The sequence below is a fragment of the Paenibacillus sp. N3.4 genome (genome assembly GCF_008017805.1).
Classification (GTDB): Bacteria; Bacillota; Bacilli; order Paenibacillales; family NBRC-103111; genus Paenibacillus_E.
In genome coordinates this window covers 1-57671 of the sequence record NZ_VRTT01000035.1, presented here as the reverse complement: position 1 = coordinate 57671, position 57671 = coordinate 1, and the positions used below count along the sequence as shown (strand labels likewise).

Sequence of the window (57671 nt, the reverse complement as noted above, 5' to 3'; positions counted from 1 at the left end):
CTCGATATTGCTAGGTTCGGAAAATCCAGATGATTACCGCTTGGAATCCAACTATAAATTCATCTCGCTCATTACTTCAGATGGTGCAAATAACATCCGAATTGTCGGTAAAGGTAAAATTGACGGAAACGGCTGGAGCTGGGCTGGACTCCAATGGAACGGTTATTTTAACGAATTCCCTTCTCAGGTCAAAGGCAGCAATTCCAATTACAGCATGGGTATTTTGGCCAAAGCGCAAGTTGACCTGCTTAGAGGTCAAGGTGTGGATCTGTCGGCTGCATACGGTGCCAGATCTAACCTCATAACATTAAGGCGTGGTAACAACGTTTATGTCGGCGGTATTACCGTGTTGAATCCATCGGATCACACACTTGTGTTCAGTAATATGAAAAACGTAACGGTAGATGGCGTAAAAATCCTGACTTTTGAAGACAACAACGCAGACGGTATCGAATGGGTAAACAGCGATGGGCTCACGGTATTCAACACCGTATTCGATACTGGTGATGACAGCATGAACTTCTCGGCAGGACAAGGTTCAGTAGGACAACAAGGTGCTCCAGCTCAAAATGCATGGATTTTCAACAATTATTTTAGAGAAGGCCACGGAGCTATCGTGCTTGGAAGTCATACTGCGGCATGGCTGCAGCATATCGTCGCCGAAGATAATGTGATGCACAACACCGATATCGGCCTTCGCGCCAAAACAAGCCCTCCAACCGGCGGCGGTGCGAGAGACATTTTGTTCAGAGATAATGCAATGAAAGGCGTAAACGTACAGGGCTTCGTATTCACATCGGATTACTCCGACGTCAATGGCCTTGGCTTCAATCCTGCTGCGACACCAGCGCAATTCAAAGACATCCGTATCAAAAACATCACTGTTCAAGGAATAGGCACAGGCAAAAACCCCGGAAACGAAGCTATTTATGTATCAGGGGCGGACAACGGGGCGCATCATGAGGATTTTCATTTCGACAACGTGCGTATGTGGGGTCTTGTGGCGGGCAATTTCGCCAGTATCAGTTATATGCGAAACAGCTCGATCAACGATGTGACGTTTAACGGATTAAGCGCCCCGTGGAAAATCGCGAACTCGTCAGGACTGACGTTCACCAACGCGACGACAATGGACGCGGTTTCGGAGGACGCTTCGCAGGCGCCATACTGGCCAAGCGGCAGTGCGCTTGCGGCGTTAAATGTCGGCGATACGTCCGTGCAACTGAGCTGGTCAGCGGCAAGAGACAACACAAGAGTCGTAGGCTACAAGGTCTATGATGGCAGTAAACTGATTTCCGATCCGAAAGCGCTAGTGACTATGCTGACCTTTACGGTTACGGGTCTTGCTCCAGGATCGAGCCACTCATTCCGGATAGAAGCGCTGGATGCGATAGGCAATGCTACAAGCGGGCCGACCTTGAGCGTAAAGACGACGGGCGGCAGCAACGGTAACGACAACGACAATGGGAACAACGACAACGGTAATAACGGTAGCGATAACAACAGCAATAACAACGGCAACAACGGCAACGGTAATAACGGTAGCAATAACAACGGCAATAACAACAACGGCAACAACGGTAACAACGGTAACGGTAATAAAGACAACGGTAACTACGGCAACGGCAAAAAGTTCACCGATATTCCGAAAGTCCTTCTCGTGGGCTGAAGAAGCGATATCGGTACTGGCCGCAAACGGCATCATCAGCGGAACTTCCAACACGACGTTCGAGCCAGGCAAAAACATCACAAGAGTGGACTTCATCATCCTTATCGTCAAAGTGCTTGGACTGAAAGCTGATGTCACTTCCAACTTTAGCGATGTGAGCAACAAAGACTATTACTACGAAGCAGTCGGCATCGCTAAGCAACTTGGCATCACAACGGGCGTAGGCGGAAATAACTTCGATCCGAAAGGAACAATTTCGCGGCAAGATATGATGGTGTTGTGCGCCAGAGCGCTAGAGCTGGTTGACAAGCTGAACGCGACGGGAAGCACAGAAGATTTGGCGAAGTTCAGCGACCACGCCAAAGTCGCCGACTATGCAACAGTAAGTGTAGCAGCATTAGGAAACGCAGGCATCATTACGGGCAACGGCAACGGCATCGACCCTCTCGGCAAAACAACTAGAGCCGAAGCAGCCGTCATCATTTTCAGAATCTTCAACTTGCTGCAGTAAAATCTGAATCCAAGTAAGCGATTCGCGCCGGTCTGTAAAATACAGTCCGGCGCTATTTCATTTCGGTCCAGCGAGGTGAGTATCTTGAGGAAAAAATATTGCTCTCCAACATGACACCAAAAGGCTGTTTGATAATCAGAAGATCGCTATTTATTCAGATGCTTGGAATGGTCAGTTAAACCAAGCTGAAGCGAATAGAATTAAGTCGGGCAATTCCTATACATTTGACAAAACGGGTGTATTTTACTTTCTTCTCACCAGAGGGTATATAAGAGAGGAGATTGTACCAACATTTACTGTGACGGTTGTGAAGTAGGAGTAGTTTTCCTTGGAGGGATCATAAGTGAGAATCGCTACTTTAATCACAGGCTTGATTACGTCGGCTTCAAAAACGACTGCTCGCAACAATTACAGCTAACGCGATGAAGACAATGTTCACGCCGATTTCTCGATATTCCTTACGTTTAACATGGAAAATGGCACCACAAAGGACGATTATGGCAAGTCCAGTTGCGGCAATTGGCGTTAACACAGGTGCAATATTCGTCGCGTGAGGCAGTATGATTCCAAGTGCACCTAATAATTCAACTAACCCGATAAAGACCACAAACGCTTTAGGAACGTCTTTTACCCACCCCCAAGACTCCTTGGCTTTTTCATACCGAAACGCCTTCAACCAGCCAGAGTAAACAAAACCTAGTGCTACAACACCTTGAACGATCCATAATGCGATATTCATTAATTATGCCATCCTCCTGATTACTTATTCGTTACCCGTTAAAGGTATAATAGACCCTATGAGTCAACTCAAGGAAGTAGGCACTTTAACTAAACATAGTAAATAAAAAGTTACCTTAACAAAGCAAAGGGGAGTGGGGCAATGAAATCGTATTGTAAGTTTGAATCGGCGCTGGATATTCTAGTTGGGAAATGGAAAGCTATCATTCTGCTTCAACTTATTTCAAACGGCACAATGAGATTCAGCGAGCTTCAAAAATCAATACCGGATATAAACAAAAGGATGCTTACCCAACAATTAAGAGAACTTGAGTATAACGATATCGTTCATCGCGAGGTGTACAACCAAATCCCTCCGAAAGTAGAATATTCGATTTCGGAATACGGTAAAGGTTTAAGCACTGTGCTACAGGTATTAAACGATTGGGGAGTTTCTCATATTGAGCATATGAATGAGCTGTACGGAGTTGATCATTCAGGGAATTAATCTGGACGAAAACTATAGCAAGCGAGGCTGTCTACTTGAGGATAATGAACGAAGAGGGCATCTGTTAAGGTGCCGAAAAACTTGCCGTTATGGACAGCTCGGGAAACCTTATCACAACCTAACAGCAGAGACTGGGAAAGGAGAGAGCAAGGGCAGACCCATACATTTTTCAATAAGCTAGCCGATAAACGCCGAATAGAGCAGCCCACCAATTCCATGTTTTTTAAACTTTGTATTAAGAGTCGGCTTTCCATTTGGAGCTGCGTACATTATGACGGGTTCTGTCAATCAATCGGCGATCGAGTCCGGATTGTCAACGGAAGGAAAGAAGATGCTGGCGGCAGCGGATTTGGCCGATGTCATCATGGCTCCCGCAGGAGATATGTTCGAGCAAGGAGTAAAGGTACAGGTTCTTAAGCGGGGAACGTTATTTAGTTCCAGAGGCTTCAAATTGCAGGAATTGTACCGAGCTTACCGCTCGCTTGAAGACATACCGCGTGAAGAAATCCTGAAGTTGGAAAAGGAAGTATTCCAAGAGAAGTTGGAGGATATTTGGCAGGATACACAGCAGTTTTTCCAAAATCGTGACCCTGGACAAATTGCCAAGGCCTTGGAGGATCCCAAGCATAAGATGGCACTTATTTTTCGCTGGTATCTTGGTAAGGCCAGTCGTTGGGCGATCGAGGGAACAGAGCATCGCAGACTCGATTATCAGATTTGGTGCGGTCCAACTATGGGTGCATTCAACGCCTGGGTCAAAGGGACCTTCTTGGAGCTGCCCGACAGGCGAACGGTCGTGCAAATTGCACTCAATTTACTTGAAGGTGCGGCCGTTATTACAAGAGCGCAGCAAGTAAGAAGTCACGGACTCAATGTCCCACAGGAAGCATTTGCATTTATTCCACGACCGCTGGGTTAGCCACCCGATTTTTAGCTCGTAACATTATTACTAAAAAGAAGGACAACCATCAAACCTGGTTGTCTTTTCTTGTGTCTAAAAATTCGCCTTATAAGTGTTACGCTGAACGGTATCCTATAATGAAGCGAATTTTATTGAGGGGAAACAATGGGGTTTATCTTATTCGAAACATGAACGTTTATATTGAATCATTTTTGGTATAATATTTGGTAGATAAAGAAGATTAAATTTCTGTTTTTAGAAAATAGCTAGATAAAAGGAGAGATGGAAAATGTCGTATATCGTTGATTTTAAAAATGTATCTACGGTTGGTTTAGAGTCTTCACCTGTAGTAGAAGCGCTTGCTGGTTTGCGTGCTAATGAAGCCCGTTACTTTATGAACAAATACGAGCATGAATTTACGGTTGTATCAGCTAGCGAAAGTCAGGAGAACCTGGAGTATGTGAACCGCATTTTGAAAGAACGTGATATTGCGTTTGCGGCCAAACCTTTAGAAACGTCGCGTTTTCAAGTGGAAAATATCCAATTTACCTATGTCTTTTATGAGGACGGGCTTGCGCTCAATGTCATGTATACGGTTGATGACCCTAAGAAGCGGGCCGTTGGTTTTAAGCTTTCTGAGGGGATGGAGGTACCAAAGGAGTTAGAAGGAAAGTTTAAATTTGCTAGGCAGAAGTCTAAACTAGCCGGAACAATTCGGGGCTCGTTCTTTGTAATTAAAGGACAATATTAAAGTAAGCAAAAGCGCAAGTGGAGGAATCTAGCCATTGCGGTCTGAGTCATCTACGCTGGGATCAGGCCTAAATGGATGCGAGGCTATTCGGGTACAGGATGGTGGACTCGGACCATCTTTAGGCTGACAATGTTAACGCGTTTCGCTGGTGCATTCTTGACTGGAGAGCTATTTGGCAATAGTTCAAAATAGCAGGGCTCCTTGAGTCATATGTTACTGGCTCCTCTTGAGTGTGAAAGATATAAGCCTCTATTCCGTTTGGCGGAATAGAGGCTTTATTTGTTTGCTTGATCCGCAAGCTAAGCTTCGAATTCGTTTTCAGTTCTTCATGCAGTTCTTAAAATAAGTTCACACCGAACGAAACAGCAACACGAGCTGAGGCTGTGACGATGTCAGTCCTCGTTAATAAACCCACTCTACGCTTGGATCATAAAACCGCGCTGTATTTAATGGTGCAATTGATTAAAAACAGCTGCAATACGCTTATTGCTTCTGTTTTTATTTCTTTTTATGAATGAACAATTTGATCTTTTTAGCATTGGCAGTTGATGTGAAAATTAGGAGAATCTGATAAAATTGAAATTACTTAAGAATATTGTAGATTGATAGGGGTAAAGGCGAATCAATGAATTACGATAAAGTTCAGCTCATGCAAATCAATAAAGTAGTGGATTATATTGAAGAACATATACATGATCCTCTTCCACTTGAACAGTTAGCAAAAGTGTCTACGTATTCTCCTTTTCATTTTCAACGATTGTTTAAATGGATTATTGGTGAAACGCCAGCTGGCTATGTGAAACGACTTCGTATGGAGAATGCGGCACATTTATTAATTTATGAACCACGGTTACCGATCACTCAAATTGCATTAATAAGTGGTTATTCATCATTGTCCTCCTTTACTTATTCGTTTCATGCCTATTTTAAAACGAGTCCAACAAGCTGGAGAGAAGGAGCTTATTTACAACAATTTCCTCGAGAATATCATAATCGCAAGAATTCTAAAATAGTAAGCACAAATAAGAAAGTAGAAAATGAACATAGCACTTATAATGAATTCAAATGGCTAGACTTATCAAAAGTACAAGTTGTTCAGTTTCCAAAGTGCACAACAGTAAACAGGTATAATATTGGTTCTTACATGAATGGAGTTCCAGATGTGTGGGAAGAACTCTATCGATGGTCAAATGCGAGAGGGCTAGTTGAACAGGATACATTGATGTTCGGTGTTCCGAGGAGCAATCCGTACATCACACTACCAGAAAAAAGTCGTTATGATTGTCGCATCGCCGTTCCGAATCGTGGGGAGATAAGACTTGACGACGAAGTGACCTATTCATTTAGTGGTGGGAAATATGTGTTATATGCTTTTGATGAGCCTGTAGCGTATAGTGAAAGAAATAGGTTGATTGAATGTTACTCAGAGTTGTACAGCTATTGGTTACCGATTAGTGGGTACAAATATTTGGGGAATCCGATAGAACTTGTAAACATTGAACAAGTGAGTGGGACACTCAATCTTACTTGCAGAATCAGTGCCATAGCTTTAGCCATTGAACCTAAATAAAACGGGAGGGTAATGTATGTCAATTGATTTAAGTGCACTAAATTATCTTGCTATTCTTGCTGGTGGAATCTTGTATATGATTTATGGAGCGATCTATTATTCGATATTAGTAGGAAAGGAAAATCAAAGCAAAGGTGCATTAAAATATGTGATCTCAGTGATCGTTGCATTTATTAGTTCCATTTTTATTGCTATACTCGTGCAAGCGACTAACGCTAATGGTTTGTTAGAAGGTGCTGCTGTTGGCGGCATCATCGGCATTCTTATTTCAATTGTTTATTTGAAAAACACATTATTTGGACTCGTAAATAAGAGGAATTTTTTGATTGCGGTCGGTGACCATTTGATCATTTTTATCTTACTAGGAGCACTTCACGGTCTTTTGATCTAATCGTATCGCTTTTATTGATTGAATCGAGTTGAAACAAGGATCTCCCATAAGTAGGGGGATCCATTTTTTATTACTCATTTTTATACGTTATGCTGAACCGTACCACAAATGACGGTATAGCAGTAATTTGCAGGTGCTTTCCATCGTCACACTGGTTCGGCACCGGATTCCTATAGAGTGAAGCCAAATACGATCGTTCAGCAATTCACTCCATCCGAGGCCGCCCAGGTCGAGATCCACCCCGTAAATTCAGCGCCCCCGGTAGACCGATTGCGGGCGGTCAGATCGCCTCCGTGAGCTTGCGCGATACGTTTGGCTATCGTCAGGCCAAGGCCGGTTCCTCCTGTCTCGGAATTTCGGGAAGCGTCCGCTCTGTAAAAAGGCTCGAAAATGTGGGGAAGATCTTTCTCGGGAATGCCCGTCCCTGTATCGGCAATGCTGAATACGATTCGATCTGGCTCACGATGCCACTTGATCTCGATTGTGCCTCCCAAAGTGGTGTGTCTAAGCGCATTGTCAATCAGATTGCCAATCGCGCGCTCCAGCAAATGTCTGTCGGCTTCGAGAGAGCAAGTGGCTTCGGGGCTATTTTCCTCAATAGAGATCTCTCTTGAAAGGGCGAGGGTTCGGTAGCTGTCCGCTATTCTGTGGATGAATGGGCCGAATTCAAAGGGTTCTTTATGAGTCGATTGCCTCAGAAGATCACTTTTCACATAGGAGAACAAATCGGAGACAAGCCGTTCTAGATGCTCGGCTTTCTGGCTGCATATAGACAAGTACCTGGCAGCTTTCTCTGGACTGCTCGCAAGTCCTCGCTCCAGCCTCATTAAGTACCCGCGCAGCGCAAATAAAGGCGTACGCAGATCGTGAGCGATCGCGCCGATATAGAACTGGCGTTCTTGCTCCAGCTCGGACTGGCGGATCACCAATTCCTTTAGCTCGTCCCCAAGCGCCTGCAGTGCTTCTCGGACTTCGGCGACTTCCCGTACGGATGTCCTCGGCAACTCAAAATCCAGATCGCCCCCCGCCATTTTGCGAGCCGCCGCGCTCATCGCTTCCAAAGGCTTGACCACGTATCGGCCCATCTGTCGCCATATAAACAAGACAACCCCAACGGGGAGGAGAATGGAGAAAATCGAGGATAGAAGTGGGCCGCTATTCAATAATTTGGGGATTGGCTCCAGCATGCGTGGCAGAAAAAGGAGGAGCAGCATTCCAATCAGCATAAAAAATCGAATGTGCAACACTCCTCTGACAAATTTCGGGACATTCATTTCCTCACCCCCTCGAATCGGTATCCGACTCCCCAAACGTTGACCATATAACGGGGGGAAGAAGGGTCTGGTTCTAATTTATCGCGGATTCGTCCAACGTGAACCGTTACTGTATGCTTGTCTCCGATTCCATCCCAGAAGCGTTCAAGCAGCTGCTCATAGGTAAATACTTGCCGCGGATACTCGGCGAACATCGATAAAATATCGAACTCTTTCGGCGTCAAGGCTATAGGTTTGTCGTCCACTCGGGCTTCATGCGCTTTCAGGTCCAGCACCAGAGAGCCGAAATTGAGCGTATGTTCTTCAATCATCTCTTTTTTGCCATATCGACGAAGGACGCTTTGATCCGGGCAATCACTTCTTCCGGTGTCGCGGATTTGACGATATAATCGTCGGCGCCCAGACTGAATCCGCGTATTTTGTCTATATCTGAGTCGCGGGCGCTGAGAAATAGGATCGGGATGTCGCTCGTTCGACGTATGTGCCGACACAGCTCAAAGCCGCTTTGGCCTGGCATCATGATGTCGAGAAGAATGCAGTCGACGGCCAACCGATTCAGGATTTCGATAGCTTCTTCGGAGTTGTAGGCTTTCTCCACTTGGAATCCCTCGTCTTCGAGAAAATCATTTATTAACTCGACTATCGATTGATCGTCGTCTACTAGCAATACCCTTGTCTGATTGTTCATTGAAATTGTCCTCCATCGATTAACTAACCAGCTTCTCTTCCTTTCAAGGATATCATTTTATTCCTCGCTTTTTGACCCTTGTGAGAGAACTGTAACGGTTTGTGACTGTTTTGTGATTGTTTCAGGCATCATTTCGTGACCATTGGCAGATAAGATAAAGAAAAAATGCATAAGCAAAATCAATATTTCTGCGGAAAGGGTAGAGGCTCCTATGGTTAAAATAACGATGACACAAAAAAAATGGTTATTGTTCATCCATTTATTTTTTTCCTCTATTATGCTTGGGGGTGCTTTGACCTTCTTAATCCTAAGTATAAACGCTGGTGTCGCCAAAGATGCGAACCAGTTGCAAATGTGCTATGCCGCCATGCACATATTGGCGAAGACAAGCGTAAGAGTTTCCACGATTGGCGCTACGGTGTCCGGGGTTCTACTCTCTTTGCTGACCCATTGGGGGATGTTCAAATATTATTGGATTATAGTCAAACAACTATTGACGCTGTTGTCGATTTATCTGGGGATTATTGGCATGTATAATTGGACGCTGAAAGCCTTTGAGGTAACCTCGGCGGAGGGGTTGAACGCTCTTCACAATTCTGTCTATATGGTTAACGATCAGCAGCTCTGGGTTGGAATCATACTCCAGATTATTTCTGTTGTGTCTATGTTTATTTTATCGGTTTTTAAACCTTGGGGAAAAAGGAAAACGTCTATCATAACCCGGCGGTGGGAGCCTGATCAAGGATGATCTTCAGAGCGCCGCATATCTGGCGGGTTATCCTCATATTGTGCATGAAGTCTGCGTAGCGGAGCTTCATGTGCCTTTTTGTACGGTTATAAAGTTAAATCTTGTTAAACTGTGTAGAGTTGTAAGAGATAAATAGCCCTGACCTTGTTGACGATGAGGGTAATCGATAAGCTTATTTAGTAAACAATCTGGAGGCCAGTGGCAGAACCGTACAATGAGTAACAGTTACCATAATGTGGTATTATCAAATTATTCGTAAGAAATAGCTAGGATTCATGAATCCTATAAAACCGCAGGTATTTGCGAAGTTTGCAAATAAGACGTTATCAAAAGTCAGATAACACATTATTCACTCTTCTGGCTTAAGGCACTTGGTCTGCCCGAGGCATTTCAGAGAAGCAGTAACAGGAAGACAACCCTGCGAAATTACGTCTTCGATCCAGTCGCTAGGCTCATTTAAGTCTTCGATTTCGTGAGTACAACAACGTATAGAAGTAAAGTTTAAAACAATAAGAACATTATTTGATTACCTCAATAGTTAAGGGTGATGAAGTGAAGCATATACAAAAAGGGTTATTCTGGGTTGCGTGTTGTTGTTTTTATTTATTCTTGTTTTTACTCTCATGGATTTTTCTAACAACAAATACAACATTGTATTTGGGTAAATTAGTAAATTTAATTGGAATAAAACCAACAACTAATCATATATACGCTTATTATCTAATCGGAACATTACTTACTATTTTATATTGTGCATTTAATGTTTGGCTATATCGAAAGAAAAGAAATATTTTTTGGACAATGTTCATAGTGCATATATATTATTCGTATAAACTTTACAGTATATTGACAGATTCTAACCCTATAAGGATTATCACACCCAATTAAGAAGAAAATTGGTGGGAAATATTATTGTAACTTATTTGATTTAGGCCATATTTGAACCTGGACAACATCACTAAGGTGGCGAGGGTTCGTAAATACACTCTTAGTTCATATAATGAAGGGATTAAATATGTTATTTCATATGAGAAGAACAATGATATTTCAAGTAATTGCTTATTTATTGTTCTTGAGTTTTATTTATTTTGTACTTAAGATAAATTTTCTGCAATCTTTATTTTTCATTGCTTTTTTTATTGGGTTACTAATTTTTACAGCAGGTTACTATTGGAGATTAAAAGATGGGGTTCTCACTAAATATATCTTCTTTTTGCAAAGTGAAGTAATAATGGTGAAAGACATAAAGGTAATCGAAGCAGTTGCCAGAAGAAAACTAGGAGAGGTTTATTTTAAGATCGGTAAGGGACTGGATGAGAATGAATATTATTTTGTTCTTAAGGAGCACAAAGTCAGTTCATTTGCAGGTTGTAAGAACTCCAAGGGAGAGACAATTGGTAGATACCTTAATAAAGTACATAGAATTAAGTTGATTGAAACTACCCAATATAGATTATTTAATTAATAATCTTTTGAAAAAGGTTAGAGGATCAAGCGAAACCTTTAGCCATCATTATTTTCAAGTACTCTAATGCGTCTCTGATAGCTAAGAAAAACAGCCATCAACATCTTCATAATTTTTCATAATTCTTTTATGGACCCTTCAGACTTGCCATTTACTATAGGGTTAAGAGCAGAATGGAGGATGAAGGAATGAAATATGTATTGAAGTATCGGTGGTTGTTCCTTGTATTATGGGTTATTGCTGTACTGGTGATGAATGTAGTCAAACCTGACATGGATACATTGATTAGAGACAAGGGGCAAGCGAAAATTCCAGATTCGTACTCTTCGATTCGAGCAAAGGCTTTGCTCAAACAATTGGAAGAGACACCAAGTGATGTCAAAAAAATGGATGTAGCTATTGTTTTTCACGAGGACCATCAACTGACAGATCAAGAACAGAATGATATTGAGGCCGTAGTAGCACAACTAAAAGGAAAAGCTGGAACCCTCGGTTTGCTTACGGTGAACGATCCGTTCCAGAAACCAGAGCTCAAGGACACGTTGGTATCCTCTGATGGAAAAACGATCATGCTTGCGGCAAGTTTGGACAAGAAAAACAGGTCCGTTCAAGAGATTAGGGATGAGCTTCACAGCGTGCTTAAGCAGGGAAGGGTATCTTCCTATCTAACTGGGAGTGAGTTATTGACGGAGGATCAAATCCAGACCTCTCAGAAAGGTGTAAAAAAAACGGAAACTTTCACTGCCATCTTCATTATTATGATTCTGATTGTGATTTTCCGTTCGCCGGTTGCTCCGGTACTGTCACTGTTCATGGTGGGGATTACGTACATCGTTTCGCTGAATATCGTGGCGGTTTTGGTTGATCATATGGATTTTCCCTTTGCCGCTACAACGCAAACCTTTCTCATACTCGTGTTGTTTGGGATAGGTACGGATTATCAAATCCTGTTGTTGTCACGGTTTAAGGAAGAACTTGGGGAACGCGGAGTAGTCCAAGCGATTGAACGAACTTATCAGACTGCGGGTAGAACTGTATTGTTCAGCGGCTTTGCCGTTATGGTCGGTTTTGCAGTTCTTGGGCTTGCTGAGTTTTCCATTTATCAGTCTGCGGTTGCGATTGCAATCGGTGTAGTAGTTCTGCTAGCAAGCTTATTTACGATTATGCCGATTGTGATGTACCTGTTGGGCAATCGAATTTTCTGGCTCTCCCGTCAAGCGAGTGAACATGGAAGCACTCATTTCTGGACATTCCTTGGACGTATATCGGTGGCAAAGCCTTGGAGGGCTCTTATTCTGATCGCCATGCTGACTCTCCCGTTACTGTTTTTCAATCCAATCAAGTTGTCATTCAACAGCATGGAGGAAGCAGATGCATCGGCTGAATCGGTAACAGGTTTTCATATTTTGGCGGAAAGCTTTACCCCGGGTAAGGCTTTGCCAACGACCGTTGTGGTTTCCACGGATCAAAAGATGGATTCCAGCACGAGACTAGCCTGGATCGATGAATTAACAAGAGCGGTTGCTGCGCTGCCAGGGGTAGAAAACGTATCTGGACCCACTCGTCCCAAAGGTAAGAAGCTCAAGGAATTGTATGTGAATGAACAGCTTTTACAAATTGGCCAAGGATTATCTAAGCCGATTCAAGGAATAGGCCAAATTCCGCAAGGAAAAGGACTTGAAGAGATAACCAAAGGCTTAACGTCTGCACAAACAGCGATTGACCAGATTGGGCAGCAAGGATCCACGGATTGGTTCTACGCTCCTGAGACGGCTCTAAGCCAGGAAAGCTTTTTGCGTGCTCTCAACACGTATATGTCTAAAGATCGTACCCAGTTCAAGATGAGTGTTGTGTTGTCCGTTGATCCTTATTCAGGGGAAGCGATGAATATCATCGATGATATTCATCAATCCGTCCAACATGAATTGAAAACCGCTGGGTTTGAACATGCCGAATATGGAATCTCCGGTGTTTCTTCCGTGAACCGGGATCTTAGCCAAATAGCTGACCACGATTTTGCAAGAACCGCTATGCTAATGCTTATGGGCATTACGCTCATGCTATTCTTCACGATGAGATCATTCTGGTTGCCTGTCTTTATGATGGGAGCACTACTGCTGGCTTACTATGCCTCCATGACCATTGTGGAAATGACGATTCCTTCCGTACTTGGTCTAAGCGGGCTGAATTGGAACGTTCCGTTCTTCTCGCTCATTATGGTTGTATCTCTTGGTGTTGACTACAGTATCTTCTATATGATGAGATATAAAGAATACCGGCACCTGCCTTCGAAAGAAGCGGTGCTTCAAACGTTAAAGCATGTCGGCGGTGTCATTCTGTCTGCTGCCGTTATTTTGGCTGGCACGTTCGCGGCCATGATTCCTTCGGGCGTCTCTTCCTTAATCGAGATCGCCACCGTTCTCATATTGGCCTTGTTCTTATTGGCTGTCATCCTATTGCCGATCATGATCCCCGCTTTGCAGATGTTGGAAAGAAGGTTCCAAGAAGAGAATTCAAACAGACAGGAAGATTGATATGAATAAAACAATTTTGATTGCCGATGACGAGCGGGATATCGTAAGGCTAATAGCCGACAGTTTGTCATTTGAACCGTTTCATTTGCTTATGGCCTATTCGGGCAAGGAAGCGTTGGAAATATTGGAAACAGAGCCTGTTGACTTTCTTATTCTGGATATTATGATGCCTGGCTTTGGAGGACTGGAGGTACTCCGTCGAATTAGAGAGAATAACCCAGTCCATATCCTGTTGCTCAGCGCTATGGATCGAGATATCGATAAAGTCACCGGCTTCGAAATCGGTGCAGACGATTACATGACGAAGCCTTTTAGCGTGGAAGAGCTGGTGTCCAAGGTTAGGGCGCATTTCCGCAAGATGGACCGGCTTGAACGGAACTGGAAGAGTGATACTCCAGATCTACTGAATCCAGTCCAAACGGCTGATGAACCGCTAATGCTGAATCCATCTTCTTTTGAAGTGTTTCAGTTTGGAGAACGATTAGACTTTTCAGCGAAAGAGTTCCAAATTTTATATTATCTGGCCAGTCATCCTAATCAGGTCTTAAGCAGAGAGCAAATTTATGAGCATGTATGGGGCGATGAGCACGGAGATTATAATACGGTAACTGTGCATATCAAGAATATACGGAAAAAACTCGGCAAATCTTGTGATGTCATTAAAACCATATGGGGATACGGCTACAAATTTATCTTAAGGGGCTTGGTGAAATGAAGCTGAAAATCAAGCTTCCCCTTCTCTTTTCTTTGATTTTTGTAATCCTTTCCGTCAGTTTTTTTCTATATTTACGAAGCTATGCGTTCGAGGCGATTATTTATCATGCAGAAGAAGTCAAAAATTCGTTTGATAAGGAGAATCAGCTTTTGGCCTCCAAGATCATGGCTAATGGTTCTGGAGATTCAACCGTGTTCGCCTCCATGGATGAATTGGGTAATGAGAACATAACAATTTCCTTGTATGACAGAGACATGACTCATCTCATCCATCAAGGAGGGCATGTGGACTCAACACTGCTGCATACAAGCTGGCACCCGGTATCAGATCATTCAGGTCGCTTGCAATATTTCATCAAAGTAGAACGCAATTTGAAAATTCGGGATTTCACAATGCCCACCTTCGTGATCAAAACGATCACCATCCTCCTGATTTCTCTGGCGATTTTGTTTGTGCTGCTGACGCTATATTTCCACAAGTTGATCACCAATCCGATTCATTTGTTAAATCGAAGGCTATCCATAGTGGCGTTGTCGAGCAGTCTTCCCCTGCTTGCCGTGCGACGAAATGATGAAATTGGCATGCTATATGGACATGTAGCGCAGATGGAAGCGCGAATCCAAACGGCGCGGCGAGAGCAAACAGACCTAATCGGTGTGATCGCACATGATTTGAAGACGCCGTTAACGTCTATTAATGGATTTTTGGAGCTGATGCGAACTCACCGGCAGCTTCAAGAAGAGCAAAAAGAAGAATATATTCACCTCATCGAGAAGAAAGCTGGGCAAATGACTGACATCCTGCAGCAGTTCTCCCATTATGCCAAGAGTGAAATGCAGCTGCAACATCTTTCTATGTTCCCAATTCCAATGGAATCCCTCTATGTGAGTCTAGCATCGGAGTATGACGCAGAATTATCCGGTTATGATCATGAATTGATATGGTCACATTCGTTCAAGGCAGGGGATTTCATTGTAGGGAATGAAACTGCTTTGCGCAGAGTGTTCGCCAACTTGTTCAGCAATTGCGTGCGATATGGCAACAAAGAAGAGCTGACCATTCGAATGAACGGGCACATGACAAGCAAGAAAATCATCATCGCGATCGAAGACGATGGAGTAGGTGTACCGGAAGCGGATTTACCTAGAATATTCGATCTGTTCTACACGGTTGATCATGCTCGGCAAAGCGAAAAGGGTGGAACCGGACTTGGACTTGCGTCATGCAAATCTATTATTGAACGCCATGGCGGAAGTATAGAAGGCTATCGAGCTAACTCTGGAGGATTAGGTATTGTCATTGAACTGCCAGTAGATAAAGAATAATGGGGCCCAGCTAACTCTTAAGAAGGGGAGAATGTTGGCACTACTTAAAATAGGAACGTAATAAATTTGACAGAGAGGAACAATCATATGAATATTTTCGGGACATTTGTAGCCATAATACTAGCAATATTAGCTTCCATATTTTTAGGTCCCTATGGAGGTATCTTAGTACTTGCAATGATATTTGGCCTTATTTTAAGTACACATCAGAGAAACAAGAAAATACACGAGGATTTACAACGAATAAAAGAGCATTTAGGAATTGAAGACAAAGACGATTTTAATATGACAGAAGAAGAAATTGAAAAAGAATTAGAACAAGAACAAGAACAAGAGGAACTGAACGAATCGGAGGAATTAGTTAAGATCAATGAAGAGATAGAGAAAGAGCTGGAGCAATATCTAGACAAGAATAACGATCAAGACAAGGGGCTCTAATATCTCTACTAAGTAGAGAAGAAGAGAACTATAGAAGCTTTTGCAGCCACGATCACGTAAGGTTCCCGGTTTCGGTAACTCAAATTAATAAAGGGAGTTCAAAGCAACTTTCTGATTCATGTTGATGTATGCTGCCTCTGGTGCATTATTTTCAAATGCAAATTTGAAAATATTGTTTTTATCAGTTAAATCTCTCGTACTGATATTTAATTTTTCTTTCCCAAGTTCCACGATTATCTCTCTCTTATTTCCTAAACATGAATTTCATTATGTTGTACCCCCTTTGTAAGCGGATTGATAATTCCGAATTTCACTTCCCCTAGATTTTATTGAAACTGAAGCCCCTCTGTTCATTCTATAAGAGCTTAAAATAGTACCCTTGATGGCTTAGATGAAGAGCCAATGCTTCATAGCTTTCATAGTCAACATTAGTAGGAATAAACGGGTTGGTTGATATCGTTTTTACAAGATAAACAAGTCCATCCTGTTCAGCTAGAACTTTTGCCCTATCCAGGGGATGTACATTTTCTTTCTTCATGACCTCGATCCGGGCTATTTCTTCATGAAGCTTATGCAAATTCTCATCTTGAATCATATATTGAATAATGACGGCGGACATAGTACCCTGATCCAGATTTCCTTGCTGGATGGCGCGCTCGACATCTTGTTTGGTTAGGACATCGTATCGAATGGAATCGATCCAAAGAGGGGCTTGTATCGTATAGCCATTGGAAATCATAGACTGCGATTGTTCGTTATCAAAAGCTATCCACTTATTCGGCGTCAGATCTACGGTGGTGGTTGAACCATCCCAACCTACTTGCACATTTAATTGCTCACTTAAACTGCGAATAGGTACATAGGTTGTATCGTTGTAGGTAATCGTCTCTATCGATGTCTGTACCCCGTTAAGCTTCAGCTTTAAGTCATGATTGATATAAGCTTTGACTTCTTCCAGCCTTGGGTCGGCATGCACTATTGTTCCTATTCCAACTACTAGTGCAACCATCCATCCAGAGAGTAGAACCATTTTATTCATCTTTACATCTCCTCCGTTCAAATTAGGTTTAAGCTTAAAACTAATATCCAAAACATAATTCTATAATAAATGTTTGCAACATATCACCTCTTTTCATTGTTATAAGTATAGACGTTAAAGATTACAAACAGTTGTAAAAAATAGGAATTTATTAAACGTGGTTTTTCTGATACAGTGAATTTTTTTATTTTTTACTAGTGAAATTTACCGATAAATCATGGTTTATTGGAGGTTTCTATGGCGCATGTCTTGATGATTGAAAGCTGGGTAGGGGCAAGCGGCAACCTGCTGCCACCACGTCTTAAGTCTTTGGGGCACACGTATATCTTTGTTTCAAATGAGGTCCAGGTATACAATAATTCTTTATGTTGAGAATAATTATCAATATAATAGAAGGAGGAGAATGGCCGCAGTGGTGCGGCCGGAGGGATTGAAACGCTGCGACGGCTCCCTCCCGTTTCTGCTTTCCCTTTACATCCCCATCATCCGTAAACGCCGGTTCATATCTTCGCCTTGAATCTTAGCTAATTCCAAGGGTAAAGCATCCACTTTATGAATATTGGTATGACCTACATGTTCTTTCCAAGCTGAGCTTAATAATTGATGTCGTTGCCAGATGAGTTGAAAATATTGCGATTCTTCAGGATGCTGCACATAATCAGGTTCTTGTTCTACGGTGATATTAAATAACTCGCTTAGCAAGGTTTTAGCCATCACCCAATGTCCAGCTGCATTCGGATGGACACCATCGCCGGAACGAAAGTCTGCGTCCAACTTGCGTTCCTGTTCTCTATGCTGCAGAAGCGGGTCATATAGGTTAACAACCGCGTCTGCCTCAGTATTCAAGGATAAAACCCAATCCGCATACCGTCTCAGCACATCGTTGTATTGGGCATATGGCGTCATGAAGCTATAAGCCTCTTGACCATCAGGTAAAGGAACGGCTTCGTTTAACGATTTAACATCAAATGGCGGCGGAGTCATGACGATCGCTTTAGCCCCCATTTGTTGGATGTCTTGAATGGCCTGCAGCATACCTTGCTGATAAGCCTGGAATCTTGCTTCGGAAAATGGCGAATAGATGGCATCATTCATGCCATATCCCATGACTACCCAATCTGGTTTACTTTCCACTAGTGCCCTTGCTAGTCGATCATGTAGGCAAGGTCGTGGAAAAGGATGATCAGACTCGCTTAATCCAGAGACGGTTTCACTGCTTACACCAAGGTTGATCAATGTGAAGTAAACGTCTGGTAAATGCTGTTTGAAATAAGCGTCCAAATAGGCTATAAATGTTCCTTCATCGGTTATGCTGTCTCCAAGAAAAACAATTCTTTTGACAAGCGGCAGCGCTGATTTCGTTACGGATAATAGGGTCATTATTTTTTGCTCCTTCACAATAGAATATTTGGCAAATAGTCAAATGAAACGAGCTCTCCCTAATCATACAGGAGAACTCGTAATATGAAATGATTATAGCGTGAGCCGGTCACGCGTTGTAGTCACATTCAACATCTTGTCTATCGTATATAGACAGCCAGGTTCCAGAACAAACGGGACTCTCCGATCCCCGTGACGAAGGAATGTTCTTCTGGCTGAGAACGCCTGAATCTTGGCTTCAACTAACTCTCCGTTGTTCCAGGTCAAATCCACTTCCGCATTTCCTTTCGCCCGCAGGCCCGTGACCTTACCTGTCGACCATTTTTGGGGAAGCGCAGGGAGGAAATGGATTTCGCCTGCATGACTTTGCAGCAGCATTTCTGCTATGGCTGCAGTTCCGCCAAAATTGCCGTCCACAACACATATATTTTTCTCCGCACCGGCGATCCCTGCTTTGGAATACGTTAGTAAATTGTCAAAGCACAATTGGCCGATTAAATGAGAAAGCTGGTTGTATGCAGTTTCGCCGTCCATCAATCTGGCAAAGTTCGCAGCAAAGCCGGCAGCTGTAAACTCAATATCCTCCAGATCTTCACGTTGCCTGCGGTTCTCCAATGTTCGTCTTGCAGCAGCACTGAGCTCCGGCGTTCCCCCTGGCGTCACTTGATTGCTGGGATACAAACAGAACAGATGGGAAAAGTGTCGATGGTCTGGCTGAGCTTCTTCATAATCTTCAAGCCATTCCTGGATTTGCCCTTTTTGACCAATTTGCAAAGGCGGCAGTAAGGCTATAGCTTCCTTCAGCTTCTGCTGCCATTCCACATCCACTTCCAGCAGCTCGGCTGACTCCAGACAAAACACAAACAAATCCCGTACTAAAACCTGATCAAGCGTCGAGCCCATCGACAATTGATGTTCATTTTCCCTGAGCGCATCCGCGTAGAAGCTATTTTCAGGCGAATTCGAGGGACCTGTCACCAACCATCCATAGGTCGGATGAACGGTCATGTAATCCAGAAAGAATATGGCAGCTTCCTTCAAAATAGGATAGGCCCGTTTTGCCAAAAACTCCTTGTTCAAACTAAACTCATAATGCTCACGAAGATGAGTAGCAATCCATAGGCCCCCTGACACATTCAGCCCCCAGGAGGTTTCCCAGCCAGGTGCTGTAAATCCCCAAGCGTTGGAAAATACATGCGCAACCCATCCCTCGCATCCGTAAAAGTCTTTGGCGGTTGTTTGCCCAGCAAGCGATAGTCGTTGGATATAATCCATCAAGGGCAGATGACATTCAGCCAGATTGCTGACTTCCGTTGGAAAGTAATTCATTTGCGTATTGATGTCTAGGTGGTAGTCGCAGCTCCATTGCATACGGTTGGCTTCTCCATCATTCCATATCCCTTGCAAGTTCAAAGGCAATGGGGAGTCTGCCCGCGATCCTGAAATCATTAAATATCGGCCATATTGAAAAAACAGAGCAAACAACTGCGGATCATTCTCTGTTCCATTCAGGAGCAGTTGTACTCTTTCATCGGTTGGGAGGTGATCATAGGCTGAAGCTCCAAAGTCAGCCTCAACTCTTGTATATAAACGCCGATAATCCATGATGTGATCTTCTTTAAGTTGCTCATATCCTTTGACAATAGCTTGCGCCACTTGCCGTTCAGATGCCTGAATCCATTCCTCATCGTTTTTTTCATAATCTGTGTGGGCAGCAAAGTAGACAACGACTTCATCTGCATCTTTGACGACAATGCGATCTGCATCGTTATCAACAGTTCCACCTTGGGCAAGCACTTTCACTATTCCTTGGCTGGAAACGCCGCACTGACCATCACTATGAATGGTTTCCGTCGCTTTCCCTTTGAAAGCAAGCGTTCCTACATCCGGAAGCCAAGACGTAAAGTTGTCTGTTCTTCCTTCGATGCCAAGTGAAAATGAGATTCCGCCTGCTTGTGTACTCGATAATTTCGCTGCCACGATGCCGTCAGCATGGGAGGCAAATATTTCTCTTGTAAAGGTGTTTCCATTGACCTTGTATGAAACCCGGACGATGGCCTGATCCAGACTTAATTCACGGGTGAACGCTTCTCCTTCATGCTCAAACTGCCAGATGATATCACACAGCGTCAAATTAGTACCGAAGTTCATTTTCTCCGGCTGTAAAATCTGTTTAGCTACCTCTTCCCCCTTGGTGTAGTCTCCTGAAAAGAAATGCTGCCTCATGCGGTCGAGGTCATCTTTCCCCTTGGAATGACTCGGTATAGGCTCCGATTTTCCCGACCAAAAGGTTAATTCCGTCATGCTCCATGTTTCACTGGCTATTCCTCCATAAATGACAGATCCTAATCTGCCATTTCCTATGGGCAGTCCTTGTGACCATTCCAGCGCAGGGCGAGGATACCAAAGCTTCATTTCATTCATGATGCACCATCCTTATCATTCATCTCTCTTGTGTTGACCCTCATGTGGTCTAACCTTTTACTGCGGAATTCACTGTCATAGCCCGTTCCACTTGCTCACTAAAAAACAGAAACAAGACAACCATAGGAAGACTCGCGATCGTCATGACGGCGCCCATCCCGCCCCAATCCGTTGCGTACTGTCCCTGAAAATACACCAAGCCGATAGGCAGCGTACGTAAGGCTTCTTTTGAAATCAACGTATACGCCAGTAAAAATTCATTCCAGCTTCCCAGAAATTGCAAAATAATAATGGTTGCTATAGCCGGGGTGATGATAGGGAGAATAATCTTAAAGAAAGCACGATAAATGGATGCCCCGTCCATGCAAGCCGATTCCTCCATTTCGAAGGGAATTCCGCGAAGAAAACCATAAAACACCAAAGATGCAAAGGGGAGTCCAATCGCAATATAAGGAATAATCAATGCCCCGTACGTATTCGTAAGATAAAGGTTCTTCATCATAATAGCCAAAGGTATCATGATCACTTGTAGAGGAATAAACATCCCGATGATCATGTAGGTTCTTACAAATTCTCTAAATTTCCATTGCAATCTCGCAATGGCATAAGCGAACATAACCGCAAATATGACAACACCTATCGTGGTCATTGTAGATACAAACAAACTATTTCCGATGTACCTCAGCAAATTAAATTTATTCCAAGCGTGAATGTAATTTTCGAATCTAAAATGTGTCGGTATGCCGAAAGGGTTAGTTACAAAGATCTCGTCATTGTTTTTTAAAGAATAAAAAACCATCCAAACTAAGGGATACACAGAAATCAGAAAATATATCCACAAAAATGATTGCAGCAACACTTTAGGCAATTTATTTATAATAGTCATAGCTGATGAACCCTCCGCTTTGCTTTTCATTTAACTGTTATCCCGGCTGAAAAACTTGTTAATAACCACGGTGATAATTAAACTTATCACAATCAACAAGACGGAAATCGCACAAGCATAACCATATTGATTAGCGCCAAACGCATTTCGCATAATCATGAACGTCAACGTATAGTTCGTCGTACCCGGTCCGCCATTCGTCATGATCAGCATTTGTACAAAAGCCCCAATTCCCGCTGTTAAACAAACAACCAAACAAAACTTGAACGTTTCTGTCATGAGTGGAATGGTAATAAACAAATGTGCTTTCCATTTGCTTGCTCCATCTATACGTGCGGCTTCCATGTAAGACTCTGGAACTGACTTTACACCTGCGTATAGTAAACTAAATTGAAATCCCATGTATTGCCAAGCATTTACAAATGCAATCGCAATGATCGATTTCGTAGGAGAGTTCAGCCAATCTTGTTGATAGGACACACCCAGCGTTTGAAGTATCTTGTTAATTAATCCGTTTTCGGGATCATATATCGCTAGCCAAAGCTGACACACGACAGTGACAGACAAGACAACCGGGATAAAATAGGCGGTTTTTAAAATCTTCCGACCTTTTACTGTGGCATCTGCACAAATAAGTGCGAGAATCGTACCTAAACCAATTTGAAATACCATCAAAACGAGAGCAAATATACCGCCATTTTTGAGTGAGGTGAAGAGTAATGGATCTTCCATCAGATCAATAAAATTTTTAAAAGCGATAAATGTGCCGGCACTGACACCGTCCCACTCAAAGAAACTGCGATAAAAGGTCTGAAGTATGGGATAAAATACAATCACACTGTATAGAAGAAGCGCCGGCGCTAAAAACAAAATAATAGCCGTCTTGTTGCCTAAATATTGTCTCATCTCCAAGCTCCTATTCTGAGAAAAATCTCACATCGCTTTGTAGGTCGATGTGAGATCTCTTTATTAAAGTGAATCTCTTATTTATCTTTCAAGGCTTTATTCATATTGCTCACAAATTGATCAACTGAGAATCCTGGCACTAGTAGGTTCTGGGAGTTGTCGTCTAGCGCCAACCCAATTTTGGTATTGCTCAGTACGGCTGCATATCCAGTAACATTCGGTATGATTTCCTTAGACAAGCGCTGCAGCATGGCAGGAACTTCAACTTGAACAGGTTTATCAACCTTCACAGAAACAATAGGGTTACCTACCATCGTGTATTTATATTCCGCGTACTTGCGAGCCATAAACGCAGCTACTTTAATGGCCGTTGCTTTATCTTTCGTTTTGCTTGAAACGACGAAGCCTGTAGCATCTCCTTGCCCATCCATCATAAACTTCGATTTTTCGTAAGTAGCCTCATCCTTAGCAGGCCAGTACATCCAATCTACATTATCGCCCAGATTTTTTTGTGAGCTGGAAATTTCCCACTGTCCGTTAACGAACATGGCTGCTTTCCCTTGATAAAAGGATGCTGAAGCTTGATCGTAATTTGTATTCGTCGCATTTTTGGCAAATAATCCAGCCGCTTGCAATTCGGATACTTGTTTCGCAGCCAGTTTCAATGCTTCAGGAACTTCCATCGCTTCATTCAGAACGCCGAATCCCTTAGGATCTTCACGTACCATAAATCCTCTTAGGAAAGCATTCCCGATCCATTTTTCTTTTCCGAAAATGGCCATTGGCGTAATGCCTTTTGCGGTAAACACTTTTGCAGCTTCCTTCAATTCATCAACGGTTTTGATGGGAAGTTTTACACCTGCATCGGCAAATATTTTTTTGTTATAATATATGATTTGAAATTCTATGCCACCGTACGGGTACCCATATACATGACCATCAGGTGCAATTAATTTGGGTTCGTTGCCTTTGAGCAGATCTTTTTTGAATTTCTCTGTTTCCGCTTCTTTATCCAGCACTAAGATGTTATTTGACTTATTAGCGATCTGGATCAAATTCCAGTTCATATCGACAATATCCGGTAAATCACCTGTTGCCATTTGTGTTTTAAGTTTTTGATTATCATCTTGTAAGGTCGGCTCTAATAACAATTCCACATTAGGCATTTCCTTCTTAAGCTCAGCAGCCGCGTAGTCATAAGGTTTGGAGGTATCGTCATCAAAATGCTGTGCTGAGATTCTCAGCTTCACAATCTCATTCGATGGTTTATCGGATGGCTTGGTTGTTTCGGCTGTTGTCGCCTTAGTGGTTGGCGAAGCGCTTACATTCGTTTCTTTCGTGGCTGCCCCACAGCCTGACAATGTAACGGCCATGACAGCCGTAAGTGCCACACTATTAACTTTCATCCATTTTTTCATCTTTAGACTCCCCTTCATCTATTGAAAGTTATGGTTTCGGCTTCATCCATTAACCATAGCCTAATTATAGAGATGTACGACTAGCTAATGAATGAAGTATTCGCTTCTCTTCCTGTAATAAACGCTCCAATTATCCATTCATCACATCAACTTCACTTGGCGATAGACCAAAATATTTCTTAAAGCATTTACTAAAGTAACCTGGATCATTATAACCGACCTTCTCGGATATGGTCATAATGGTGTGCGTTTTCTGAATGATCAGTTCCTTCGCCTTGTGCATACGAACCTGAGTTAAATAATCAGATATGGACATTTCAGCTTCTTTATTGAATATTTTTCGTAAATAGCTTCCATTGACGAAAACTAACCTCGTGATTGTTTCTATGCTTAAGTTAGGGTCCTGATAATTTTGCTCAATCAGCAGCTTGGCTTCGTTAAATATTCTTTTTGAGCGTGAAGTTCGATTCCCCTCTTCATTCGATTTTAACGTTTTGGACATGATCTCTTCGATCCACGAATACGTCTTCTCCAAGTTTTCTTGCCGCTTCATTTCCTGATAGGGCGCAAAACCTGCTCCCAGTACGGATACGATGTCTTGTCCATTAGCAACAATGTGGGACAAACATAGGGAAACCAAGCCCATCACAATCACATAGGTCATGTCCGGCGTTAATCGCTGCTCGCGTATATATTGAAATACATCATCCAGATGCTTCTTTAATTCTGCGTGATCATTCATTCGCAAGGCCAGCATCATCTTCTCATTAACTACGCTTGAATAAAAACCTTGCTTAGTCAGATCCGTATCTTGGTATTCAATAACCGTACCATTGCCGGCCGTAAGTTTGCTTTGTAGGGCAGTAAGAGCCTCCATATAGGACTCACGAATGCCGGTAAAGCCATCATGCGATCTTCCAATACCGACTGTGACCGTAAATTTAAAATGCCTTTTTACCATATCGCATAATCGCTTTAAACTTTCCGTTTCCATCATTGAAGCACACGTTTCTCCCAGATCAATTTGAGCGATTGAAATAATCCTATCCTCAGGACCAAAAAAAACAAGATTATGCCCTTTCCAAGTCAAAATTTCACTCAATATATTGGAAATCGTAGACTTCCAGAGTTGTATCTCTTGATTGCTATCCCACTTTTGGTACAAATTGTCGATTTCTATGGTAATGACTACATAGGGATCGGATGAAGGAGAGATGCCGAACCGTTCAAACTGGGTAACGAGTTCATCATCTTTCAAAGTCAAATCCTGACTGATCAGCATGTTTAAAAACTGTTCACGCAGCCAGTGCAATTGATCCTTGTGTACTTTGCGATCTTCACTTAGCTTTTGCAATTGACTCTTGATTTTTACTAAGGTAAGGAACAATTCCTCTGGGTTAAAAGGCTTTAAGATATAATCTTCAACACCGAGTTTCAGTGCTCTCCGTGCATATTCGAATTCGCTATACCCCGTTACCATCACGATAGCCATATTTGGATATTTTTCTTTGAGTTCCGTAGAAAGGTCGATACCATCCATGATCGGCATATTAATATCTACCAGCGCTAAATCCGGACGCGTTTCGCTTGCTTTTAGCAAGGCCTCCTGCCCATTCTTTGCTTCCCCGCAAATAACGAACCCAAAGGATTCCCAGTTCAGAACGGTTCGCAAGTATTCACGAAACAAGATTTCATCGTCAACAATCAATACTTTATACATGATCCATTTCCTCCTTTTTACGTGCAGGGAGCTTAACAGCAATGGTCGTTCCTTCCCCTAACACACTGTGTATCGAAATCCCATATTCATTGCCAAAGTACAATTTAATTCGTTCTGAGACACTCAGCAGCCCAAATGATTTACTGTTTTGCTCTCTTGTCAGAGGTTTTAGCAAGGTTTGGCATCGTTCCGGTGATATGCCGACTCCGTTGTCAGATACGGTAATCCAAATGTCCCCCTCATGATAATCCCCCTTAATATCAAGTTTCCCCTTCGTTTCTTTCGGTTTTAATCCATGATAAATCGCATTTTCTACAAGTGGTTGGATCGTTAACTTAAGGATTTTATAATCCTGGATATGTACATTTAAATGGATCGAGAAATCAAACACGTCGATATAACGAATTTTTTGAATGGCCAAATAATCGGTTACATTATCGAACTCTTCTACAATTGAGATGACCTCCTTGCCTCCGCTTAGCGCAATACGGTAAAAATCGGCCAATGCTTTAGTCGCTTGTTGCGCCTCTGGAATGCGATTCATGGCACAAAGAACATAGACAAGATCCAACGTATTATATAAAAAATGAGGTTTGATTTGCGACTGTATCAATGCAAGTTCATAGTGTCGCTTTTGCTTCTGCTCCGTGCCGACCTGCTCAATTAACTCACGTATTTGTTCCAGCATTTTATTAAATCCCGAAGTCAGAAAGCCAACTTCATCGGTGGTATTAGAATCAAAGTGAATGTTTAATTTTCCTTGTTTAACATTCAGCATGACTCTGGTTAAGTGGATTAGAGGCTTTGCAATGACGCGCGACAGCATTTCTGCACCAAAAAAGGAAAATGCGATGCCGAGTATACCGAATAGGACAATAATCCAAGTGATTCTTCTATTGTCTTTGGTTAGAGCGTCAAGCGGAATTTGACTCAAAAGCCTCCAATTCAGTTTTTCAAAAGACGTGCTCGTGACCAGATATTTCTTCCCTGCATCGGTTACGATGTCAGTCGTTAGTTTGTTGTTTAACCAATCATTTGTTTTTGAGCTAATGGAGGTTACATTCAATAAGTTTTCTTTGACCAGCGAAGAGATGACTTGTCCTGTGGAGTCAACGATCATATAATTTCGTTCTCCCTCTCGTGCAACGCTTTCATATATGGCTGAGAAAGAGCTTTCCTTAATAATTAAGATCAACGTTCCCAATTGGTCGCCATTATCTATACTAAGAATTTTCTTTCCCAATGTTAAAACAGGACCGCCTGTATCTGTTGTTAGAAAATCACGGGATTCCATTGTAAACCAAACATTTTCTCCACTTGTCGTGCTGATTTCCTTGATGATATCGCTTTGGTAAGCTTTGTATAGACCTTTCTCCATTGAACTGTTGGACGTATAGAGTTGCTGATTCATATCCAAAAATGCTACAGCTTCTATATCTGGAAAAAAGAGAAGATCTAAGCTGAACTGATTCGGAATTTGCCGAGTAAGCTTATTATTCGCGAACTCATCTTGGCCGGCCGGAATAATTTTATTTAAATCCAGTGTCAATATGTTTGCGGCATTCTCAGCATTAAGAATGGATTCCTGGATTCTAGTTACAATCAACAGCGATTCACCAGCCACATTTTCAAACGTTTTTTGAATAACAGATTCGGTAGACACATAATTGGAAACGAAGGCTAATACAAAAAGGGGTATGGATATAAATGGAATAAAAATAATCATGATTTTCCTCTTAATGCTGTTGTTACGAAACCATATCAATAATTTCCATGGCCAGCTCATTGATTTCCTCCTGTTATTTATTGAGAATGAATTCATCACATCTTATATGTATCGTATCATTATTCTACTATGGGAAAGTCGTGAGCGTAACCGTCGTTTTGTGTCTCACTCATCAGGCAAGAATAAACTCCTTGCTCGGTTGCCAATCAAGTGACCCTAGGTTCGAAATAAACAAGGTGGAATTAAATAAGAAGCTAGGTGATCCTTAGTGGATCTCCTAGCTTCTTATTTAATTCCGAGGGTGTGATTGAGTAGAAGCCATGCTGTGCATGATTTCGTCATCAGGACTACTTACTGTATGTTCTGTAAGCGAGCTTTACTTGGCTACAATTTCTAAAGCGACTTCTACCATGTCGTGGAAAGTGGTTTGTCTTTCTTGCGCAGTTGTCTGTTCACCTGTAAGAATATGATCACTTACCGTTAGGAGACTCAAGCCTTTTACGCCGAATTTGATCGTTAAATAATAAAGGGCTGCTGTTTCCATTTCTACGGCCAATACGCCATGTTGGCCAAGCTTTGTCACTGTATCTTTATCATTTGTGTAAAAAACATCAGATGAAAGTACATTTCCTACGTGAAGATTCAGATTCTTTTCTGTTCCAATTTCATAAGCTTTTTTGATGAAATCGAAGTTTCCAATCTGAGGAAAGTCGTATCCAGGAAATTGATTGCGTATGATGGCAGAGTCAGTAGCCGCTGCTTGTGCAATAATGACATCGCGGATTTTTACGTCATGTTGGATGGCACCGCATGTTCCGATTCGCACGAGGTTTTTGGCCCCATAATCGTTGATCAACTCATGGATGTAAATCGATGCAGAAGGCATACCCATTCCTGTACCTTGAATCGACACTCGGTTTCCTTTATATGTCCCTGTATAACCTAACATGCCCCGAACATTGTTGTAACAGACAGCACCTTCGAGGAAGGTCTCCGCAATATACTTTGCACGTAACGGATCCCCAGGTAGTAAGACGGATTCTGCGATTTCCCCAGCTTTTGCTTCAATATGAAAACTCATGTGAATTCCCTCCCAATCGTTCTTATGTGCAATTAGCAAGCAGTTTACCCCAAAATCATAGCACAAAATATATCCACATGATGTTAAAGGGATAACTGTTAGCATAGTAACGGCCAACATTGATATCCAAATCAAAAAAAATATCGTGTTGGATCCAGTGCTTCATCAAAATCCATAGCCAAGGCTTTAATACTAACTGCTTTTAACGTGCTCATCAAATGTAGATAGGGATGAGGGCCATAGCTAATGCGTGCTACCCCTAATTCAGCAAGTTGACGAGGTGCAGGTGTTCTAGGCGTGATCATGATATTGACAGGAAGCGGGGATAGCTTGCACAAAGATTCGATGTGTTTCGCTTCACTCAAACCAGGGGCAAAAAAACCGTTTGCTCCAGCCGCGGCATAGGCATGGGCTCGTTGAAGGGCCTTTTCTACGTGAGAATCATTATGGTGATTTGGATCGATTTGAAGAAAAATATCCGTTCTTACATTAATGAAAAGGGGGATTGCTGTCTGCTCCGCGGCTTTATGAGCCGCTGCAATACGCATGCATTGATCTTCAATAGTGTTTAGTCCGACACCATTCTTCGTTTGGTCCTCTATATTTATGCCAACCGCTCCGGCTTCAATTACTTTCAAAACGGACTCCAAGACTTGAGCCGGGTATTGCCCATAACCGCCTTCCATATCAATAGTCACTGGAAGTTTAACGCCCTCACTAATTCGTTTAAGATTCGCGAGAACTAAATCAAACGGTAGTTTTTCCCCATCCTCATATCCATGGGCGGCTGCCACCGACCAACTTCCCGTAGCAATGACTTTTGCTCCGATCTCTTGAACGGCTTGAGCGCTTCCAGCATCCCATACATTAATGAGAATTAATGGGTCGCCCTTTTTATGCAAATCATGAAGATGTTGAGCTTGTTCTAGTTGAGTGATCATAGTAAGAATCTCCTTCTCCTTGTTTTTCATGGTGTAACAGCCATTCCTTACGTGCTAAGCCACCGCCGTAGCCGCCCAATTGGCCATCCGAATTAATGACTCGGTGACAGGGAATCACAATGGCCAATTGATTTGCGCCATTGGCCTGAGCTACAGCGCGAAAGGCGGTTGGTTTACCGAGTGAAATGGCTATATCGGAATAAGAACGGGTTTCACCGGATGGTATGTTCATTAATTGTTCCCAAACGCTTTTCTGAAAATCTGATCCTAATAAAAAGAGGGGTGTTTGAAATTGGGTCAGTTGACCATCGAAATAATGAATGAGCTCCTTTTCAATCGATCGAATTGGCTCTGTCAGACCAGGGATAATGGCGGATTTCGTCCTTTTTCTAAGTCGTTCCACTTCACGCTCAAGACCTCGACGATCAACAAATTCTAAAAGATAAAGCATGTCCTCATCGCCAATGGCAATCATGGGCCCCAGTCGCGTATCTATCCAAGTTGCTTTTAGAACATGGCTATTTTCTAACAAAGTAGGGGGTGCCCCCATGATGCGAGAAAACGCGTCTCTAAACCCGCTGCTGGATTCATAGCCGGTTGCTAGTTGAGTATCAATAATCTTTCCCCCAGCTCTAATGTTCTTCAAAGCCAATCCCATGCGGCGCGCCCGGGCGTATTCAACAAAGTCATACCGAATCGCTTTTTGAATTGACGGCGTGCGGTTGATTCATCAACGGAGAGATTTTTAAAATCTTGTTCTTTCCATCTTTTTTCCGGGTTATGTTCAACGGCTTCAACAAGCAGACGGACAAGCTCCGATACATGATTTGGATGGGATAACGGACGGCATCGTTGACAGGGTCGAAAGGAAGCCAAAAGTGCCTGCTGCGCTGTTTCGTAAAACTCGCAGTTTTCATACTTTGGCTTACGCGCCGGACACGTCGGACGGCAAAATACGCCGGTTGTTTTGACGCCTACATAAAATACCCCTTCATATTCCGTTCTTTTTTCTACTAACGCCTTATAGAATTCTTCTTTACGTTCGCCAAGTATCATACTTGCACCCCTTGACCTTGAGTTATATTGTTAGTATAGCCACTTTTGTTATTGGATGTAGCCGAAAATCAGGCATCTATTTTGGTGTTCTCTATAAGGAGTACACCCGTGAATTGAAATACTGTCGATGTTATCTGTAAATAATAGGTCACGCATCTTATTGGTGGATGAAAGAAAGGGAAAGATAATAGGAGATACGATTGTGGAGGAGAGCCTATGAAAGCTTTAATTTTTGAACGATTTGGCGGGCCCGAGGTGCTCCGTTATGTAGACATCCTGGACCCTATATTGGAATCGGGAACGGTTCTAATCAAGATGAAAGCGATTGGATTAAATTTTGCGGATATCTACCGCAGACGAGGGGATTACCATTTGGCCGGCAAGGCACCTTACATTTTAGGTTACGAGGGTGCCGGTGTTGTTGAGCAAATCGCAGCGGATGTGGATACGATTAAAGTGGGGGATCGAGTCGCTTTTACCGACGTTCCGTACGCAAATGCGGAGTTGGTTACGGCAAGTGTCGATCACATTATCCCTTTACCAGAGGATATAACCTTCGAGCAATCATCTTCTTTACTGCTGCAGGGATTGACTGCACATTATTTAGTTAATGATAGCTATTCCGTTCGACGGGGAGACGATATATTAATTCACGCGGCAGCAGGCGGTGTCGGACAGCTTTTGACACAGATGTGCAAAATGAAAGGGGCTAGAGTCATCGGTTTGACCTCTTCCATCGCGAAGCAGGAAGCTGCGCGCAAGGCGGGTGCAGACGAGGTTTTGCTATACGACAGCGATTGGGTGAATGAGGTGGCTCAGTGGTCAAAAGGGAATAAAGGGGTGAACGCAGCCTACGATTCTGTGGGTTCGACATTGTTAGATAGCTTCACAGCTACGAGAATCAAGGGAACGGTTGTATTCTACGGTATGGCAGGCGGAAATCCGCCGCACATAGACCCTCGCATGCTTATGGACACCTCAAAAACGTTGACTGGTGGCGATCTATGGAACCATCTGGTAACACGGAACGATCGGATTGAACGGGCCGAAAATCTTTTTGAAGCGATAAGACAGGGCTTTCTGCAGATCGAACAACCGAAGCGCTTCTCGCTTCAAGAGGGTGCGGAGGCACATCGACTTTTGGAGAGCAGAACGAGTACGGGTAAAATCTTATTAATTCCCTGAAATTAGGGTGTATAGGAAGGTATCATCAGGATGGTCGTCACACATGAAATGAGCTTCGGTAGTTATTGAAGATAACCTACCCCTAAGCGGCCACTCATCTTTGAGCAACCGCGTTAGGGGTATTTATCAATGATCTGAGTAGTTATTTGGCTGGGCCCATTTTATTGAGCTTTCCACTCTTCATGAGCAATCTGCACTCTTTTCCATAACTCGTCCCGTTCTTGATTGCTATAGTTAACGAGCTGCTCTCCAAATACATCTCCCAGAACTTCAAGCCATTGGGATTTTGTAGTTATCTCTGTCTTCTTCAGACCGTTACTCTCCCGCTTATTCCACATGCAACCTCTGAGCTCATTACTTCCTGTCTCATGCCTTTGTCGAATAAGAAACACATTGAACCAAGGGGAATCCGCTGCGCGGCTATAATACTCATGCTTTGGCTTAAATTCTTCAAGGTCACTAACAACAGCAGGGTCAAAATCTACGCCAACAAATGAAGCTAGAGGATCATGCTCTAATCGCCAACCTTTTGAAATCACACCAGACTCTACGACTTTATAACTTAAGGGCTCTTGATGATAAGTGCCGGGATGAAGCGGAAGAGGCTCATAGGGCATATCCCCCAGCCCAACATCAACAATCCATAATTCTTCCTCATCGTGTTCATTCATTAAGCTGACAGTTAGCCCAAGGTGAAATGAATTTATACGAGGTTCGGCTCCTAATGGTTGAACGCCAGCCCGATGCAAAGAGACCTTATAGCCTAATGATCGGAGAAGTACGCTAAAGGCGCCATTCAGGTGAAAACAATAACCACTTCTACGGTTTAAAATGAGTTGAACGGATTCTCTGAAATCTATACCTGCTGGCGCCCCTGCAAAAATATCAACGGTTTGCCATGAAAGTTTTTTTACATGAGCCTTATGCAATTCAAATAAATAGGGCCTGGTAGGGGGCTGTATTTCTGCGATACCGATTCTGCGTAAATAAGCTTTAATTTCCTCACTTGTCATGATATACATACTTTCACCTCTAATTTTCAGGAAATCGCTCTCGGAGTGCATTTCTTCCGGCTCCGTATGATCATTGTAAATGGGAAATAGACTTCGTTCAATGCAAAAAAGGGCCATCTGTGTCGGTACAGCTAGCCCAAATCGATTACTTAAGTACTTCTCATAACCGACAAATCCCGTGGAGATGATCAAGGTTTATATGTTTTTTTAAATCTCCTTCTGATAACATAGAAGATACATAATAAAAGATCAAATCCAGCGCGGGGGCAAGCTTCTATGAACTACAATTTGTTTTTATCAGCATTGCTAATGGCGGCTACCTACTGTTCATTGATCATGGCCTATCTCTGCTGGAAAAGAAGAGAGGTTCCAATCGCCATAAGCTATGGCTTAGGTATGCTGACTGGTGCTTTTTACACATTCGGATATGCCTTTGAAATTATGAGCGACTCCCTGGAGCATATACGCTTCTGGCTTAGGATTGAATATATCGGTATTCCTTTTGGTACGGTGTTATGGTTTATCATGGTATTGCAGTATACAGGGCGCCAAGCGCTTATTCGCAAATGGGTTGTAGCCGCGTTGATGGTTGTACCCGCCATTACGTTCATTTCCCATCATACGAACGAGTGGCATCATCTGTTTTACAAGAGTATGACACTGGATTATTCAGAGGGTTTCCCGCTGGCTGTACTGGTTAAAGGCCCCTTATACAAGCTTCATGTTTACTATTCCTATACTTTCTTTGTAATCGGCATGGGTTTATTGATCCAAATGTTTCTAAAAGAGACGACAACTCGCATGAAAAAGCAAATTGCTTTGATGATTATTGGCTCATGGGGGCCCTACGGCTTTACGCTGGTTTATTTAAGCGGCTTCATCTATATGCCCATTGATATCTCTCCATTCGGGTTTGTGATTTCGGGTATATTCTTTATGTGGGGCATCTATCAATTTAATATGCTGAGATTAGTCCCATTGGCTTTACAAAAAGTATTCGCGTCGATGCAGGATGCGGTCATCGTGTTCGATTTGGATAACATCCTAACTAGTTTTAATCAATCAGCCAATCGAATCTTTGAAGGTATCAACAACAAATGGATTGGACAGCCGGCTGTTCAAATATTCGGTCATTATCCTTTGCTGCTTGAAAAAGTCAAGCAAGGTCCATTCATAGAAAGCAAAATCCAAATTTCTGGGCAAACAGATCAACAATTTTATAATGTCCATATGTCTTTCATTAGTGATAACAACCAAAAGCCCGTGGGCAAAATGTTTTTATTAAGCAATGTAACGGAAATGGTACGTTCAGAGGAAAGGCTTCTTGCGAATGCCAAGCAGTTAACGGAACTCAATACGTTCAAGGATAAAATGTTTAACGTAGTAGCTCACGATATTCGTGATCCTCTCGCTGTCCTCATCAATTTGATGGAGTTAATGGAAGAAGAGATGCAGGTATGTGGCGAGGATCATCATGAAATTGTACAAGAAATGGGTCAGCAAATTCAGAATACATTCACCTTAGTAGAAAGTTTACTGGATTGGTTTCGAAATCAAATGGGCGGCATGATGTTTAGTCCGGTGGAAAGGGATCTGGCTCAGACGATTCAGACCAATTTGCGGTTGCTGCAAGTTCGCAGCGAGGGTAAGGGAATCCATATCATATCCGAAATACCCAGGGATACGTTCGTCTACGCAGATAAAGAAATGCTCGATTTAATTATTCGAAACCTGCTTTCTAACGCGATAAAATTCACAAATTCGGGAGGCACCATTCGCTTAAAAGCAGATCGCAGTGATCATAAAATGGTTGTCTCCATAAGCGACACAGGAGAAGGAATAGCAACAGATCAAGCCAGCACGTTGCTGCAGGAAGCCTATCCGATTTCTTCAATGGGAACAGCAGGAGAGCGAGGTGTCGGTTTGGGACTTACGTTATGCAAGGAGTTTGTCCGCTTAAATGGGGGAGAAATTTGGTTTGATAGTACACCTGCTCAGGGAAGCACGTTTTATTTCTCAATCCCTATGACTCCTGAAGCTTTATCCAAGTTACCAGATAGCATGGAAGGGGAAGAGTAATGAAGGTCATCCTTATCGATGATGAGAAGGCGATGCACTTAATCATGAATCGGATGCTTGCCAAAGTTTCAGATGTCGAAATCGTGGGGAGCTTCTGGGAGACGGCAACAGCATTCTCCTATTTGATGAATCATGAAGTGGATGTAGCCTTTGTAGATATTAATATGCCAAGGGAAAATGGTCTTGAGTTTGCTGGACGATTGCGGGAAAGCGGCGTTGAAACGAAGCTCGTTTTTATAACCTCTCATAAAGAATATGCTTTATTCGCCTACGATGTCTATGCTTTTGACTACATCGTCAAACCGGTCGTGCAAGAAAGGCTTCACAAGACGATTCAAAGAGCACTGGGAGAAAATCGTTCAAAACACCTGATACAAGCGAAGCGGGAGTCCACCTTACAAAATGTGAAGTTTAGCTGCTTGGGTGGAATTGATATTCAAAGTACAGAAGGTGTTAGGGCCAAATGGAAATCAAGTAAAAGCGCAGAGCTTTTTGGTTATTTGCTCATACAAAAAGGGAGGCTTGTCTCTAGAGCGAGGTTAATTGAAGAGATGTTCGGCGACATGGCGCAAAAAAATGCGGAAATCTATTTAAACACGACCGTGTATAAGCTTCGCAAGGTATTAGAAGCATTTGGATTGAAGGAAAGCCTGCATTCCGATAGCAGCCATTACGCACTCAGTATTAACCAAGTGAAAGTTGATTTCCTGAGCTTTGAAGAGGGCTGTAGAGATATGTCCATGATCGATGAAACGAATATCGAACAGGCGATGGAGCTTGAACAGCTGTACGTGGGGGATTTGTTTGGAGATCACGCCTTTGCCTGGGCATGGAATGAAGTCGAACGCCTCTCGTTGATGTACACTTCTTTTGCCCAACGTTTAAGTGCAGCCTTGTTAAACAGAGGGGATACGAATACGGCAGTCCGATTATTAACCAAACTTATGGCACACAATGAACTAGACGAAGAATCTTTCATGCTGCTTATGAGGGCGTTGGCTCTGCAGGAGAACAAAGAAGCTCTTACTCGGCAATACTTGCAATATGCAGAAACCTTGCATAAAGAAATAGGTATGGAGCCATCGCGTGAAGCTGCTGATTTGTATGCACAGTTACTTTCGGATGAGTTGGAATCATAAAATTTTAATGAAAAATCCCGGGGTCCATCCAAAATGGGCCTTTTTGCTGTCGAGGTTTGTCATTTTCTAGTCATTGGGGTATGTTACGCTTCATTATGATGGTTATTATTCAAAATCTCAAACAATAGGGGGATATATATTCGAATATGTAGGTGAGTTAGAGCTTTCGTTAATAAGATTTATTCAAACATGAATAGGAGTGACAAAAGAAATTATGTTCAAAACAATGAAAAAGGTTTCTGTTTATTTATTACTGGCAATGCTGCTGCTTTCTTCGATTCTGTCTGCTTCACCTGCATCGGCCGACAACAGTGATTGGAAATTCTGTGTGAATGAATCGAATCTATGCTCCTTTGAAGGAACAAAGGAAGTGCGTTACGGAACTGATGGTAGCTATCATAATGGTATATTTACGAATAGTGTGCTTTGTAATAATGCAGCTTTTGGTGACCCTGCACCAGGTAGAGCAAAGCAATGCTATATACGTGATGTGCTTCCTGAAGGTGCACCGCGGACTACGGCAGTCGTAAGTGGAGCCAATAAGGTAGTTACGGTTTCATTTAATGTGTATGAAGCGCAAACGAATACGGATGATGCCTTGAAAGCTTCCATAACTCTAAAAAGATCAGGAGCTTCTGAATACTTGCCTCTTGGAGCTAATGAACACATAGCTTTTTCGAGTACGGATTCCACAGCTACGCTCATTGTCAATTTGGACAATGCGTTATCAGGTAATACAAATTCCATACAAATAGCCCCTGGTGCATTCAAGAATAAAAGTAACGTTCCTTACAGCGCTCCGATAAACATTGATAACATCGTGGGTGCAGATATTACCCCTCCTGCTTTTGTAGGCGCTGAGTCGGGGAATCAGGGTGGAGATGTGTCTTTAAATTTTGATGAAGGTATCATCATTGATGCACCAGAGGGTATAAATCAAAACGAGTTTTTGAAAAGTAAAATTAGTGTTTCCACGGATGGCGTAAACTTTGTTCCCTTCTTGTTGGAACGAAGTAATGCGTGGCAATCCAATTCAAGACAAATTTATTTACAATACTACGACAGGAAAATAATATTAGGCACTAATACGATTATTAAAATCGCCAGCGGTACTATAAAGGATGCAGCGGGTAATCTCAATGGGGAAATGAATTTACATGTCAGTCCACCAGTCATCCAGAGCACAGAAATTGCCAAGGATAGTGGTAATCATAAGGTAGTCATTACTTTTAATGAGAATATTTCGGACAATACAAATGGTAATTTAAAAAACAGTATTTACTTAGTGAGAGCCACTGACTCTTCATGGATAAATTTGGTTAATGATGATAGGGTAGACATTGATTCTGGAAAGCTGATAATCCAATTTAAAAGGGCTTTGTCAGGAACGAATCAAATCTTTATAAACGGACAAGCCCTCAAGAATAGTTATGGAAATGTCCAAGGTGATTCGAGTTTGACTAGTTTGATTAAAGCCAACGGTGAAGGGGATACGACAGTTGCTAAGTATGTATATTCTCGGTTTTTAAACTCCTACCAGGACTTACAAATTGTTTTTGATAAAGATGTACACAATGCCTTTGATGATGACGCGAGTTTTTTACAAAATGTAAACTGGGATTTTCCTGGGAATTATTCGTATAACGGACTTCCTTCAGATACGACGTTATCATTCGAAGGGCATATTGCAACGATTCATTTTGCAAAACCTTTGACTGGCAATCAATATTATTTCCGTTTTAATCCCAATAATTGTAATTGTTATTTTTTTAAAGATACAGCAGGAAACAAAGTGGATAATAACATTGAAATTGGTTCGTTTTACCCACAAGATCCAAATAAGGAATTTAGTGTGAGAAGCAACAAATACTTTTCGCACGATGGTCGTTGGATGAGTTTACAGTTTGACTCCAGAACGGGTATCGTAGATCAAACGCTTGATGAGAAGGGGTTATCCCATCTTAAAGAGAAGATTACAATTTCATTAAATAATGATGGGAAATACGAAGCTTTGAAGGAGCGGGATGTTGTTTCTATTGTAGGAAATAGAATAAACATCATATTCCATGATGGGATAAAGGATTATTCTGTAAAAGTTAAAATTGATGCAGGCGTAATCGGTGATTTATACGATATTCAACGAAATAGGGCTGTAGATGAACTGGTTGTCTCTACCCCCTCTGAAATTACAGGATATGTGTTCAGTGATGCAGCAAGTGAATTTGTTTTTGTAGATAACGATAAATGGAGAAATAATGTTAAAAATGTAACAATAAGTGATGAAAATTTGGAAGTTTATCGACAATTGACTAATGCGGAATATAAGCTAACCGAGGGTAAGCTTGTCATTAACGATGGTGTTTTTCAAAAGGGTCACTACTACCTTATTGAAGTAGATGCTGAAGGTTACAACACCAGACGTTTTAATGGCAGAGCCAATAAATCGTCTGAAATATTTTATATGACGGCACCAGTGGTGACTGCGGAAAATGGAATTACGGCTAGGATCAACTTGTTTAATCATGCTAAGGCCAATGGAAATAACAATGGTTCAATTGGAACTCAAGCGGTTGTTTTTGAATTATTCAATGGATCGACACCGGTCAGTATTGTTTCCTCGAATCTTAAAGTGGATACAGGAACGTATTCAGCAAATTTCAATGTAAGTGATGCTGCTGGATATACGGTAAAAGCCTTTGTAGTTAGTAAATATAGCGCAGATTCTACAAATATTGGATTAAATCTAGCTACTGTAATGACACAGCTTGAGCTGGATCAAGCCATGATGAATGCTGATTATAATAATGTTGACTAGCAAAAAATGAATAAAATGAAAGTGAGGAATGAAAAAGTGAAATTCCGCAAGTTAAGTCTCATGTTGATTCTGACACTTTGTTTATTACTTGTACCTGTTGCGGGATTTGCAAGCAGCACAGCGGTTACGTTGAGTGCAATAGCATCTATCCAACCTGGTGGTACTGTGCTTATTTCCGGCACATCCACTCTTAATGAAGTGATTATTCAAGTGCTGCGTCCGACAAATGGTACTGTGTTTTACGGTATTTCTAAGGTAAACGATGGAAAGTTCGCTAGTTCGTTCACTTTAGCCAATAGCGAGGTGGTTGGAACCTATAAGGTTATTGCTGGACAAGCTGATCAAGTGGCAAGCACGGATTTAGTGGTCAAGGCAGCAAATCCTGGCCCTGGTCCCGGCCCTGGCCCTGGTGGTGTTAGTGGCCCTATTGGAACTATTTCAGCACCAGGTAAACCAATAACTCCGGCTAAATCTAAGGCGGAGCCAGCCAAGGTCGATACGAGTAGGAATGTTGCAGTATCTACCAAGTCAGCGGATGGTCATGTAACGACTACCGTTACGCAAGACGCTACAGCTCTCGCTGACGCCCTGGCTAAAGTGGCTAAACAGGATAACCGTGGAGATGCTCCAATTGTTTTCATTTCTTTTAATAACCCTGCTGGGGAATCGGTTCAGTTTAATATACCGTCATCCGTATTGGCTGCTGCTGCCTTGAGTGCACCCAATACAATTATTTCATTACAAACCAATGACGGAGAGTATTCTTTACCCTTAGGTGTCATTGATTTTGCCGCAATAGCGCAAAGCCTAGGCACATCAAATGACAATACGAATATCCAAGTAAACATCTCATTTGCAACAACAGACATAAATAATAAAATCAAAAAGAGTGCGGTGGACATGGGTGCTTCCCAGCAAGGAAGTGCGATTGAATTTTCTGTTACTGCCGTAGGGAATGGAAAGACTGTCGAGTTGAACAACTTTGGCTCAACTTATGTGGATCGAAATGTTGTGTTGGCGACTCCTGTGGATGAAACGCATGCAACTGTTGTCCTCTACGATGTTTCAACAGGACAATTTTCATTCGTACCCGCAGTTTTTGAAAAGCAAGCAGATGGCTCCACCAAGGTTACAATCAAGCGGAATGGCAACAGTATTTATACCGTCCTTTCCTCAACGAAAACGTTCAATGATGTCAGCCAGCATTGGGCCAAAGCGGATATTGAGCTGCTAGCTTCCAAGCTTGTCGTAAAGGGTGCAACGGATAGCAGTTTTGCACCTGAGAGCAATATCACAAGAGCAGAATTCGCAGCTTTATTAGTTCGCTCTTTAGGCTTAATGCCTGATGCAGGTTCATCGGATTTCACAGATGTTAAATCCACGGACTGGTTTGCCGGAGCAATTGGCACCGCGGTTAAAGCAAAGTTGGTTGATGGCTTCAAAGATAGCACCTTTAAACCAAACGACACGATTACTCGTGAACAAATGGCGGTTATGGTATCAAGAGCGATTACTGCAGCCGGTAAAACAAGCAATGTTTCTGACAAGTTAGTGGATAGATTAGCCAAATTTCAAGATCAAGCATCCATTAGCAGTTGGGCACAATCGGCTGTAGCTCAATCTGTAGAAGCAAAGATCATTACGGGGATGACAGATCAGACATTTGTCCCTTCCGCGAATGCTAGCCGAGCACAGGCGGTGGTTATGTTAAAACGGTTCATGCAATTTGCTAATTTTATTAATTAAATATTAGCATAGTGGTTGTTACACCTAGACCTCATTAAATAAATCAATAAAAAAACAAGCAGGCATCTCTTACGCAATCTATTAGTGCGAAAGATGCCTGTTTGTTTTGTCATTTCTTAGCCATTGTCCAACTTCATATCAACTCTGTTAAAATCAATATATACATCTCTAGCAAGAGTCAAATAGAAGTCCGAAAAAGCGAAATCGGGTAGATTCAGAACGAACTGGATACAATTGTAGGTAAGATGTTTAATTTCATACAGGAGAGGGACAGCGATGAAACGTATCACGATATTGATAGCCGATGATGAAGCGGAAATTGCGGATCTGGTAGCGTTGCATTTGGAAAAAGAGGGCTACCAGATGATTAAAGTATCGGATGGAAGAGAGGCCATTGAGGCCATTCAATCTCACTCGATTGATTTAGCAATTTTGGATATTATGATGCCCAAACTGGATGGCTATGAGGTGACTCGTCAAATTCGAGAGCAGCATCAGATGCCGATCATTTTTTTAAGTGCCAAAACTTCTGACATGGATAAGATAACGGGACTAGTCCTGGGAGCCGATGATTATATGACCAAACCGTTCAACCCGATGGAATTGGTTGCTCGTGTGAAAGCTCATTTACGACGAAGTGCTATGCAGTTGAACCAACCGATGACAGGGCATACCTCCGTATTAGAAGCAGGTGGATTGATCATTGATCCTGATAAACGGACAGTGATCCTATATGGAGAAAATATCGAGCTAACGCCAAAAGAATTTGATATTCTATACCTTCTGGCCGGTCATTCAAAGAAAGTGTTTAGTGTCGAAAATATATTTCAACATGTCTGGGGTGAAGCTTACTATGAAGGCGGTAATACGGTCATGGTGCATATACGTACCTTACGGAAAAAGCTGGGTGAAGACACCAATAAGAACAAATTGATCAAAACGATTTGGGGGGTAGGCTACACATTTAATGGCTAAAATGATGCGAAGCTTCCGATCGAAAATGATCGTATTGTTAGGTTTGAGTATGTTTTTTTCCGGTACCATTACCTATATACTCTATAAAGCTCTTCAGTTTTACTATCGTTCTCAGGTTAAGTTTGAAAATCCATTGGCTGGTCTTCGATATTTCATCAGAAGTATCGGTGATCTTAACTTCTTTCTGGTGCTGTTTATTCCGCTTTCGATTTTATTTTTCTTTATTCTCACCAAACGATATGCGGCTTATTTTAATGAGATTTCCAATGGTATTCATCATCTCGCTAATGGTGACTTTAATAACCGAGTTCAACTTACATCCAATGATGAGTTCGGGGATATTGCAAGAGACATTAATTTAGCCAGTGAAAAACTGCAAAAAGCCTTAGAAAGAGGAGATTTTGCAGAAAGCAGTAAGGATCAGTTAGTTTTGAATTTGGCACACGATTTACGAACGCCGTTGACTTCTGTGTTAGGTTATTTAGATTTTATTCTTCAGGGTCCTCATCTGACTAGAGAACAAATCCAACACTATACGACCATCGCCTTTACCAAGTCTCAGCGTCTGGAAAAGCTTATCGATGAACTCTTCGAAATCACTAGAATGAACTACGGCATGCTAAACATAGAAAAGAAACCAATTGATATCACGGAATTGCTCTTTCAACTCAATGAACAATTATTTCCGGTCTTTGAGAAAAATCAGCTGATGACGAAAATGAATATGACTCCGAATGTAAGGATTAATGGCGATGGTGAGTTGTTGGCACGTGTTTTTGAAAATCTTCTGACAAATGCCATTCGTTATGGAAAGGACGGCCAGTTCATAGATATCAATTGCCATCTTGAGGCAGGAGATGTTGTGGTTCAAGTGATTAATTATGGCGATAGCATTCGTGAGGAAGATGTGCCGCATATCTTTGATATGTTTTATACCGGGGATCAGGCCCGATCTCATCACGGGGGGAGTACAGGCCTCGGCTTGTTTATTGCTAAGAATATTGTGGAACAGCATAGCGGGAAAATCTCCGTCCAGAGCGACAGGATTCGTACGATCTTTGAAGTGCGTTTACCCCTATAGTTTAAAAGTTTAAGAAAAATTTTATGTTTACCCTACTTCTTTTTAAAAAGTTTTCCTTATCCTTAACAGATGAATGGTTAAGGAGGAAACTGGAGATGAAGAAGTGGGTTTTTTGGCTTTTCATACTTTCGCTGCTAGGTTATGAAATAGCTCAACAGAAAACGAAAGTGGTTAACGAGAAACAAGAGAAAATAACATATCAAGCTCAGGAGACGACACCTGCAAGGAATGAGCTGACGATAAATGTAACAAAAGATCAGATTTATCAAGGCAATTTGTTATTGGTCAATAAGGAGCATCCCGTACATCAAGAAGGCGTTGCATCCGGTGTGGTCAATTTATTCCAGCATAAAGAGCTAGTAAAGGGTTATGGTTTATTGGATAACACGATTCGGTTGTCCCCAAGTTTAGTGCAAAAATTTACAACGATGATTGAGGCCGCAGATAAGGAAGGGGTTCGCCATTTTTTGATTAACAGTGGTTATCGAGGCGCTAAAGAGCAGAATCAACTCTATCAAGAAATGGGCGCTGACTATGCCTTGCCTGCAGGCTATAGCGAACATAACCTAGGCTTATCGCTTGATATTGGATCTACGCAAGGGGAGATGAATCAAGCAGCTGAAGGTAAGTGGTTGAGTAAAAACGCATGGACATATGGGTTTATTTTACGTTATCCCAAGGATAAAACGGCAATTACAGGCATTCAGTATGAGCCCTGGCATTTTCGTTATGTGGGTTTGCCACACAGCCTAATTATGCAGGAAAAGAATTTTGTCTTGGAACAATATTTGGACTTTCTGAAAGAGCAGAAGACCATTACGACTACGATAGATCGTAAAACCTATGAAATCTCCTATTATCCTGTGTCCAAAAGCACGACTATTCATGTGCCGGCCAATCGTCGCTATGAAATTTCAGGCAACAATGTGGACGGTATCATTGTGACTGTGTATCCTTGATCAGCTGAATGAAACCACATAAACGCTCTCCATGTTGACATGGAATGAAGCGTTTTTTGTGTTCTCTGATTTAATCATTTTTTACAATTCACATATATGGCGTTAACACTATTAAATTAAAATGAAATTTAGCAGGTTTTGGTAGATTCATAAGGTGTGAGGATTTAAATGATCCAATATTAATAGGGAGGTAACGTGCATGAAGAAAAAAACAAAGAAATATCTGGCCATACTTAATGCTACGGTCTTGGGGCTCGCTCAGCTTGTCGGATTGCTAAACTACACCCCCCACGCACACGCAGACGTTGTTTCAGTACCTCATGTTTTAATTAGTGAAATATACGGGGGAGGTAACCAAGCGAGCTACAGTACAGATAATAATATTACCGTCATCAAGAACCAGCCCTTATATGCTAATGATTATGTGAAATTGTACAATCCGGGCAACCAGGATGTGCATCTGAAAACTTGGAGCTTGCAATATGCGGTTGATGGCAGTTCGTCGTGGACGGTGATTCCTCTTACCAGTAATTCTGTTGATCCCGTCATCTCTGCCCACGGATTTTTTCTGGTTCAATTAGGGGCATTTAAAAATACTAGCTTGAAACCCGACCAAATTGCGGCAACACCCTTATGGACATTACCCACACCGGATGCAGTAGACGCGACTAATATTGACAATAAAGCTGGTAAGCTTGTTCTGGTTGCCAATCAGAAGGCACTTAGCGTTAAGAATCCAGCCACTTTAAATTCCACGGACATCGTTGATTTTGTCGGATACGGAACCACCACTGGAAATTACAATGGGTCGGGCCCCGCCCCTATACTTTCCGTAAAAAGCACAGCGGTTCGACAATCACTTGATCCCAATTCTCTTTCTTTAGGCACCGTTTCCAAACAACATATCGCTTATAACCCCTTAAGTGGGGGTACTGCGTCCAATACAAACGGGAACATCCCGCCTATATACGGGAGTGGTTGGGACACAGGAGACAATAAGACAGATTTTGTATTGGGAGATGGCTACGCAACTCCGCAAAATGCTTCTAGTCCCAAATATCCGTTAACCCTCTATACAGAAATCAATGCAGACAGCAACATCATAAAAATGAGTTCGGAAACTGCTCTCGATCCGAATGCTAACACCGTTTATTTGACTCTTCCCTACAATACAGGTATTAAATCCGGCGTGTTTCAGCCGAATGATTACACGATATCCGCGCTTCCTTCCGGTTTAACCGCTACGGTCAGCGGGGATCCAAGCAATAATCGCATTGCCATAACGTTATCAGGCACGTCACAAACACCGGTTACTAGCGACGTGAATTTGGGTGTAGTGATTAAAGCATCCGTGGTAACTACAACAGGAGAAACGTTGGATTCACCGGAAGCGACGATTGTTTTACAAGCTTCCGGGAAAGTATCTGTCGCAGTTGTGGGTAATCCGATCATTCGGATGAGTTCTCCCGAGACAGTCGACGCTGCCGCCAATACCTTCACACTGGCATTAAGCAAAGGCAGTAAATCGATCAAATCCGGTGCTTTAGACCCAAGCAAAGACTTCGTCATCAATGGTCTCCCGGCTGGAGTAACAGCGCAAGCTGTCGGCATGCCGGATACGAACACCGTTGTTTTTACGTTGGGTGGCACAGCCGCGTCGGCCGTCATTGATCCGGTTCAACTTTCGGTTGTCTTAAAAGCTTCGGCTGTTCCTGGCGCAGTGCTGGACGCAGAGGCCAATACGATCAAACTGGATCGCTATCGAACGCCCGTTTTAACTCAAAGCTCGCGGAAAGATGAGTTAGTGAGTCGGATAAAAAAGGCGAATGCATTTAATACCAACTCCGACTTCAAGAACTATAAATATACGCAAATGGCAACAACCCCCTTCTATTTTTATAGAGGCACTGAGCACTTGTTTTATCAAGATCTAGGAACGACCATGCCGTTGCCAACGAAATGGGCTGATTTCAAGAACATCAAGACTTGGATAAATGGTGATGCTCACACCCAAAATGTTGGATATTTTGATGATAATCAAGGAAATATTGTTTTTGATGTAAACGATTTTGATGCAGCATATATCGCTCCTTTTTACTTAGATTTGCTTCGGATGACTACTAGTTTGCATTTAACACGCGATGATAGTGGACTTGAAATATCGGATGAGAATTTTAGACAATATGCCAAATCATTTTTGGATCAGTACATGCAAGCTCTTCAGTCCGTTACTGGCAATGATAATGTACAAAACGCTTCTACCAAATTATCACTGGGGAATTTGAGTAGTGGGTTTACGAAAGACGTTATGCAAAAGTTATCACCTACTACACAATTAGATACGTTAAATAAATGGACAATCGTTAGTAATGGAGTACGCACGTTCAACGTTGCGGGAAAATTAGATAAATATGCTTATGCAACGGATGCGGATAAGAAGGAACTGCAAGACAACTGGCAAAACTATTTGAACAGTTTATCTCCTTCCTTTAAGGCTCAGATGCTTGCCATCAATCCGCATTATTTTGACATTAAAGATATTGCATTGCGCGTTTATCAAGGGTTAGGCAGCATTGGTGTAAAGCGATTTAACGTGCTGATCGAAGGACCTTCCTCGGATAATGGCGATGACGTAATATTGGACGTGAAGGAAGAATCACCTCCGGATTTGTTGCAAAATGAGGAGTTCACCCAGCCGGCGCCCTATGATTCTTCTTTCGTCGGTCATGAAGGACTTCGGGCAAAAACGGCCAATGAATTGATGCTGCTGGATCCGGAGAGCCATTTAGGCAACCTTGAAACCCCATTCCATTCGTTCTTGGTTCGCAAAATATCTCCGTTTAAAGGAGATTATACGTCTGCTAAGGGGAAAGATTTCACAAAACCATCTGAATTTGCAGATTATATTAGTTATATTGCTAAAGCATTTGCATACGATCATGCGCGTGCAGATGCTAGAAGCAACAAAAGCTCAACTAGTTTTGGACAAAGCGTCATGGATCAGATTTACAAGAATCCGTTAGTTTGGAGTAGTTTCGAATCTACGTTGCTTAACTTGGGCGAAGATTATTATAACCAGGTTAAGGCAGATTTTAACTTGCTGCATGACGATTTGAACGCAGGGAACTTGATAGATATTGCTAGCCTTAGCAGCTTGACAATTAACAAAGGATCGCTAAATCCTACATTTAGTCCATCCACTGCGAATTACGCGTTAACAGTCGGCAAAAATATCGATTCCATCGATGTAACAGCCGTCGTGACAGATGCAAATGCAAAAGCACAGATCAATGGAGCCAATTATACAAGCAATACAGCAAAAACAATAAGCCTAAAAGCAGGTAAAAATCCGATTGTTATCACGGTTACCGCACGGGATACCTCGGTAAATACGTACACGGTTATCGTGACACGCGAGGCTGTCATACCTGTTTCTTCCATTACTGTTATGGGGGCTGGGGGAGTCAACGCAATCTCTACAAAGAATGGTACCCTGCAAATGCAGGCAGTTGTATTACCGAGCGAAGCAACAAACAGTTCCGTTACATGGTCTGTCTATGAATCCGACGGTATAACGGCAACCAATAAAGCTGTTATTGACTCGAACGGACTGCTAACTGCCAAAATGGATGGCGTCGTAAAAGTAGTTGCAACTTCATTGGACGGTAGCGGGGTGAAAGGCGAAGCATCCACCACGATTAGCGGGCAACAATCAAGTAATGCGAATTTGAGCGGCTTGACGTTAAGCGCCGGAGCGCTAGCATTTGATCCAGCTGTGATTAATTATTCGGTCAACGTAGGCAATCTGGACATTATTAACGTGACACCAACTGTAGCAGATTCTGGAGCAGTCGTGCGAGTAAACGGTACTTCCACCGTAAGCGGAGTAACGTATGCAGTAAACCTAAATATAGGTGTAAACATCATTAACATTGACGTTACGGCAGCAAATGGCTTAAACAAGACCTATACAATTACTGTAAATCGCGCACCTGCACCATCGGCCAACGCAGATTTACGCAGCCTGGTCATTAGCGCAGGAGCACTGACTCCGTTGTTCAACGCGGGAGTAACCGACTACAGCGTAGACGTGGAAAACAGTGTGAGCAGATTTACAGTGACACCAACTGCAGCCGAAGCGGGAGCTGGTGCGACGTTTAAAGTGACGGGTGCAGCGAATGTTTCCGGAGCAACGTATGGACTGGATCTGGTCGTTGGAGCTAACTTGATTAAAATTGATGTAACAGCGGCTAACGGTGCGAATAAGACCTATACCGTTACAGTAAAACGTGCTGCTCCTGTAGTCTTGTCAAATAATGCCGACTTAAGCAGCTTGCAGGTTCTTTACAACGGTACTAACCTAATCTTATCGCCTGTTTTTTCAAGCACTACGACAGACTACAGCTTGACCGTAAGCTATGCCGTTTATAGCGTATCGATCAAAGCCGCACCGGCAAACAGCAAGGCTGTAGTGAAAATCAATGAAGTGGATCAGGCTGTCGGGGGAGGCATGACTAGCTCCCTGATGGTGGGCCCCAACCTTATTGCAATAGAAGTTACAGCCGAGGACGGAACAAAGAAACCGTATCAGATCAAAGTGACTAGAAACAATGATGATGATGGAACGACTGCTCCTCCACCATCAGACAATTCCAATGACACGTCTAATACGAAAAACGATCAAATTGCATTCATTAAATCAGAGATTATAACTGTGGACGGCAAACCGGTTGCTCAAACGAAGGTAGATGATCAAACGATCAATGATGCACTTAAAAACAGCAAGAACGGTCAACTTAAACTCGTTGTAGACCCAAGTATGAGTGCCGATAAAACGACGGTTCTTATGGGGAACGGCGCCTTGCAAAAAGTCGTTTCGGACAATAGCATTAAATCGATCAGCATAACAACCAAGTCAGGAAGCTACGAGTTGCCTGTCAAACAGATTCATCTACAAGACTTGGCATCTAAGCTCGGAGTATCCCAAGATAAAGTCACGATTGAAATTGCGATCTCCAAAAATAATGCTGCTGCTGACAAGGCTAATGCATCGGGTCAAAAGACGATCGGCGCCATTGAATTCACTGTAAAAGCGAGTTCAGCGGATGGAAAAAGCACAGAGGTTTCCAGCTTTACACAGTATGTACCGCGTACGATTAAGAGCGAAGGTGCGCTTAACGGCCGCAATGTAGCCGCGGTACGGGTAGAAACGGACAACAAAGGGAATACCATGTATCAGCCGGTACCGTTCACGATTTCCGGAACCGAAACAACGATATACAGTCGTACAAACAGTACTTACTTGCTGCTTGATAACCAGGTTAGTTTTGGCGATGTGACCCATCACTGGGCCAAAGATGATATTGAACGTATGGCAAGCAAGATGGTTGTACAAGGCGTATCCAAGGATGAATTCCAACCGGAGAAAGCAGTAACCCGAGCCGAATTTGCATCCCTAATTGCCCGGACGTTAGGCTTGAAAGCAGTGACTTCTCCGACCAACCGTTTCACCGATGTTCGTTCGGGCGACTGGTTTGAAGGTCAAGTATACGCTGTCGTAGAAGCAGGCATCGTAGGTGGTTATGAAAATCAATTGTTCCTTCCGAATCAACCTATATCTCGTCAGGAAATGGCTGTCATGATCTATCGCGCAATGAATTTCGCTGGATTTGATAACAGCAGCCGTACAGGCGAGAAGGTCGCGTTTGCGGATGAGAAGTTGTTTGGAGACTGGGCGAAGGAAGCCATTTCCGTAATAGCAGATAAGAAAATCGTTGAAGGCGTTACTTCTAATCATTTTGATCCAACCGCTACGGCTACTAGAGCTCAATGCGCGGTCATTTTAAACAGAATGCTTTCCAAACTGCTTTTTACGAAATAAGAAGAAGTTTGCTTGAGCTATCTTTGAACAGAAACCCGGAAGATGGACACTTTGAGAAAAGTGGTCTAACTTTCGGGTTTCTTTCTCGTTGTTTGCTGTTCGTGAGTTGTCATCATTGTGTGCGTAGCTGTGGTTGGATTGTTTGCAGGGGGCTTCTTTTTCTTTAGTTATGGACTGTTATAAAAAAAGGTTGCAATTAATTGCTCATGGGAATAAAATTTGGTTAAGGGTAAAAAAGTTTTCCTAGCGAAAAAAAATAACCAAAAATATACATTTTTAAGGAAGTGGTAAAAATAATGGATGGTCAAGTTAAGCAAGTAGAAGAAAGTACAGGATGGCTACGACGTAGTTCTAATGTAAGTTTGGAGGAAGTTAACAACTCTGTTGGGATTCCAAGCAAGGCAAGATTTTGGAGGAAATTCCTTGCGTTTGCCGGACCGGGATCATTAGTCGCGGTAGGTTATGTTGACCCTGGGAACTGGGCGACATCGATTGCTGGGGGAGCACGTTTTGGCTATACCTTGTTGTCTGTTATTTTAATTTCCAATTTAATTGCGATGCTTCTCCAAGCATTGGCAGCCAAATTAGGAGTTGTGACGGGCCGGGATTTAGCTCAGGCGACTAGAGATGCAGTTGGTAAAAAGACATCTTTTATTCTTTGGATTTTATCAGAGATTGCGATTATTGCATGTGATTTAGCAGAGGTCATCGGATCGGCCATCGCTCTTAATTTACTATTCGGAATTCCTTTATTACTCGGTATTTTAATTACAACACTGGATGTGCTGCTCTTATTGCTTTTACAGAAAAAGGGGTTTCGTATTATTGAATCCATCGTTATCGTATTAATGGCGACGATATTCGTTGTGTTTGTATTTGAAGTGATTGTTTCAAAGCCAGAAATATCTGCGCTATTAGGCGGTTATGTACCGAAGTTTGAAATTGTTACAAATCCGGGGATGTTGTTTATTTCTTTAGGGATCTTAGGAGCAACTGTTATGCCGCATAATCTCTATTTGCATTCTTCCATCGTGCAAACTAGGCAGTACAAGCGAAATAAAGAAGGACGAAAAGAAGCATTGAAGTTTGCTATATTGGATTCGAATGTTTCACTATTTATTGCCTTCTTAATCAACTCTGCCATTCTTATTCTGGGTGCAGCGGCCTTCCACGGAACTGGCTTGGATGTCTCTGAGATTGAAGGAGCCTATGAACTATTGAGCCCAACTGTAGGCGTAGGGATTGCAAGTACATTATTTGCGGTTGCTTTGCTTGCCTCTGGGCAAAACTCAACGATCACTGGAACATTAGCAGGACAAATTGTGATGGAAGGATTTATTAACCTAAGAATTTCCCCTTGGCTCCGCCGTATGATTACTCGACTAATAGCAGTCGTACCCGCATTTATTGTTACCTGGATTGCCGGATCGAAGGGAACAGGGGATCTACTCTTATGGAGCCAAGTGGTCCTCAGTTTACAATTGCCCTTTGCCGTTATTCCGCTCGTATTATTCACAAGCGATAAAAGGAAGATGGGGGAGTTTGCAAACCGAACATGGGTTAAAGTATTATCATGGCTTTCCACTGTTGTTATTCTAGCTCTAAATATTTTCCTAGTCGCTTACATCATCATAACAGGTCACGATTTAGGTTAATCTGAGCAGCATCATATTCGGACACGTGTTTATATCCTCTTTCGATATACTGCAAAACAAAGGCTAAAGAACCCACTAGAGGTCCTTTAGCCTTTTTTTCAAACATTAATAGCCGTCCGTTCGTTTTCCTGAATGTTCTGCCATTTCAGCTCCATCTTTATTAGAAGCCGAGCCGAGATGTGCCGAATCGACGTTAGCTTGGGCTAGACCCTCAGAAACCCTTCTACCGTAATCAGGATCAGCATTCATAAAATATCCAATCATTTTCTCTTGAATTATCGGCTTACATATCTTCAAAGCATCTACCAAATTCAGAATCAGCTCATCACGTTCCCAATCTTCAAACTTGCGATAGGTATCTCCCGCTTGTCCGAAGTCATTCGTACGACTTATTTTTTCTCGAACGAGTTTAGCATTGTACTGGGGTTGATGTTCTTTACCGGAAGGGGAAGCTTCCTTTAGTCCGCCAAGTGAAGAAGGCTCGTAATTCACGTGCGGGTTTTGTTCAGGTGCTCGGTCAACCATTAGAGTCATTTGTCCATCACGCTGATTAGTCGCTACATGCGCTTTGGGGGCATTAATGGGCAGTTGGAGATAGTTCGTTCCTACTCGATATCGTTGGGTATCGGAATAGGAGAAGGTACGGCCCTGCAGCAGCTTATCATCGGAGAAATCTAGACCGTCTACCAGAACGCCCGTCCCGAAAGCCGCCTGCTCCACTTCAGCAAAGTAATTTTCAGGATTCTTATTCAGAACCATTTTACCCACAGGTAGAAACGGAAACTTTTCGTGATCCCAGAGTTTAGTCGGATCGAGTGGATCGAAGTCGAGCTCAGGGTGCTCATCGTCGCTCAACATTTGAACGCAGAGCTCCCATTCCGGGTAATCGCCGCGCTCAATAGCTTCGAACAAGTCCTGTGTGGCATGACTTATATGTTTGGCTTGTATGTCCTCTGCTTCCTTCTGCTTCAGGTTTTTCATTCCTTGTTTCAATGGTTCCCAATGGTATTTGACTAAAACGGCTTGACCTTCTTGGTTAACCCATTTGTAGGTATTCACCCCGGACCCCTGCATTTGTCGATAGTTGGCTGGGATCCCCCATGGCGAGAAGAGAAAAGTGATCATGTGTGTGGCCTCGGGAGAATTCGACACAAAATCAAACATTTTCTCCGGATTCTGCAGATTGGTAACAGGGTCTGGTTTGAACGCATGTACCATGTCCGGAAACTTCAACGGATCGCGAATAAAAAATATCTTCAGGTTGTTACCGACTAAGTCCCAGTTGCCATCCTCTGTATAAAATTTGGTGGCGAAGCCGCGAGGATCACGAAACGTTTCCGGGGAGTAGCCACCGTGAACGACCGTTGAAAATCGAACAAATACAGGAGTCTGCTTGCCTGCTTCTTGAAAAAGCTTGGCACGTGTATAGGTGGAGACAGGTTCATTTCCGACTTTTCCATAAGCTTCGAAATAGCCATGTGCTCCGGCGCCTCGCGCATGTACAACACGTTCCGGAATTCGCTCCCGATCAAAGTGGGATATTTTCTCGATGTAGTGGTAGTTTTCGAGTGTAGAAGGTCCGCGATTTCCTATTGTTCGTATATGTTGATTATCTGAAATCGGATGACCTTGTCGATCGGTTAAAATCATAGTTTGTTTTTCTTTATCCATCTAGTCCTAGCTCATCCTTCCTTAAAATGATCACTAGTACCTTTTACCATGTATAGGAAAATTATGCGTGCTGCCTGGTTTTTCTCTGATTGAATGTCATGCGATCGGAATTTATACATATAAAAAGACTGTCTAGAATTATCTAGACAGTCTAAGATTGACGACCAGTGGAAAAAAGACGCCGAGAACCGGCGTCTTTTGTGTTGTCCTAACACTCTATGAAAGAACATTAATAGAAAAAACACTTGATAAAATTTATGTCTTCAGTTAAGTTGGTGAAATATTCTGTATTTGGAGATGGGAAACATGTGGAAACCGACTATTTGCAAGCCAATTAAAATCCTCGTATCCCCCATTCGGGGGATTCTTTTATTTATTGAATAACTATAAAATAAGTAATAGCAGGATTACTCGGAATTTGTCGAAACACTTTGCTCATTAAGGCGATTAACGAGAGAGTGGATTAACCTAGGGTTGTCACTCCTAGGAGATTTCATATATTGGGGGAAGAGCAGAGATGCAAGAGCATCAACAAAGAGCTAAACAATTAGCGGAGTTCCTCCAAACACGACGGGCTCGTCTAACACCAGAACAGGTCGGATTATTTTCTGGCGGAAGACGGAGGACTCCAGGACTTAGGAGAGTGGAGGTTGCTTTACTTGCCGGTGTAAGCGTGGATTGGTATACATGGCTGGAGCAGGGAAGGAAAGTACAAGTTTCTACTCAGGCGCTTGACAGTGTTTCTCGCGTACTGCAACTGGAAGTTTACGAGCGAAGGCATCTATTTTTACTGGCAACGGGACAATTACCTTCGGAAACTCACGAGCCTCAGAATCATGTGAGCCCCACGCTTCAGCGTTTTTTAGACAGACAGGAAGAATGTCCGGCCTTTGTAACAAACGCTAGGTGGGATGTCGTGGCATGGAACAATGCGGCCAGTCTTGTATATGGCCAATATGAAACAATGTCTTCTAGAGAACGGAATACGGTATGGCAGCTATTCACAACGGATTACGCCAAACAACTGCTGCGGGAGGATTGGGAAGTAAATGCGAAAAGCCGACTGGCTCAATTCCGATCAAGCTATGGCAATCACGTAGGAGATCCTTGGTGGACGGAAATGATAGAGGCCCTGCATCAGCAAAGCGAGGATTTCCAGCAATGGTGGCGACTGCATAACGTATTAAATACGCCTGAGGGTGAGCAACTGCTTGACCACCCAAAGGTTGGTTTGCTGCGTTTTGAACACCTTTCTTTTCAGGCAACGGACGTCACTGAGCTTCAAATCACCATAAATATTCCCATAGACGATCAAACGGCACATAAAATGAAAAAACTTCTTCGTGCCGATGATGTCCTTGCTAACTAAGTCGTGCACGATGACTGTGCCACTAATTTTCAATCCACAATTTTCTTCGAAAGAGGAAGTTTTGTCGAATATTTTCGACACATATACTAATTTTAGAATGTGAAACTGGGTTTTTGTGAGAAATTTGTGAGAACGGATTGGTAATATGGATAAAACAGGGACATTTTTGCATAATTTGTAGAAAAATCTGGATATGACTATACAATTTTTCATGATGGAAGGTGCTAAGCGATGAATATTAGCATTATATTGTTAGCGCAACACTTTAATCTAACCATACAATGCATAGATCGAATTAAGCAGTATACGGCTTTTCCTTATGAGTTGATTATCGTATCGGATAATGACTCTGAGGAGGTGTCTCGTTATATTGCCCAGGACTATAACGTTCGTGTAATCCATAGCAGTAAAAGCAAGGGAGTTGCAGCCGCATATAATCAGGGTGCTGCATCATCGTCAGGAGAGCGATTAGTTTTTATACGCGATCAAATTATGGTTCGTGAGGGATGGTTAGAGCAACTGTCGGGTTGTCTGGACCAATATCCGAATGCGTCAATAGTCGGTCCTATGATGAATGATGTTAGTGGTGCTCAGCGGATTCCAATAGTCTATCAAAATTATGAGCAACTCTATCAAATGGGAGATCTATTGGCAATTGGCAAATCTATGATTTGGACCAGGGTTCCGAGACTTGTTAGTTTGCTTATGATGATGCCACGCCATTTCTTTGATGAGGTTGGGGCCTTTGATGAGAGGTTTGAGATCGAGTCTTTCGAGGATGACGATATTTGTTACCAAGCACTATTGAACAATTACGATCTTTACGTTGCCGAGGGTTGTGTTGTCTTTCGAGTGGAGCCACCTGCCATCATGCCAAATGATCCTGATTGGTATAACAAGCAGCTCACTTTAAATCGAGCCAAGGCGATAAGCAAGTGGGGCTTTGACCTGACTGAAGCGTTGTATAGCCATAAACGGAAGGTTACAGTCAGCTTATGTATGATCGTGAAAAATGAAGAACAGACTCTAGGTCGCTGCTTATCCAGCGTACGGGACCTGGTTGATGAGATTATTATTGTGGATACAGGTTCAAGTGATGCCACGAAAGAGATTGCATCTTCTTACGCCAGTCGTGTATACGATTTTGAATGGGTGAATGATTTTTCCAAGGCAAGGAATTATGCGTTCAGTCTTGCCACACAAGAATACATACTATGGTTGGATGCAGATGACTATCTGCTGTCTGATGATGCTAGGGTACTTCAGTCCATTATAGCTGAGCTTTCATGGCATACAGACGTTGTATCCATGCATTATTATCTGGACCGTGATAAAAACGGGCATGTAACATCGAGTCTGCGGCGGAATCGTCTGGTTAAGCGCAGCTGCGGATTTCGCTGGATAGGAACCGTTCATGAATACTTAGAGGTCTCAGGTCCTGTGTTATATGCCGAAATGGGCGTAACACATGATAGAAAGCATACACAGTCAATGCGCAATCTTCTTATTTATGAGGGTATGCTTGAAGCCAAAGCAGATTTTTCTACTCGAGACCAATTTTATTTTGCAAATGAGCTGTATGATCACAGCGAGTGGATACGAGCGGTCGAGCAATATGACACCTTCTTAGCATCAGCGGATGGTTGGGTGGAGGACAAAATATTTGCTAGCCGGCGTGCTGCTGATGCTTTAGCCCAACTCGGTCGTTTTCAAGAAGCAAAGATTAAAGTGTTGCAGGCCTTTGCTTACGCGCTTCCTCGAGCAGAGGCTTGCTGCCAGCTGGGGTATTATGAACTGGCGGAACAAAGGTTGGAGAACGCTGTATTTTGGTACAAGCTTGCGACGGAAGCTGCTAAGCCTATTGAACCTAACGCGAGGATGGATATGCCGTCCTGGACATGGCTGCCACATTTGCAATTATGCGTTTGTTATGATCTTCTGGGTCGTTATGAGCAGGCCAACTATCACAATGAGATAGCTGGAGGCTATAAGTCGGATTATCCAAGTGTCATAGCTAACCGGGACTATTTAAAGCAATACTTAACTTAATATATTAGGAGGAATAAAGGTATGAAAAGGCTCAGGAATAAGCAGGAAAACAGCAAGAAGAATGGCAAGCAATTGGTCTATAAAAGCTCGGTAGCATTTATGCTGATGAGTCAATTGATCACACCGTTGGTTCCGTCTAATAGCGGTATTGTATCTCTAGCAAGTGCGGCTACTTATAGTGACATTGATATGTCTTCTTGGGCTTACAAGTACATATCCAAAATGTCTGCACTGGGTGTAACTATCGGAGATGAGGGGGGTAATTTCAATCCGGATAGTCCGATAACGAATCAGGAAGCTGTATTGATGGTGCTTCGTTTTATAGGATATGAGCAGCCAAAGGCTAGCAGCAATAGCCTGCCATTCACCGTCGATTCATGGGCTACCCCGTGGGTACAACAGGCGATTGACGATGGTTTGGTAATCCCCAGCGAGGAAGTCAAGCCGTCTAGTGTAATTTGGGGTAGAGAGCGTGCAAGTCGAGAATGGATTACTCGTCTTGTTATTCGTGCTACAGGTAAGGAATCGGAGGCCAAGAGCCTAAAGGATCAAACTGTCGGATTTTCGGATGCGTCAGAGGTTTCAAGCTGGGCAACAGGTTATATTAATGTTGCTGTTAATCGGAATGTCATAGCAGGATTCCCTGATAATAGCTTTAAACCAAAGCAAGTGACAACTCGCGCTCAACTTGCCGTTATTTTATCCAATGCTGAGATCTTCACAAATGCTGTTTCGGACCGCATTACTCGTGGCTCTGTAGTTTCTATGACGAACGGCTCGATAGAAGTATTAAGCAGTAATGGACAAACCGTTAAATTCGTTACAAATAGCAATTCGGTCCTTTTCGGAGATAATGGCACGGGAATCATACCAACTGGGCAATTGGTGACCGTTATTCACAATGGAGGGACGGCGTCCTTTGTTGAAGTACTGGGAGGCGGTGTAGCAACGAAAGGTGTTGTTGGAGCTACAGGCCCTCAAGGCGAAAAAGGAGACAAAGGCGAAAAAGGCGAAAAAGGCGAAAAAGGAGAGAAAGGAGAAAAAGGAGAAAAAGGAGAAAAAGGAGAATCCGGCAATAGAGGGGTTGATGGGATTACAGGTGCTACCGGTGCTACAGGAGCAACTGGAGCGGTAGGAGCCACAGGGGCAATTGGAGATGTAGGAGCAACGGGAGTAACTGGAGCTGTAGGAGCAACTGGTGTGGCAGGAGCAACTGGTACAGCAGGAGTAACTGGAGCGGTAGGAGCAACTGGTGTGGCAGGAGCAACAGGA

Annotated in this window: 42 protein-coding genes and 2 pseudogenes (1 of these 44 running past the window's edge); 26 read left to right on the top strand and 18 right to left on the bottom strand. The window is 42.7% G+C overall.

Annotated features, from left to right (window positions below; translation table 11 throughout):
• Positions 1-1669, top strand: partial view of a fibronectin type III domain-containing protein gene (locus tag FU659_RS37330; protein ID WP_261807901.1) — the 3' end only. Its footprint begins 3092 nt before the window's first position; the window shows 1669 of its 4761 coding nt (coding positions 3093-4761); its start codon lies off the left edge, out of view; its stop codon occupies positions 1667-1669.
• Entirely contained in the window at positions 1560-2180 is a 621-nt protein-coding gene (locus FU659_RS35620; protein WP_261807903.1) for an S-layer homology domain-containing protein, read from the top strand. Before FU659_RS37330 ends, FU659_RS35620 begins: the two co-directional genes overlap by 110 nt.
• Positions 2181-2565: 385 nt before the next feature.
• On the opposite strand, the gene FU659_RS18465 is transcribed toward FU659_RS35620, so the two are convergent.
• A complete protein-coding gene (locus tag FU659_RS18465; RefSeq protein WP_147948927.1) occupies positions 2566-2919 on the bottom strand; it encodes a DoxX family protein in 354 nt (117 codons plus the stop codon).
• Positions 2920-3060: 141 nt separating this feature from the next.
• On the opposite strand from FU659_RS18465, the gene FU659_RS18460 reads away from it, so the two are divergent.
• The 5 genes from FU659_RS18460 (at position 3061) to FU659_RS18440 (ending at position 7018) form a co-directional block, all read left to right on the top strand.
• A complete protein-coding gene (locus FU659_RS18460) occupies positions 3061-3405 on the top strand; it encodes a winged helix-turn-helix transcriptional regulator (RefSeq protein ID WP_147948926.1) in 345 nt (114 codons plus the stop codon).
• A gap of 271 nt (positions 3406-3676) precedes the next feature.
• Entirely contained in the window at positions 3677-4324 is a 648-nt protein-coding gene (locus tag FU659_RS18455) for a beta/alpha barrel domain-containing protein (RefSeq protein ID WP_187274238.1), read from the top strand.
• A 271-nt stretch (positions 4325-4595) separates the two neighbouring features.
• A complete protein-coding gene (locus FU659_RS18450; protein ID WP_147948925.1) occupies positions 4596-5057 on the top strand; it encodes a phage tail protein in 462 nt (153 codons plus the stop codon).
• 625 nt (positions 5058-5682) lie between these two features.
• A complete protein-coding gene (locus FU659_RS18445; protein WP_147948924.1) occupies positions 5683-6627 on the top strand; it encodes an AraC family transcriptional regulator in 945 nt (314 codons plus the stop codon).
• 16 nt (positions 6628-6643) lie between these two features.
• Positions 6644-7018 carry a DUF1761 domain-containing protein gene (locus tag FU659_RS18440; RefSeq protein ID WP_147948923.1) on the top strand — a complete coding sequence of 125 codons (375 nt, stop codon included), beginning with the start codon at positions 6644-6646 and terminating at the stop codon, positions 7016-7018.
• 197 nt (positions 7019-7215) lie between these two features.
• Here the strand turns inward: FU659_RS18440 and FU659_RS18435 are convergent, their stop codons facing one another.
• From FU659_RS18435 to FU659_RS38355, 3 genes are read right to left on the bottom strand one after another with little or no spacing between them, the layout of a single operon-like run.
• Positions 7216-8262, bottom strand: a complete 1047-nt coding sequence (locus FU659_RS18435; protein ID WP_222708574.1) for a sensor histidine kinase — start codon at positions 8260-8262, stop codon at positions 7216-7218.
• A gap of 26 nt (positions 8263-8288) precedes the next feature.
• Positions 8289-8603 carry a winged helix-turn-helix domain-containing protein gene (locus FU659_RS38360; protein WP_315971335.1) on the bottom strand — a complete coding sequence of 105 codons (315 nt, stop codon included), beginning with the start codon at positions 8601-8603 and terminating at the stop codon, positions 8289-8291.
• The gene (locus tag FU659_RS38355; protein ID WP_315971334.1) at positions 8600-8959 is read right to left on the bottom strand and encodes a response regulator; all 360 of its coding nucleotides are present in this window, start codon (positions 8957-8959) and stop codon (positions 8600-8602) included. Before FU659_RS38355 ends, FU659_RS38360 begins: the two co-directional genes overlap by 4 nt.
• 247 nt (positions 8960-9206) lie before the next feature.
• On the opposite strand from FU659_RS38355, the gene FU659_RS18425 reads away from it, so the two are divergent.
• The 6 genes from FU659_RS18425 (at position 9207) to FU659_RS18400 (ending at position 16205) form a co-directional block, all read left to right on the top strand.
• Positions 9207-9728, top strand: coding sequence for a hypothetical protein (locus FU659_RS18425; RefSeq protein ID WP_261807900.1), 522 nt, complete (start codon positions 9207-9209; stop codon positions 9726-9728).
• A 1000-nt stretch (positions 9729-10728) separates the two neighbouring features.
• Entirely contained in the window at positions 10729-11193 is a 465-nt protein-coding gene (locus FU659_RS18420) for a hypothetical protein (RefSeq protein ID WP_222708573.1), read from the top strand.
• A 188-nt stretch (positions 11194-11381) separates the two neighbouring features.
• Positions 11382-13727 (top strand): MMPL family transporter, encoded by a 2346-nt coding sequence (locus FU659_RS18415; protein ID WP_187274235.1) that lies wholly within the window; start codon positions 11382-11384, stop codon positions 13725-13727.
• Position 13728: 1 nt separating this feature from the next.
• Positions 13729-14442, top strand: coding sequence for a response regulator transcription factor (locus FU659_RS18410; RefSeq protein ID WP_147948918.1), 714 nt, complete (start codon positions 13729-13731; stop codon positions 14440-14442).
• Entirely contained in the window at positions 14439-15767 is a 1329-nt protein-coding gene (locus tag FU659_RS18405; RefSeq protein ID WP_187274234.1) for a HAMP domain-containing sensor histidine kinase, read from the top strand. Before FU659_RS18410 ends, FU659_RS18405 begins: the two co-directional genes overlap by 4 nt.
• Before the next feature lie 87 nt (positions 15768-15854).
• Positions 15855-16205, top strand: coding sequence for a hypothetical protein (locus tag FU659_RS18400; protein WP_147948916.1), 351 nt, complete (start codon positions 15855-15857; stop codon positions 16203-16205).
• 84 nt (positions 16206-16289) lie between these two features.
• Here FU659_RS18400 and FU659_RS35610 read toward each other — a convergent pair whose 3' ends face one another.
• The 12 genes and pseudogenes from FU659_RS35610 to FU659_RS18345 form a co-directional block, all read right to left on the bottom strand.
• Positions 16290-16436 carry a hypothetical protein gene (locus tag FU659_RS35610; RefSeq protein ID WP_187274233.1) on the bottom strand — a complete coding sequence of 49 codons (147 nt, stop codon included), beginning with the start codon at positions 16434-16436 and terminating at the stop codon, positions 16290-16292.
• Between the two features lie 124 nt (positions 16437-16560).
• Positions 16561-17244: a stalk domain-containing protein gene (locus tag FU659_RS18395; RefSeq protein ID WP_147948915.1), complete on the bottom strand. Its 684-nt coding sequence runs from the start codon at positions 17242-17244 to the stop codon at positions 16561-16563.
• 471 nt (positions 17245-17715) lie between these two features.
• The gene (locus tag FU659_RS18390) at positions 17716-18624 is read right to left on the bottom strand and encodes an SGNH/GDSL hydrolase family protein (protein WP_147948914.1); all 909 of its coding nucleotides are present in this window, start codon (positions 18622-18624) and stop codon (positions 17716-17718) included.
• A gap of 93 nt (positions 18625-18717) precedes the next feature.
• Entirely contained in the window at positions 18718-21048 is a 2331-nt protein-coding gene (locus FU659_RS18385) for a glycoside hydrolase family 95 protein (protein ID WP_147948913.1), read from the bottom strand.
• A gap of 49 nt (positions 21049-21097) precedes the next feature.
• Positions 21098-21697, bottom strand: coding sequence for a carbohydrate ABC transporter permease (locus FU659_RS18380; RefSeq protein WP_261807899.1), 600 nt, complete (start codon positions 21695-21697; stop codon positions 21098-21100).
• 267 nt (positions 21698-21964) lie between these two features.
• Positions 21965-22840 (bottom strand): carbohydrate ABC transporter permease, encoded by an 876-nt coding sequence (locus FU659_RS18375; RefSeq protein ID WP_147948911.1) that lies wholly within the window; start codon positions 22838-22840, stop codon positions 21965-21967.
• A 77-nt stretch (positions 22841-22917) separates the two neighbouring features.
• Positions 22918-24258 (bottom strand): ABC transporter substrate-binding protein, encoded by a 1341-nt coding sequence (locus FU659_RS18370; protein ID WP_147948910.1) that lies wholly within the window; start codon positions 24256-24258, stop codon positions 22918-22920.
• Positions 24259-24388: 130 nt separating this feature from the next.
• Positions 24389-25978, bottom strand: coding sequence for a response regulator transcription factor (locus FU659_RS18365; RefSeq protein WP_147948909.1), 1590 nt, complete (start codon positions 25976-25978; stop codon positions 24389-24391).
• Positions 25971-27764, bottom strand: a complete 1794-nt coding sequence (locus FU659_RS18360; protein WP_187274232.1) for a sensor histidine kinase — start codon at positions 27762-27764, stop codon at positions 25971-25973. The genes FU659_RS18365 and FU659_RS18360 overlap by 8 nt, the downstream gene beginning before the upstream one ends.
• Before the next feature lie 316 nt (positions 27765-28080).
• Positions 28081-28785, bottom strand: coding sequence for a purine-nucleoside phosphorylase (gene deoD, locus FU659_RS18355; protein WP_147948907.1), 705 nt, complete (start codon positions 28783-28785; stop codon positions 28081-28083).
• A 131-nt stretch (positions 28786-28916) separates the two neighbouring features.
• Positions 28917-29726, bottom strand: a complete 810-nt coding sequence (locus FU659_RS18350) for an isocitrate lyase/PEP mutase family protein (protein ID WP_147948906.1) — start codon at positions 29724-29726, stop codon at positions 28917-28919.
• Positions 29689-30782: pseudogene (locus FU659_RS18345) on the bottom strand (bifunctional transcriptional activator/DNA repair enzyme AdaA). Before FU659_RS18345 ends, FU659_RS18350 begins: the two are co-directional and overlap by 38 nt.
• A 216-nt stretch (positions 30783-30998) precedes the next feature.
• Between FU659_RS18345 and FU659_RS18340 the strand changes: the two are divergent.
• Positions 30999-31967, top strand: a complete 969-nt coding sequence (locus tag FU659_RS18340; RefSeq protein ID WP_147948905.1) for a quinone oxidoreductase family protein — start codon at positions 30999-31001, stop codon at positions 31965-31967.
• A gap of 161 nt (positions 31968-32128) precedes the next feature.
• Here the strand turns inward: FU659_RS18340 and FU659_RS18335 are convergent, their stop codons facing one another.
• Positions 32129-32989: an arylamine N-acetyltransferase family protein gene (locus tag FU659_RS18335; protein WP_147948904.1), complete on the bottom strand. Its 861-nt coding sequence runs from the start codon at positions 32987-32989 to the stop codon at positions 32129-32131.
• A gap of 267 nt (positions 32990-33256) precedes the next feature.
• Here FU659_RS18335 and FU659_RS18330 point away from each other — a divergent pair, with 267 nt between their 5' ends.
• From FU659_RS18330 to FU659_RS18290, 9 genes are all read left to right on the top strand, one after another.
• Positions 33257-35059, top strand: coding sequence for a sensor histidine kinase (locus FU659_RS18330; RefSeq protein WP_147948903.1), 1803 nt, complete (start codon positions 33257-33259; stop codon positions 35057-35059).
• On the top strand, positions 35059-36198 hold the full coding sequence (locus FU659_RS18325; protein ID WP_147948902.1) for a response regulator: 1140 nt from the start codon (positions 35059-35061) through the stop codon (positions 36196-36198). The genes FU659_RS18330 and FU659_RS18325 overlap by 1 nt, the downstream gene beginning before the upstream one ends.
• A gap of 199 nt (positions 36199-36397) precedes the next feature.
• The gene (locus FU659_RS18320) at positions 36398-39013 is read left to right on the top strand and encodes a hemoblobin-interacting domain-containing protein (protein ID WP_187274231.1); all 2616 of its coding nucleotides are present in this window, start codon (positions 36398-36400) and stop codon (positions 39011-39013) included.
• A gap of 6 nt (positions 39014-39019) precedes the next feature.
• Positions 39020-40759 (top strand): S-layer homology domain-containing protein, encoded by a 1740-nt coding sequence (locus FU659_RS18315; protein WP_147948900.1) that lies wholly within the window; start codon positions 39020-39022, stop codon positions 40757-40759.
• Between the two features lie 276 nt (positions 40760-41035).
• A complete protein-coding gene (locus FU659_RS18310; RefSeq protein ID WP_147948899.1) occupies positions 41036-41734 on the top strand; it encodes a response regulator transcription factor in 699 nt (232 codons plus the stop codon).
• Positions 41727-42815 (top strand): sensor histidine kinase, encoded by a 1089-nt coding sequence (locus FU659_RS18305; protein WP_147948898.1) that lies wholly within the window; start codon positions 41727-41729, stop codon positions 42813-42815. The genes FU659_RS18310 and FU659_RS18305 overlap by 8 nt, the downstream gene beginning before the upstream one ends.
• A 95-nt stretch (positions 42816-42910) precedes the next feature.
• On the top strand, positions 42911-43774 hold the full coding sequence (gene vanY / locus FU659_RS18300) for a VanY-A/VanY-F/VanY-M family D-Ala-D-Ala carboxypeptidase (protein ID WP_147948897.1): 864 nt from the start codon (positions 42911-42913) through the stop codon (positions 43772-43774).
• Positions 43775-43973: 199 nt separating this feature from the next.
• Positions 43974-49655: a DUF2252 family protein gene (locus FU659_RS18295; protein WP_147948896.1), complete on the top strand. Its 5682-nt coding sequence runs from the start codon at positions 43974-43976 to the stop codon at positions 49653-49655.
• A gap of 296 nt (positions 49656-49951) precedes the next feature.
• Positions 49952-51310, top strand: a complete 1359-nt coding sequence (locus FU659_RS18290) for an Nramp family divalent metal transporter (protein ID WP_147948895.1) — start codon at positions 49952-49954, stop codon at positions 51308-51310.
• Between the two features lie 105 nt (positions 51311-51415).
• Here FU659_RS18290 and FU659_RS18285 read toward each other — a convergent pair.
• Positions 51416-52954 (bottom strand): annotated as a pseudogene (locus FU659_RS18285) (catalase); the annotation flags it as partial.
• Positions 52955-53498: 544 nt separating this feature from the next.
• On the opposite strand from FU659_RS18285, the gene FU659_RS18280 reads away from it, so the two are divergent.
• The 3 genes from FU659_RS18280 to FU659_RS18270 form a co-directional block, all read left to right on the top strand.
• Complete coding sequence (locus FU659_RS18280; RefSeq protein WP_147948893.1) at positions 53499-54350, top strand: helix-turn-helix transcriptional regulator; 852 nt, start codon at positions 53499-53501, stop codon at positions 54348-54350.
• A gap of 231 nt (positions 54351-54581) precedes the next feature.
• On the top strand, positions 54582-56399 hold the full coding sequence (locus FU659_RS18275) for a glycosyltransferase family 2 protein (RefSeq protein WP_147948892.1): 1818 nt from the start codon (positions 54582-54584) through the stop codon (positions 56397-56399).
• A gap of 21 nt (positions 56400-56420) precedes the next feature.
• The coding region (locus tag FU659_RS18270) for an S-layer homology domain-containing protein (RefSeq protein WP_187274230.1) at positions 56421-57671 on the top strand (1251 nt) is incomplete at its 3' end.

Coding starts and splice junctions, on each gene's coding strand:
- FU659_RS18465 (WP_147948927.1), bottom strand. CDS start 2,919: ATGAATATCGCATTATGGATCGTTCAAGGTGTTGTAGCACTAGGTTTT.
- FU659_RS18460 (WP_147948926.1), top strand. CDS start 3,061: ATGAAATCGTATTGTAAGTTTGAATCGGCGCTGGATATTCTAGTTGGG.
- FU659_RS18455 (WP_187274238.1), top strand. CDS start 3,677: ATGACGGGTTCTGTCAATCAATCGGCGATCGAGTCCGGATTGTCAACG.
- FU659_RS18450 (WP_147948925.1), top strand. CDS start 4,596: ATGTCGTATATCGTTGATTTTAAAAATGTATCTACGGTTGGTTTAGAG.
- FU659_RS18445 (WP_147948924.1), top strand. CDS start 5,683: ATGAATTACGATAAAGTTCAGCTCATGCAAATCAATAAAGTAGTGGAT.
- FU659_RS18440 (WP_147948923.1), top strand. CDS start 6,644: ATGTCAATTGATTTAAGTGCACTAAATTATCTTGCTATTCTTGCTGGT.
- FU659_RS38360 (WP_315971335.1), bottom strand. CDS start 8,603: ATGATTGAAGAACATACGCTCAATTTCGGCTCTCTGGTGCTGGACCTG.
- FU659_RS18425 (WP_261807900.1), top strand. CDS start 9,207: ATGACACAAAAAAAATGGTTATTGTTCATCCATTTATTTTTTTCCTCT.
- FU659_RS18420 (WP_222708573.1), top strand. CDS start 10,729: ATGAAGGGATTAAATATGTTATTTCATATGAGAAGAACAATGATATTT.
- FU659_RS18415 (WP_187274235.1), top strand. CDS start 11,382: ATGAAATATGTATTGAAGTATCGGTGGTTGTTCCTTGTATTATGGGTT.
- FU659_RS18410 (WP_147948918.1), top strand. CDS start 13,729: ATGAATAAAACAATTTTGATTGCCGATGACGAGCGGGATATCGTAAGG.
- FU659_RS18405 (WP_187274234.1), top strand. CDS start 14,439: ATGAAGCTGAAAATCAAGCTTCCCCTTCTCTTTTCTTTGATTTTTGTA.
- FU659_RS18400 (WP_147948916.1), top strand. CDS start 15,855: ATGAATATTTTCGGGACATTTGTAGCCATAATACTAGCAATATTAGCT.
- FU659_RS18395 (WP_147948915.1), bottom strand. CDS start 17,244: ATGAATAAAATGGTTCTACTCTCTGGATGGATGGTTGCACTAGTAGTT.
- FU659_RS18390 (WP_147948914.1), bottom strand. CDS start 18,624: ATGACCCTATTATCCGTAACGAAATCAGCGCTGCCGCTTGTCAAAAGA.
- FU659_RS18385 (WP_147948913.1), bottom strand. CDS start 21,048: ATGAATGAAATGAAGCTTTGGTATCCTCGCCCTGCGCTGGAATGGTCA.
- FU659_RS18380 (WP_261807899.1), bottom strand. CDS start 21,697: ATGACCACGATAGGTGTTGTCATATTTGCGGTTATGTTCGCTTATGCC.
- FU659_RS18375 (WP_147948911.1), bottom strand. CDS start 22,840: ATGAGACAATATTTAGGCAACAAGACGGCTATTATTTTGTTTTTAGCG.
- FU659_RS18370 (WP_147948910.1), bottom strand. CDS start 24,258: ATGAAAAAATGGATGAAAGTTAATAGTGTGGCACTTACGGCTGTCATG.
- FU659_RS18365 (WP_147948909.1), bottom strand. CDS start 25,978: ATGTATAAAGTATTGATTGTTGACGATGAAATCTTGTTTCGTGAATAC.
- FU659_RS18360 (WP_187274232.1), bottom strand. CDS start 27,764: ATGAGCTGGCCATGGAAATTATTGATATGGTTTCGTAACAACAGCATT.
- deoD (WP_147948907.1), bottom strand. CDS start 28,785: ATGAGTTTTCATATTGAAGCAAAAGCTGGGGAAATCGCAGAATCCGTC.
- FU659_RS18350 (WP_147948906.1), bottom strand. CDS start 29,726: ATGATCACTCAACTAGAACAAGCTCAACATCTTCATGATTTGCATAAA.
- FU659_RS18340 (WP_147948905.1), top strand. CDS start 30,999: ATGAAAGCTTTAATTTTTGAACGATTTGGCGGGCCCGAGGTGCTCCGT.
- FU659_RS18335 (WP_147948904.1), bottom strand. CDS start 32,989: ATGTATATCATGACAAGTGAGGAAATTAAAGCTTATTTACGCAGAATC.
- FU659_RS18330 (WP_147948903.1), top strand. CDS start 33,257: ATGAACTACAATTTGTTTTTATCAGCATTGCTAATGGCGGCTACCTAC.
- FU659_RS18325 (WP_147948902.1), top strand. CDS start 35,059: ATGAAGGTCATCCTTATCGATGATGAGAAGGCGATGCACTTAATCATG.
- FU659_RS18315 (WP_147948900.1), top strand. CDS start 39,020: ATGAATAAAATGAAAGTGAGGAATGAAAAAGTGAAATTCCGCAAGTTA.
- FU659_RS18310 (WP_147948899.1), top strand. CDS start 41,036: ATGAAACGTATCACGATATTGATAGCCGATGATGAAGCGGAAATTGCG.
- FU659_RS18305 (WP_147948898.1), top strand. CDS start 41,727: ATGGCTAAAATGATGCGAAGCTTCCGATCGAAAATGATCGTATTGTTA.
- vanY (WP_147948897.1), top strand. CDS start 42,911: ATGAAGAAGTGGGTTTTTTGGCTTTTCATACTTTCGCTGCTAGGTTAT.
- FU659_RS18295 (WP_147948896.1), top strand. CDS start 43,974: ATGAAGAAAAAAACAAAGAAATATCTGGCCATACTTAATGCTACGGTC.
- FU659_RS18290 (WP_147948895.1), top strand. CDS start 49,952: ATGGATGGTCAAGTTAAGCAAGTAGAAGAAAGTACAGGATGGCTACGA.
- FU659_RS18280 (WP_147948893.1), top strand. CDS start 53,499: ATGCAAGAGCATCAACAAAGAGCTAAACAATTAGCGGAGTTCCTCCAA.
- FU659_RS18275 (WP_147948892.1), top strand. CDS start 54,582: ATGAATATTAGCATTATATTGTTAGCGCAACACTTTAATCTAACCATA.